The sequence below is a fragment of the Mycobacterium sp. NGS16 genome (genome assembly GCF_059813225.1).
Map to the genome: position 1 here is coordinate 1 of NZ_JCALEE010000011.1, position 57,671 is coordinate 57,671.

At 69.8% G+C, this 57,671-nt stretch carries 46 protein-coding genes and 2 pseudogenes (1 of these 48 running past the window's edge); 19 read left to right on the forward strand and 29 right to left on the reverse strand.

Annotated elements, in window-relative coordinates; genetic code table 11:
* Window positions 1-264: 264 nt before the first annotated feature.
* Window positions 265-1,533, reverse strand: a complete 1,269-nt coding sequence (gene tyrS / locus AC5Y4Q_RS19185; RefSeq protein ID WP_064922628.1) for a tyrosine--tRNA ligase — start codon at window positions 1,531-1,533, stop codon at window positions 265-267.
* 18 nt (window positions 1,534-1,551) lie between these two features.
* The gene (locus AC5Y4Q_RS19190; protein ID WP_064922629.1) at window positions 1,552-2,163 is read right to left on the reverse strand and encodes a DNA-3-methyladenine glycosylase; all 612 of its coding nucleotides are present in this window, start codon (window positions 2,161-2,163) and stop codon (window positions 1,552-1,554) included.
* 57 nt (window positions 2,164-2,220) lie between these two features.
* On the opposite strand from AC5Y4Q_RS19190, the gene AC5Y4Q_RS19195 reads away from it, so the two are divergent.
* From AC5Y4Q_RS19195 to AC5Y4Q_RS19205, 3 genes are read left to right on the forward strand one after another with little or no spacing between them, the layout of a single operon-like run.
* The gene (locus AC5Y4Q_RS19195; protein ID WP_064922630.1) at window positions 2,221-2,985 is read left to right on the forward strand and encodes an ABC transporter ATP-binding protein; all 765 of its coding nucleotides are present in this window, start codon (window positions 2,221-2,223) and stop codon (window positions 2,983-2,985) included.
* Window positions 2,919-3,749 carry an ABC transporter permease gene (locus tag AC5Y4Q_RS19200; RefSeq protein ID WP_064922631.1) on the forward strand — a complete coding sequence of 277 codons (831 nt, stop codon included), beginning with the start codon at window positions 2,919-2,921 and terminating at the stop codon, window positions 3,747-3,749. The genes AC5Y4Q_RS19195 and AC5Y4Q_RS19200 overlap by 67 nt, the downstream gene beginning before the upstream one ends.
* Window positions 3,746-4,369: a TetR/AcrR family transcriptional regulator gene (locus tag AC5Y4Q_RS19205; protein WP_064922632.1), complete on the forward strand. Its 624-nt coding sequence runs from the start codon at window positions 3,746-3,748 to the stop codon at window positions 4,367-4,369. Before AC5Y4Q_RS19200 ends, AC5Y4Q_RS19205 begins: the two co-directional genes overlap by 4 nt.
* On the opposite strand, the gene AC5Y4Q_RS19210 is transcribed toward AC5Y4Q_RS19205, so the two are convergent.
* Both AC5Y4Q_RS19210 and AC5Y4Q_RS19215 read right to left on the reverse strand, forming a co-directional pair.
* Window positions 4,335-4,559, reverse strand: a complete 225-nt coding sequence (locus AC5Y4Q_RS19210; protein ID WP_064922633.1) for a Trm112 family protein — start codon at window positions 4,557-4,559, stop codon at window positions 4,335-4,337. The two genes, AC5Y4Q_RS19205 and AC5Y4Q_RS19210, sit on opposite strands and share 35 nt — an antisense overlap.
* On the reverse strand, window positions 4,556-7,504 hold the full coding sequence (locus AC5Y4Q_RS19215; RefSeq protein WP_234786514.1) for an acyl-CoA synthetase: 2,949 nt from the start codon (window positions 7,502-7,504) through the stop codon (window positions 4,556-4,558). Before AC5Y4Q_RS19215 ends, AC5Y4Q_RS19210 begins: the two co-directional genes overlap by 4 nt.
* A 147-nt stretch (window positions 7,505-7,651) precedes the next feature.
* Between AC5Y4Q_RS19215 and AC5Y4Q_RS19220 the strand changes: the two genes are divergently transcribed.
* Window positions 7,652-9,436, forward strand: a complete 1,785-nt coding sequence (locus tag AC5Y4Q_RS19220) for an ABC-F family ATP-binding cassette domain-containing protein (RefSeq protein ID WP_064922635.1) — start codon at window positions 7,652-7,654, stop codon at window positions 9,434-9,436.
* A 183-nt stretch (window positions 9,437-9,619) separates the two neighbouring features.
* On the opposite strand, the gene AC5Y4Q_RS19225 is transcribed toward AC5Y4Q_RS19220, so the two are convergent.
* The 12 genes from AC5Y4Q_RS19225 to pheS all read right to left on the reverse strand — a co-directional run bounded on the left by AC5Y4Q_RS19225 (window position 9,620) and on the right by pheS (window position 24,219).
* Window positions 9,620-10,285, reverse strand: a complete 666-nt coding sequence (locus tag AC5Y4Q_RS19225) for a M15 family metallopeptidase (RefSeq protein ID WP_064922636.1) — start codon at window positions 10,283-10,285, stop codon at window positions 9,620-9,622.
* Entirely contained in the window at window positions 10,270-11,682 is a 1,413-nt protein-coding gene (gene argH, locus AC5Y4Q_RS19230; protein WP_064922637.1) for an argininosuccinate lyase, read from the reverse strand. The genes AC5Y4Q_RS19225 and argH overlap by 16 nt, the downstream gene beginning before the upstream one ends.
* A gap of 91 nt (window positions 11,683-11,773) precedes the next feature.
* Entirely contained in the window at window positions 11,774-12,973 is a 1,200-nt protein-coding gene (locus tag AC5Y4Q_RS19235) for an argininosuccinate synthase (protein WP_064922638.1), read from the reverse strand.
* Between the two features lie 39 nt (window positions 12,974-13,012).
* Complete coding sequence (locus tag AC5Y4Q_RS19240) at window positions 13,013-13,501, reverse strand: arginine repressor (protein ID WP_064922639.1); 489 nt, start codon at window positions 13,499-13,501, stop codon at window positions 13,013-13,015.
* Window positions 13,498-14,424: an ornithine carbamoyltransferase gene (gene argF / locus AC5Y4Q_RS19245; RefSeq protein ID WP_064922640.1), complete on the reverse strand. Its 927-nt coding sequence runs from the start codon at window positions 14,422-14,424 to the stop codon at window positions 13,498-13,500. The genes AC5Y4Q_RS19240 and argF overlap by 4 nt, the downstream gene beginning before the upstream one ends.
* Window positions 14,421-15,596 carry an acetylornithine transaminase gene (locus tag AC5Y4Q_RS19250; RefSeq protein WP_064922641.1) on the reverse strand — a complete coding sequence of 392 codons (1,176 nt, stop codon included), beginning with the start codon at window positions 15,594-15,596 and terminating at the stop codon, window positions 14,421-14,423. Before AC5Y4Q_RS19250 ends, argF begins: the two co-directional genes overlap by 4 nt.
* Window positions 15,593-16,468, reverse strand: a complete 876-nt coding sequence (gene argB, locus AC5Y4Q_RS19255; protein ID WP_064922642.1) for an acetylglutamate kinase — start codon at window positions 16,466-16,468, stop codon at window positions 15,593-15,595. The genes AC5Y4Q_RS19250 and argB overlap by 4 nt, the downstream gene beginning before the upstream one ends.
* Window positions 16,465-17,667 carry a bifunctional glutamate N-acetyltransferase/amino-acid acetyltransferase ArgJ gene (gene argJ / locus AC5Y4Q_RS19260; RefSeq protein ID WP_064922643.1) on the reverse strand — a complete coding sequence of 401 codons (1,203 nt, stop codon included), beginning with the start codon at window positions 17,665-17,667 and terminating at the stop codon, window positions 16,465-16,467. Before argJ ends, argB begins: the two co-directional genes overlap by 4 nt.
* Window positions 17,664-18,722 carry an N-acetyl-gamma-glutamyl-phosphate reductase gene (gene argC / locus AC5Y4Q_RS19265; RefSeq protein WP_064922644.1) on the reverse strand — a complete coding sequence of 353 codons (1,059 nt, stop codon included), beginning with the start codon at window positions 18,720-18,722 and terminating at the stop codon, window positions 17,664-17,666. Before argC ends, argJ begins: the two co-directional genes overlap by 4 nt.
* A gap of 407 nt (window positions 18,723-19,129) precedes the next feature.
* A complete protein-coding gene (locus tag AC5Y4Q_RS19270; protein ID WP_064922645.1) occupies window positions 19,130-20,581 on the reverse strand; it encodes a dihydrolipoyl dehydrogenase family protein in 1,452 nt (483 codons plus the stop codon).
* Between the two features lie 96 nt (window positions 20,582-20,677).
* A complete protein-coding gene (gene pheT, locus AC5Y4Q_RS19275) occupies window positions 20,678-23,167 on the reverse strand; it encodes a phenylalanine--tRNA ligase subunit beta (RefSeq protein WP_064922646.1) in 2,490 nt (829 codons plus the stop codon).
* A complete protein-coding gene (pheS, locus tag AC5Y4Q_RS19280; RefSeq protein ID WP_064922647.1) occupies window positions 23,167-24,219 on the reverse strand; it encodes a phenylalanine--tRNA ligase subunit alpha in 1,053 nt (350 codons plus the stop codon). Before pheS ends, pheT begins: the two co-directional genes overlap by 1 nt.
* Window positions 24,220-24,292: 73 nt before the next feature.
* Here pheS and AC5Y4Q_RS19285 point away from each other — a divergent pair.
* Window positions 24,293-24,469 (forward strand): annotated as a pseudogene (locus tag AC5Y4Q_RS19285) (hypothetical protein); the annotation flags it as partial.
* Window positions 24,470-24,626: 157 nt separating this feature from the next.
* Window positions 24,627-24,886, forward strand: a pseudogene (locus AC5Y4Q_RS19290) (Txe/YoeB family addiction module toxin).
* 51 nt (window positions 24,887-24,937) lie between these two features.
* On the opposite strand, the gene AC5Y4Q_RS19295 reads toward AC5Y4Q_RS19290, so the two are convergent.
* Window positions 24,938-29,101, reverse strand: coding sequence for a PGRS repeat-containing protein (locus AC5Y4Q_RS19295; protein ID WP_064922648.1), 4,164 nt, complete (start codon window positions 29,099-29,101; stop codon window positions 24,938-24,940).
* A gap of 142 nt (window positions 29,102-29,243) precedes the next feature.
* The gene (locus AC5Y4Q_RS19300) at window positions 29,244-30,149 is read right to left on the reverse strand and encodes an adenylate/guanylate cyclase domain-containing protein (protein WP_125224966.1); all 906 of its coding nucleotides are present in this window, start codon (window positions 30,147-30,149) and stop codon (window positions 29,244-29,246) included.
* Window positions 30,150-30,306: 157 nt separating this feature from the next.
* Here AC5Y4Q_RS19300 and AC5Y4Q_RS19305 point away from each other — a divergent pair, with 157 nt between their 5' ends.
* Window positions 30,307-31,404, forward strand: coding sequence for an oxygenase MpaB family protein (locus AC5Y4Q_RS19305; protein WP_109535571.1), 1,098 nt, complete (start codon window positions 30,307-30,309; stop codon window positions 31,402-31,404).
* Here AC5Y4Q_RS19305 and AC5Y4Q_RS19310 read toward each other — a convergent pair.
* From AC5Y4Q_RS19310 to infC, 4 genes are read right to left on the reverse strand one after another with little or no spacing between them, the layout of a single operon-like run.
* On the reverse strand, window positions 31,401-32,192 hold the full coding sequence (locus AC5Y4Q_RS19310) for a TrmH family RNA methyltransferase (RefSeq protein WP_064920296.1): 792 nt from the start codon (window positions 32,190-32,192) through the stop codon (window positions 31,401-31,403). The two genes, AC5Y4Q_RS19305 and AC5Y4Q_RS19310, sit on opposite strands and share 4 nt — an antisense overlap.
* Window positions 32,193-32,212: 20 nt before the next feature.
* Window positions 32,213-32,602, reverse strand: coding sequence for a 50S ribosomal protein L20 (gene rplT / locus AC5Y4Q_RS19315; RefSeq protein WP_013828758.1), 390 nt, complete (start codon window positions 32,600-32,602; stop codon window positions 32,213-32,215).
* Between the two features lie 55 nt (window positions 32,603-32,657).
* Complete coding sequence (rpmI, locus tag AC5Y4Q_RS19320; RefSeq protein ID WP_064920295.1) at window positions 32,658-32,852, reverse strand: 50S ribosomal protein L35; 195 nt, start codon at window positions 32,850-32,852, stop codon at window positions 32,658-32,660.
* Between the two features lie 24 nt (window positions 32,853-32,876).
* A complete protein-coding gene (gene infC / locus AC5Y4Q_RS19325) occupies window positions 32,877-33,494 on the reverse strand; it encodes a translation initiation factor IF-3 (protein WP_499960085.1) in 618 nt (205 codons plus the stop codon).
* Between the two features lie 377 nt (window positions 33,495-33,871).
* Between infC and lysX the strand changes: the two genes are divergently transcribed.
* From lysX to AC5Y4Q_RS19355, 6 genes are read left to right on the forward strand one after another with little or no spacing between them, the layout of a single operon-like run.
* Window positions 33,872-37,225 (forward strand): bifunctional lysylphosphatidylglycerol synthetase/lysine--tRNA ligase LysX, encoded by a 3,354-nt coding sequence (gene lysX, locus AC5Y4Q_RS19330; protein ID WP_064920293.1) that lies wholly within the window; start codon window positions 33,872-33,874, stop codon window positions 37,223-37,225.
* A gap of 26 nt (window positions 37,226-37,251) precedes the next feature.
* Window positions 37,252-37,674: a DUF6653 family protein gene (locus AC5Y4Q_RS19335; RefSeq protein ID WP_064920292.1), complete on the forward strand. Its 423-nt coding sequence runs from the start codon at window positions 37,252-37,254 to the stop codon at window positions 37,672-37,674.
* A 10-nt stretch (window positions 37,675-37,684) separates the two neighbouring features.
* Complete coding sequence (locus AC5Y4Q_RS19340) at window positions 37,685-37,924, forward strand: hypothetical protein (protein WP_064920291.1); 240 nt, start codon at window positions 37,685-37,687, stop codon at window positions 37,922-37,924.
* A 3-nt stretch (window positions 37,925-37,927) separates the two neighbouring features.
* Window positions 37,928-39,103, forward strand: coding sequence for a winged helix DNA-binding domain-containing protein (locus tag AC5Y4Q_RS19345; protein WP_064920290.1), 1,176 nt, complete (start codon window positions 37,928-37,930; stop codon window positions 39,101-39,103).
* A gap of 26 nt (window positions 39,104-39,129) precedes the next feature.
* Window positions 39,130-39,372, forward strand: coding sequence for a ribbon-helix-helix protein, CopG family (locus AC5Y4Q_RS19350; protein ID WP_064920289.1), 243 nt, complete (start codon window positions 39,130-39,132; stop codon window positions 39,370-39,372).
* Complete coding sequence (locus AC5Y4Q_RS19355) at window positions 39,369-39,803, forward strand: type II toxin-antitoxin system VapC family toxin (RefSeq protein WP_064920288.1); 435 nt, start codon at window positions 39,369-39,371, stop codon at window positions 39,801-39,803. Before AC5Y4Q_RS19350 ends, AC5Y4Q_RS19355 begins: the two co-directional genes overlap by 4 nt.
* Window positions 39,804-39,815: 12 nt before the next feature.
* On the opposite strand, the gene uvrA is transcribed toward AC5Y4Q_RS19355, so the two are convergent.
* A complete protein-coding gene (gene uvrA, locus AC5Y4Q_RS19360) occupies window positions 39,816-42,722 on the reverse strand; it encodes an excinuclease ABC subunit UvrA (protein ID WP_064920287.1) in 2,907 nt (968 codons plus the stop codon).
* A gap of 57 nt (window positions 42,723-42,779) precedes the next feature.
* On the opposite strand from uvrA, the gene AC5Y4Q_RS19365 reads away from it, so the two are divergent.
* Both AC5Y4Q_RS19365 and AC5Y4Q_RS19370 read left to right on the forward strand, forming a co-directional pair.
* The gene (locus tag AC5Y4Q_RS19365) at window positions 42,780-43,466 is read left to right on the forward strand and encodes an MBL fold metallo-hydrolase (protein ID WP_064920286.1); all 687 of its coding nucleotides are present in this window, start codon (window positions 42,780-42,782) and stop codon (window positions 43,464-43,466) included.
* Window positions 43,467-43,546: 80 nt separating this feature from the next.
* Window positions 43,547-46,699 (forward strand): ATP-binding protein, encoded by a 3,153-nt coding sequence (locus AC5Y4Q_RS19370; protein ID WP_064920285.1) that lies wholly within the window; start codon window positions 43,547-43,549, stop codon window positions 46,697-46,699.
* A 2-nt stretch (window positions 46,700-46,701) separates the two neighbouring features.
* On the opposite strand, the gene AC5Y4Q_RS19375 is transcribed toward AC5Y4Q_RS19370, so the two are convergent.
* Window positions 46,702-47,148, reverse strand: a complete 447-nt coding sequence (locus AC5Y4Q_RS19375) for a universal stress protein (protein WP_064920284.1) — start codon at window positions 47,146-47,148, stop codon at window positions 46,702-46,704.
* A gap of 269 nt (window positions 47,149-47,417) precedes the next feature.
* Between AC5Y4Q_RS19375 and AC5Y4Q_RS19380 the strand changes: the two genes are divergently transcribed.
* A complete protein-coding gene (locus tag AC5Y4Q_RS19380; RefSeq protein WP_064920283.1) occupies window positions 47,418-48,887 on the forward strand; it encodes a glycosyltransferase family 39 protein in 1,470 nt (489 codons plus the stop codon).
* Between the two features lie 5 nt (window positions 48,888-48,892).
* On the opposite strand, the gene AC5Y4Q_RS19385 is transcribed toward AC5Y4Q_RS19380, so the two are convergent.
* Window positions 48,893-50,308, reverse strand: coding sequence for an MFS transporter (locus AC5Y4Q_RS19385; protein ID WP_064920300.1), 1,416 nt, complete (start codon window positions 50,306-50,308; stop codon window positions 48,893-48,895).
* A gap of 83 nt (window positions 50,309-50,391) precedes the next feature.
* On the reverse strand, window positions 50,392-52,563 hold the full coding sequence (uvrB, locus tag AC5Y4Q_RS19390; RefSeq protein ID WP_064920282.1) for an excinuclease ABC subunit UvrB: 2,172 nt from the start codon (window positions 52,561-52,563) through the stop codon (window positions 50,392-50,394).
* Between the two features lie 45 nt (window positions 52,564-52,608).
* On the opposite strand from uvrB, the gene AC5Y4Q_RS19395 reads away from it, so the two are divergent.
* Both AC5Y4Q_RS19395 and AC5Y4Q_RS19400 read left to right on the forward strand, forming a co-directional pair.
* Window positions 52,609-53,148, forward strand: coding sequence for a ribonuclease FAU-1 family protein (locus AC5Y4Q_RS19395; protein WP_064920281.1), 540 nt, complete (start codon window positions 52,609-52,611; stop codon window positions 53,146-53,148).
* Between the two features lie 59 nt (window positions 53,149-53,207).
* Window positions 53,208-53,633: a hypothetical protein gene (locus AC5Y4Q_RS19400; RefSeq protein WP_064920299.1), complete on the forward strand. Its 426-nt coding sequence runs from the start codon at window positions 53,208-53,210 to the stop codon at window positions 53,631-53,633.
* Between the two features lie 6 nt (window positions 53,634-53,639).
* On the opposite strand, the gene coaE is transcribed toward AC5Y4Q_RS19400, so the two are convergent.
* Window positions 53,640-54,821 carry a dephospho-CoA kinase gene (gene coaE, locus AC5Y4Q_RS19405; protein ID WP_064920280.1) on the reverse strand — a complete coding sequence of 394 codons (1,182 nt, stop codon included), beginning with the start codon at window positions 54,819-54,821 and terminating at the stop codon, window positions 53,640-53,642.
* 12 nt (window positions 54,822-54,833) lie between these two features.
* Complete coding sequence (gene rpsA / locus AC5Y4Q_RS19410) at window positions 54,834-56,273, reverse strand: 30S ribosomal protein S1 (RefSeq protein WP_064920279.1); 1,440 nt, start codon at window positions 56,271-56,273, stop codon at window positions 54,834-54,836.
* Between the two features lie 174 nt (window positions 56,274-56,447).
* On the opposite strand from rpsA, the gene AC5Y4Q_RS19415 reads away from it, so the two are divergent.
* Window positions 56,448-57,584 (forward strand): PrsW family intramembrane metalloprotease, encoded by a 1,137-nt coding sequence (locus AC5Y4Q_RS19415; RefSeq protein ID WP_234786331.1) that lies wholly within the window; start codon window positions 56,448-56,450, stop codon window positions 57,582-57,584.
* Window positions 57,585-57,669: 85 nt separating this feature from the next.
* Here the strand turns inward: AC5Y4Q_RS19415 and polA are convergent, their stop codons facing one another.
* A protein-coding gene (polA, locus tag AC5Y4Q_RS19420) for a DNA polymerase I (RefSeq protein WP_499960030.1) crosses the window boundary here: on the reverse strand, window positions 57,670-57,671 show a 2-nt sliver of it. 2,725 nt of this gene lie beyond the right edge of the window; a 2-nt sliver of its 2,727-nt coding sequence is all that appears in the window; its start codon lies off the right edge, out of view — the gene reads right to left on this strand; its stop codon straddles the right edge of the window (only 2 of its three bases are visible, at window positions 57,670-57,671).

Sequence of the window (57,671 nt, forward strand, 5' to 3'; positions counted from 1 at the left end):
CACCCGGACGCGCAGTCAACCCGCGGCTAAAAGCCGCGCATCGGCCGTGCGGACAAGTGAAACGCCCCCGGAATCGCTTTGCGAATCTCTGCGGGTCCCGCGGGCTTGTCGCGCTGACCGGGTCTGGCCTGGTCGCTGCGACGTGGATTAAGTTACGCGAGGTGAAACTGGGAGTCAAATCCGCTGCTAGAAGCGGTATCTCGGCCGGTTCAAGATCAACTTCCGCCGGCCCGGGCCCCCGGCAACACCACGGCTAGACCCGCCCTAGACCTTCTCCACCCCGGCCACGTTTCGCTTGCCGCGGCGCAGCACCAACCACCGACCGTGCAGGAAATCCTGCGCCTGCGGCGCCCATTCCTCGCTGTCGACGCGAACATTGTTCACCGACACGCCCCCCTCGCCGATGGTGCGACGGGCCGCGCCCCGGCTCGCCGAGAGCCCGGTGGAGACCAATAGATCGACGATCCCGTCGGGAGCTCCTGGCTCCAGCTGCGCCACCGACGTCTCCTGCAGGGCCGCGCCCAGGGTCGATTCGTCCAGCCGCGTCAGCTCACCGCGGCCGAACAACGCCTGACTGGCCAGCTCGACGGCCTCGGTGGCCGCCGCCCCGTGCACCAGGGTGGTGAACTCGCGCGCCAGCCGGCGCTGGGCCACCCGCTCGTGCGGGCGCTCGGACGTCGCCTGCTCCAGCTCCCCCAGCTCATCGGCGGACAAGAAGGTGAACCAGCGCAGGTAACGGATCACATCGGCGTCGGCGGTGTTGAAGAAGTACTGGTACCAGGCATACGGGCTGGTCATCTCCGGATCCAGCCACAGGCTGCCGCCGCCGGTGGACTTGCCGAACTTGCTGCCGTCGGCGGCGGTCACCAGCGGGACGGTCAGCGCGTGCACGGTGGCGCCGAGCTTCTGGCGCACCAGCCGGACGCCGGCGATGATGTTGCCCCACTGGTCGGAGCCGCCGATCTGCAGCGAGCAGCCGTACCGCTGGTGCAGCTGCACATAGTCATTGGCCTGCAGCAGCATGTAGCTGAACTCGGTGTAGGAGATGCCCTCCTCGAGGCGGCGCCGGATGGTGTCGCGGTCGAGCATCACGTTGACCGAGAAGTACTTGCCGACATCCCGCAGGAACTCCACCGCCGACAGCGGCGCGGTCCAGTCCAGGTTGTTCACCACCAACGCGCCGGTGGGGCTGTCGTCAAAATCGACGAACCGCTCCAGCTGCCCGCGGATCCGCTCGGACCACTCGGCCACGGTGTCAGCGGTGTTCAAGGTACGTTCGCCGCTCTCGCGGGGATCGCCGATCAGCCCGGTGGCCCCGCCGGCGAGCACGATGGGCCGGTGCCCGGCCCGCTGGAAGCGCCGCAACGCCAGCAACGGCACCAGGTTTCCGGCGTGCAGGCTGGGCGCGGTCGGGTCGAATCCGGCATAGACGGTGATCGGCCCCCGCGTCACCTCGGCGGTCAAGGCGTCCGGGTCGGTGGATTGGGCGATCAGCCCGCGCCAGCTCAGCTCGTCGAGAATCGTGGTCGGCATGGGGTCGATTTTCCCGGATCAGTCGCTGGCGCCGGGCGCCGGTGCCCGCGGGCTGCGTCGGTAGGCCGATACTTCGGGCCGGCCGGGCACCCAAAGCCGCCACGGCCGGTCGGCGGCCTGGCTGACCCCCACCCGCGGGCCGGCCTGCGCGGCCAGCGGCGCACCGAGCTGCAGGCGCACCGGGCTGCGCGCGTCGAACAGGTCGATCCCGTTGTCCTCCATGGTGATTCCCAGGGCAGCGCAGAGATTGCCTGGACCGCGGGCCAACCCGGTGCTGGGCACCGCTTCGCCGCGACGGGCTCGGGCCACCGCGGCTCCCGCATCGATGGCCGCGGCCCGCAGCAGCACCGCCGACGCCGTCCCGTCCGGGCCACAGGCCACGTTGGCGCAGACGTGCATGCCGTAGCTGCGGTAGGTGTAGAGGCGCCCGGGTGGGCCGAACATCACCGTGTTGCGCCCGGTGGGGCCGCGATAGGAATGCGCCGCCCGGTCCGGCCAGGGCCCATCCGGCACGCCGCCGTAGGCCTCCACTTCGACGATCGTCGCGCGCACCCCGCGAGCGTCAAGGGTGGCGCCGAGCAGCAGGCGGGCGGCCGCCAGCGGATCCACCGCAAGCCGGGCAGCACTCACGCCGGAGATTGTGCCGGACCCTTGACAGCGCGCCGCCACCGGCAGAGTATTCAACGCATGATGATTTCATCGCCTGATGAATTATCCGGGCGTGGCGCCGCCCCAGCCGTCGCCATCACGCATCTGCGGGTGGTGCGCGGCAAGCGACCGGTCCTGCACGATTTGTCGGTGCACATCGCCCGCGGCGCGATCACCGGCCTGCTCGGCCCGTCCGGCTGCGGCAAGACCACCTTGATGCGCTGCATCGTGGGCACCCAGGTCATCACCGGCGGGCAGGTCGAGGTGCTGGGTGGCCCGGCCGGCTCGCCGCCGCTGCGCCACCGGGTCGGCTACATGCCCCAGCAGCCGACGATCTACGACGACCTGCGGGTGATCGACAACGTGCGGTACTTCGCGGCGCTGGCCGGGGTCGACAGCCAGGCCGCTGACGAGGCGGTCGACGCGGTGGATCTGCAGCGGCACCGGGGCGACTACTGCGCAAACCTGTCCGGCGGCCAGCGTGCCCGGGTCTCACTGGCCTGCGCGCTGGTCGGCCGGCCCGAGCTGCTGGTGCTCGACGAACCGACGATCGGTTTGGACCCGGTGCTGCGCGCGGAGCTCTGGCACCAGTTTCAGACGCTGGCCCGGCGCGGCACCACGCTGCTGGTCTCCAGTCATGTGATGGACGAGGCCGACCACTGCGGCGATCTGCTGCTGATGCGCGAGGGCAGGCTGCTGGCGCGCACCTCACCGAGACGACTGCGAGAGGAGACCGGATGTACGTCAATGGAGGAAGCGTTCCTGTCCGTCATCCGGCGCACCACCGCGCCCCGAGCCGGCTGACCGGGCCACTGCAGCTGCGGCCGTTCCTGGCGACCACCCAGCGGATCCTGCGGCAACTGGCCGGTGATCACCGCAGCGTCGCGATGGTCCTGCTGCTGCCCAGCCTGGTCATCACGCTGATCTACTTCATGTTCTCGGGCGCCACGCCCCCGCCCGGCACGCCGTCGCCGTTCAATGTCGCCTGTCTGATCCTGCTGGGGCTGTTCCCGCTGTTTTTGATGTTCGTCATCACCGCGATCACGATGCAACGTGAACGCGCGTCGGGAACGCTGGAGCGCATCCTCACCACCCCGCTGCGGCGGCTCGATCTGCTGGCCGCCTACGGGACGGCGTTCTCGATCGCCGCGGCCGCCCAGGCCAGCCTGGCGTGCGTGGTCGCGTTCTGGCTCCTGGGTTTCCAGACCCTGGGCAGCCCGGCGTGGGTGTTTGTGATCGCGATCGTCAACGCGGTGCTGGGCGTCGGGTTGGGCCTGCTGTGCAGCGCCTTCGCCCGCACCGAATTCCAAGCGGTGCAGTTTATTCCGCTCGTTATGGTGCCGCAGCTGCTGCTGGCCGGGATCATCGTGCCGCGCGCGGCGATGCCCGAATGGCTGCAGTGGATCAGCAATGCGATGCCGGCCAGCTATGCCCTCGAAGCGCTGCAGCAGGTGGGTGTTCATCCGGAGCTGACCGGGGTCGCGGTGCGCGACATCGTCATCGTGCTGGCGTTCGCGGTCGCCGCATTGGGCCTGGCGGCGGTGACACTGCGACGACGCACGGCATGATGTCCACCGAGCCCACCAGCCGCCGGCCGGGCCGCCCCTCCGGTGCCTCCGACACCCGGGACCGGATTCTGGGTTCTGCGCGGGAACTATTCGCCCGCAACGGTTTCGGGAACACGTCGATCCGGGCGGTGGCCGCCGATGCTGGTGTCGACGCCGCACTGGTGCACCATTACTTCGGCACCAAACAGCAGCTGTTCGCCGCCGCCACCGAGCTGCCGGTCGACCCGATGGTGGTGCTGGGGCCGTTGCGGGAAACCCCCGTCGATCGGCTCGGCCACGTCTTGCCGGAGCTGCTGCTGCCGCTGTGGGATTCCCAGGCCGGGACCGGGCTGATCGCGGCGTTGCGCTCGCTGCTCACTGGAACCGAAGTGCCGCTGGCTCGTTCGTTCTTCCGCGACATCGTCGTCGCCGAGCTTGCCCAACGGGTCGACGACCCGGCAGGAACCGGCGTACTGCGCGCCGAATTCGCCGCGAGCCAACTGATGGGCGTCGTGGTCGTCCGCTACATCATCGGCCTGGAACCGCTGGCCTCGCTGCCGCACGAGCAGATCGTGGCGATGATCGCCCCGACCCTGCAGCGTTATCTCACCGGGGATCTGCCGCAGGCCCCTGGGCGATGAGGCGGGCATGCTCGTCGTCGTCGACCGCGTCGGCCTCGTCGACCAGCAGCACCGGAATGCCGTCCTCGATCCGGTAGGCGCGGCGCAGGCGCGGGTTATAGAGCGCGCTGGCACCGGAACGCTGCACCAGCTGCAGTGGACCGCGGTCGGCGGGGCAGACCAGGATGGCGAGCAGCTCGGCGTCGATCACTGCTGGCCCCCGGCCAGTTCGGCGCGCACCGCGGCGGTCAACCGCTTGAACTGCTGGGTGCCGGCATCGAAGTACCAGGCGTGGCGCCCCGCCTTGGGCAGCCCCTTCTCGCGCAGCTCACCCAGCGTCGGACGGTAGACCGCGCTCAGCGGCAGATCCGGTACGACATGGATGACGTCGGGTCCGGCGCCGACGGGCATCTCGGCCACCGCCTCGCTGAGGTCCGCGGCGGTGATGGTCGCCCCCGGCCGTACCGTCATCGCCGACACGACAAGGTCGGGAGCACCCGGCGAACCGGCCGGCACCCGATAGGTCACCGCCAGATCGATGCCGTTGACGGCGCCGAGCGCGTCGGTGATCACCACCGGGTAGGCCGTCCCTCGGGGGGTGTGGATGCTCGAGCCGCGCCCACCGGCCAGCCAGTAGTCGCCGTCGGCGTCCCGCCGGAACAGGTATTCGGTGGAGATCCAGGTGTCGGCCGGGGCGAACACCCCGCGCTTGACCGAGGCGGACGGGTCGATCGGGCCGCGCGGCTTGGCCAACAGCACCCCGACCTCATCGGTCTCGGCGACGCGCACAAAGCCGCGGTCGCCCTCCAGGATCAGGTCGTGTTCGGGGTCGTAGGCGGCCAATTCCACCTCCACCGCGCCGGGCAGCGGGCGGCCCTTGCTGCCGACCTTGGCGCCGGAGACGTTGGCCAGCACGGCCTGACCGTCGGTGGTCGCGAAGAACTCGACGACATGGGCCGGCGCGAACGCCTCGGTGACCCGATGCCACAGGCCGACCGGCATACCGGAACCGATGAACAACCGCACCGGGTGGTTGCCCTGCAGCACGAAATTCGGGTCGTCGATGACCTCGCGCAGCATCGCCCAGGTGTAGGACACCACGCTGACACCGTACTGGCGCACCTCGGCGACGAACCGGTCCGGGTTCAACCCGCGGGACAGCGCGATGCGCGCCCCACCCACCACCGCACCGCCCAGGCTGACCAGCAGACCGGACTCGTGGTGCAGCGGCGTCAGGCAGTACAGCGTGTCGTTGGCTCCCAGCGCTGCTGTCGACGCGGTGCCGAATGCCGAGAGCGCCCAGCGGTAGTTGGTGATCTGCTTGGCCACCAGCTCGCCGGCCACGGTGCCGAAGGCGACGAACGCCAGGTCGCGGGCGAAGCCGGGGTTGGGCCGGTACCAGCCGGGCAGCTCCACGGCGTCGGGGTCGATCTGTTCCATGTCGACGACGTCGACGTCGGCGGGCAGATCCAGGTCGCGGGCCTCACCACCGCCGAGCACCAGTAGCTGGCAATCCAGTTCGCGGGCCGCCGCCAACGCCAGGTCGAGATTGCCCGGGTCGGTGATGATTTCGGAGGTGCCGCCCAGGCGTGCGGCCGCGGCCAGATCCCCGTCCGGGGGCATCAGCACGGCGACCGCACCCAGTCGCGACAATGCCGCGATCGCCACCATGGCGCTGGGCCGGGTGTCCATCAGCACGCCGACGTGCACGCCTTGGCGCACGCCGACGTCGATCAGCCCGCGGACGACGTTGTCGATCCGTTTGTTGACCGCCTCGTAGGTGTGCACCCGCCCGTCGAACAGCAGGAATTCGCCGTTCGGGGAGTCGGCTGCCTGTTCATCGATGATGCGGCCCAAGGAGATTCGGGTGTGGTCGTTGATCTGCCCCAATCGGGCCAGCCGGGGCAGGGTGCGGGCGGTCTCGACCGCCATGGTGCGCATCGACTTCTGCGCCGCCACCACGGCATCTGCGGCACCCCGCGCCAACGTGAGCGCCACACCGGAGGCCTCCCCCAGCCCGTGCGCGATGCGCGAGGTCATCGCGACACCGCCCTTGGTGTGTTCGGAGGTCTGATCGGCCATCAGCGCCACGCCGGCCGGTTGTGGCCCCTGCCCCTCCTGCCACAGCACCCAGTCGGCGACCGTCGGCCACGTCAGTTCGGCGGCCTTGGATCCCACCACCAGACCGAAATGCCCGGCCCGCAAGAGGTATTCGAACACCTTCGCGTTGGGGGCGGCGCGGCGGATACCGCGGACTGCGGCCGGCTGGCCGATATCGTCGACCTCGCCGACAAAGGCCAGCACCGGGCAGGTGATGTCGGTCAGGGTGACCAGTTGCCCGTTGATCGCGAAGCCACCGGTCATCATCCGGTTGTGCGCGATGAACTGCTTGAGCAGTTCGGAGATCGCTGGGCCCGACCAGGCGATCCAGCCCTCCGACTCCAGGAACCGCCGCTGCGCCTCGCGCGGCAGCAGGGCCTCCCGGTCGTGCAGCTGGCGCAGGAAGTCCATCCGGGCTTTGGCGGTCTTGAGCGGGTCCATCATCTGGAAGCCGAGGCGCGCCTGCCATCCCGAGATGTCCAGCCGGTTGAAGACGTGGTCGGCCATGAAGGACGCCACACCGGAGGCGATGTTGGGGGGCACGCCCATCGGCAGCGCGGCCAGCGTGTCGACCGGGGAGCCGAACGCGATGATGCTGGCGATGCTCTTCGAATGCCGGTAGGCCCCGGCCTGATAGGCGAACATGCCGCCCTGGGAGTAGCCGGCCAGGTGCACGTCACGTCCGGTCGTCTCGGCGACGGTGTCGATCGCCTGGCTCAGGCCGACGATATGGTCGGCCAGATTGCGGCGCATGCCGCCCTCGACCTCATCAGGTGAGCCGAAGTCGATCACCCAGGGATCCACTCCGGCCGCATGCAGGATGCCGACCGCGCCGTCCTCGCGGGTGACGTCCCACATGTTCGCCGACATCATCATCGGATGCACCAGCAGCACCGGCGCGCCGGGCTGGGGCTGGCCGGGACGATTGTCGGGAGGAAAGTAGCGCCGCAGCTTGTACATCGGTGTGCTCTCGACGATCTGGAACGGCGAGGGGACGGTGCCGGTCTCCAGGCCGCCCCAGCGCAGCACCTCCAGACCGTTCTGCGCGGTGGCCATCAGCCACTCGACCGGCCGGGTGATGGCCGACAGATTCAGATCCACGCTGCTCCCCTACGTCGCGCCCGATCGTCAATGACGTGCACATTCTGGCACATCAGCAACGTCCGTCCGGACCGTTCAACCGCGGCCAGTAGCCTTTGCGCAGTGGCACACCTGCTCGGAGCTGAGGCCCTTCACCTGCAGTACCCCACCGGTGTGGTGCTCGACTCAGTCACCCTGGGGGTGAATGACGGCGCCCGCATCGGCATCGTGGGCCGCAACGGGGACGGCAAATCCTCGCTGCTGCGGCTGCTTGCCGGTGCTATGACACCGGATTCCGGCCGGGTCACTCGCCGCACCGGTCTGCAGGTCGGTTTGCTGGACCAGGCCGACACCCTCGACCCGGACCGCACTCTCGGGGTGACGTTGGTCGGCGAGCAGGCCGATCACGAGTGGGCGTCGAACCCGCGGATTCGTGACGTGGTCGATGGACTGGTCTCCGACATCGCGTGGGACGCGCCTGTTGCCGGGCTCTCCGGCGGGCAGCGTCGCCGGGTCCAGCTGGCCGCGCTGCTGGTCGGCGAATGGGACGTGATCGCCCTGGACGAGCCGACCAACCACCTCGACGTGGAGGGGATCACCTGGCTGGCGGGCCATCTGCAGCAGCGCTGGGCGCGCAACACCGGTGGCCTGCTGGTGGTCACCCACGACCGCTGGTTTCTCGACGAGGTGGCCACCACCACGTGGGAGGTGCACGACCGCATCGTGGAGCCGTTTCAGGGCGGCTACGCAGCCTACGTGCTGCAGCGAGTGGAGCGCGACCGGATGGCCGCGGCCAGTGAAGCCAAGCGGCAGAACATATTACGCAAGGAGCTGGCCTGGCTGCGCCGTGGCGCACCGGCCCGCACCTCCAAGCCGAAGTTCCGCATCGAGGCGGCCAACGCGCTGATCGCCGACGTGCCGCCCCTGCGCAACGAGGTCGAGCTGGTGAAGCTGGCGACGGCCAGGTTGGGCAAGGACGTCATCGACCTGCTCGACGTCTCGGTCTCCTTCGATGGCCGCGACGTGCTGCGCGACATCGAGTGGCGGATCGGCCCGGGTGAGCGCACCGGGATCGTCGGCGCCAACGGCGCGGGGAAGTCCACGCTGCTCGGGTTGATCGCCGGGACGGTGGCGCCGGACAGCGGGCGGGTCAAGCGCGGCAAGACCGTGCGGCTGGGCATGCTCGATCAGCAGTCCGCGGAGTTGGGGCCCCTCGCCGGAGATCGGGTGGCCGACGTGCTGGGCCGGCTGCGCAACGACTATCAGGTCGACGGCCGCGAGATGACCCCGGCTCAGCTGCTGGAGCGGCTCGGGTTCGGGCGCGCGCAGCTGTCGGCTCGGGTGGGTGAGCTCTCCGGGGGTCAGCGCCGCCGGCTGCAGTTGATGCTCACGCTGCTGGCCGAGCCGAACGTGCTGGTGCTCGACGAGCCGACCAACGACGTCGACACCGACATGCTGACTGCCACCGAGGACCTGCTGGACTCCTGGCCGGGCACGTTGATCGTCGTCTCTCATGACCGGTATCTGCTGGAGCGGGTCACCGATCAGCAGTACGCGATTCTGGACGGCCGGCTGCGGCATCTGCCCGGCGGTGTCGACGAATACCTGCGGCTGGCCGCTGAGGCGCGCCGGGCACCGGCGCCGCGGCCGGCCGCTGGCTCCGAGCCGGCTGGTTCGCAGGCGCTGTCGGGCGCGGAATTGCGTGCCGCGCAGAAGGATCTGGCCGCCGTGGAGCGCCGGCTGGCGCGGCTGGCCGAACAGATCGAGGCCAAGCACCACGAGCTCGCCGCTTTCGACCAGTCCGATCACGTGGGCCTGGCGACGCTCACGCGGGAGCTGCGCGCGTTGGAGGACGAGGTGTCCTCTCAGGAGGGCCGCTGGCTGGAGCTCTCGGAGATCATCGAATAGCACTGGCGTCACGCGGGTCTCATTAGCACCCTGGCGGGACCATGTGGGTGTTGCCGAATCGGATAGCGCCCGCGCTATCGCGCGGCACGCCGCGCTACCGTGATAGCGCCGGCGCTATCGTTTTCCGATCTTGCACTACCCTGCGGTGACGGTGCCAATGTGGCACGCGTGACCACGGTCTGGTCAGCGCCGCTCGAAGTGCTGGTAGTCCACCGGCGACGTCCACTCCCCGCCCCAGCGCCAGCCGGCGTCGGTGAATGCGCGCACCGCCGGGTCGCCGGGGTGCAGCAGGCCCGGCTCGATCCGGTGGCGGTCCAGATAGACGCCCGCGTTCGTCGGTTCGAACCCACCGCGGTCGACCGACGGGTTCAGCAGCGGGTTGATGTCGATGGCGCGGCCGTAGGCGTGCTGCGCCCAGTTACCGGAACCGGGGATGCGCCGGCAGTTGAACGCCGACGTGTTGTTGTCCTCCATCGACAGTTCGTCGTCGCCGCCGCGGTAGTGGTTGACCGTCCGCATCTTCTCGATCGGGAAGTCCAGCCGGTACAGCCGCTCGAAGATCGCGATGACCTGGCGAACCAGTTCCTGGTGCACGATCAGCTCGCCACGGTGCGGTCGGGCGTCGAAGCCGAGGTGGGTCACGGTGACGCGCCGCAGTTGCGCGGGGTCGACCGGGCAGCCGGGGTGCCAGGTGGCGCCGAGGTCGGCGGCCGTGACGGCGCTGACAGTGGCGGCCGCCGGTCGAGGGTCGGTGGACGGCGCGGCCGGCGGGGGCGCGCCGGTGCATTGCGGCAACAGCCCGCACACCGCGACCGCCCACAACAGGCGGATGCTTAGCCGTCGAGCCACTGCCGCTGCCGCGCAGCGCGTTCGGCGAGGCCAGCCAGCTGATCGGCGACCCGTGCCGGTGCCGTGCCCCCGCGGGCGTCGCGGGAGGCCACCGACCCCTCGACGGTGAGCACCTCGCGCACCTGCGGGGTCAGGTCGGCGCTGATGTCGGCCAGCTCGGCGTCGGTGAGCTCGTCGAGGCCGACGCCGCGCTGCTCGGCGGCCCGCACCGCCGCACCCGCCGCTTCGTGGGCAACCCGGAACGGAACGCCTTGCCGCACCAGCCATTCGGCGATGTCGGTGGCCAGCGTGTAGCCGGCCGGTGCCAGCGCGGCCATCCGCTCGGTGTCGAAACGCAGGGTACCGACCAGCCCGGCCATCGCCGGCAGCAGCAGTTCCAGTTGAGCCGCCGAATCGAACACCGGCTCCTTGTCCTCTTGCAGGTCCCGGTTGTAGGCCAGCGGCTGGGCTTTCAGCGTCGCCAGCAGGCCGGTCAGGTTGCCGATCAGCCGGCCGGACTTGCCGCGGGCCAGTTCGGCGATGTCCGGGTTCTTCTTCTGCGGCATGATCGAACTACCGGTCGACCAGGAGTCGTGCAGCACGGCGTAGCCGAACTCCGTTGAGCTCCACAAGATGATGTCTTCGGCCAGCCGGGACAGGTCGACAGCGATCATCGCGAACACGAATGCCGCCTCGGCGGCGAAATCGCGGGCGGCGGTGGCGTCGATCGAGTTGTCCGCGGCCGCGGTGAAGCCGAGTTCGGCTGCGATCGCATCCGGGTTCAGACCCAGCGACGAGCCGGCCAGCGCCCCCGAGCCGTACGGCGACACCGCGGCGCGAGCATCGAAGTCGATGATGCGGTCCACATCGCGCAGCAGCGGGTGAGCGTGGGCCAGCAGGTGGTGCGCCAGCAGCACCGGCTGAGCGGACTGCAGGTGCGTCTTGCCGGGCATGATGGCGCCGGGGTGCGCAGCCGCCTGGTGAGCCAGCGCGTCGACCACGTCGAGTACGCCGGCCGCCACGCGCCGGACCGCGTCGCGCAGCCACATTCGAAACAGCGTGGCCACCTGGTCGTTTCGCGACCGTCCGGCCCGCAGCCTGCCGCCCAGGTCGGCGCCGACCCGGTCGATCAGGCCGCGTTCCAGGGCACCGTGCACGTCCTCGTCGGTGACCAGCGGCCCGAAGCTGCCGTCGGCGACGTCGGCGCCGAGGCTGTCCAGGCCGGCCAGCAGGCCGTCGCGCTGTTCATCGGTGAGCAGCCCGGCATCGTGGAGCACCTTCGCGTGCGCCTTGGAAGCGGCGACGTCGTAGGGGGCCAGCACCCAGTCGAAGTGGGTGGATTTGCTCAGCGCGGCCAGTGCGTCGGACGGGCCTTCGGCGAACCGCCCACCCCAGAGTGATCCTTCGTTGGTGCTCATGCGCTACCGGCCTGTGCCGACTCGGAATTCCACGACGCGGTATCGGCGTGTTGCGTCGCCAGATTCCGACTCGCGGTGGTGGAGGGTGAGCTCACGAGCCCAGGTCCCGGCGGGCGGAGATCTTCGAACTCAACCCGTGGATCTCGACGAAGCCGCGGGCGGCGCTCTGGTCGAAGGTGTCGCCCTCGTCGTAGGTGGCCAGGTTGAAGTCGTAGAGCGACTCCGCGCTGCGGCGGCCGTTCACCGCGATGTGCCCGCCGTGCAGCACCAGCCGCACCTCACCGGACACGTGCTGCTGGGTGTGCGCCACAAACGACTCCAGGGCCGACTTCAGCGGCGAGTACCACAGCCCGTCGTACACCAGCTCGGCCCACTTCTGATCGGTGTGCCGCTTGAACCGGCCCAGCTCACGCTCCAAGGTGACGTGCTCGAGTTCGGTGTGCGCGGTGATCAGCACCATCGCACCGGGTGCCTCGTAGATCTCGCGGCTCTTGATGCCCACCAGCCGGTCCTCGACCACGTCGAGCCGTCCCACGCCCTGGGCGCCGGCCCGCCGGTTGAGCTCCACGATGGCCTCCAGCACGCTGACTTTGCGGCCGTCGATCGAGACCGGGACCCCACGCTCGAAACCGATGATCACCTCGTCGGGGGTGTTCCAGTTGACCGTCGGGTCCTCGGTGTAGTCGTAGACGTCTTTGGTCGGCGCATTCCACAGGTGCTCCAGGAACCCGGTCTCCACCGCCCGGCCCCACACGTTCTGGTCGATGGAGAACGGCGAGCGCTTGGTGACGTTGATCGGGATGTCGTTCTCCTCGGCGAACGCGATCGCCTTCTCCCGGGTCCAGGCGTAGTCGCGAACCGGGGCCAGCACCTTGAGATCCGGTGCCAGCGAGGCGAATCCGACCTCGAAGCGAACCTGGTCATTGCCCTTGCCGGTGCAGCCATGCGCGACGGTGCCGCCGCCGTGTTCCCGGGCCGCGGCCACCAGGTGCTTGACGATCAGCGGCCGGCTGATCGCCGACACCAGCGGGTAGCGGTCCATGTAGAGCGCATTGGACTGAATGGTGGGCAGGCAGTAGCCCTCGGCGAACTCGTCGCGGGCGTCGACCACGACAGCCTCGACGGCCCCGCAGTCCAGGGCCCGCTGCCGCACCACCTCCATGTCCTCGCCGCCCTGGCCGAGGTCGATGGCGACGGCGACGACTTCGCGCCCGGTTTCCTTGCCGATCCAGCTGATCGCCACCGAGGTGTCCAGGCCACCGGAATACGCCAGGATGACGCGTTCGGACATCGAGTTCTCCTTGCTCTGTCTTTCTAAGTGCTACTGGTCTTACTGCAGGTCTTTGAGGGTGGCGGCGAGCTCTGCGCCGGTCATCGGCTCGCGCGCTGCCACGAAGATGGTGTCATCCCCGGCGATGGTGCCGACGACGTACGGTAGCGCGGCCCGATCGATCGCGCTGGCCAGGTAGTCCGCCGCGCCGGGCGGGGTGCGCAACACGGCGAGGTTGCCGGTGGCGTCGGTGGAGACCAGCAGCTCCCCCAGCAGCCGGGACAGCCGGTCGGTGCCGCCGGACACCCCGCGCACCGGGCTGCCGTCCTCGGGCACCACGTAAACCCCGGCGCCCCCGTCGACGCCGCGCAGCTTCACCGCGCCGAGTTCCTCGAGGTCGCGCGACAGCGTGGCCTGGGTGACCTCGATACCGTCGGCGGCGAGCAGCGCGGCGAGCTCGGTCTGGCTGCGCACCGACTCCGAGGACAGCACCTCGACGATGCGGGCCTGTCGGCCTACCCGGGTGACGGGGCTCTCCGGTCGGCTCATCGTGATCGTTCCAGCAACCACACCAACAGCGCCTTTTGGGCGTGCAACCGGTTCTCCGCCTCGTCCCACACTGCGCTGCGCGGCCCGTCGATCACCGCGTCGGTGATCTCGTCGCCGCGATGCGCCGGAAGGCAGTGCAGCACAGTGACTTCCGAGTCCGCGAGCGCGACGAGTTCGTCGTTGATCTGATAGGGCCGAAACGGTGCGACGCGGTCCAGCCCGTCGTCCTCCTGGCCCATCGAGGTCCAGGTGTCGGTGACCAGCACATCGGCGCCACCCGCCGCCTTGGCCGCATCGGTGGTGACGGTGACCGAGGCGCCGGTCTCGGCGGCGCGCGCTTCGGCGGCGGCGACGACGGCCGGGTCGGGGGTGAATCCGTCCGGTGCGGCGACGGTGACGTGCACCCCGGCGGTGACGCCGCCGAGCATCAGAGAGTGCGCCATGTTGTTGGCGCCGTCACCGAGGTAGGTCAGCTTCAGGCCGTTGAGGGCGCCTTTGCGTTCGGCGATGGTCTGCAGGTCGGCCAGCACCTGGCAGGGGTGGAACGCGTCGGAGAGCGCGTTGACGATAGGAACGCCTGCCGTGCTGGCCATCGCAGCCAGCCGATCCTGGCCGAAGGTGCGCCACACGATCGCCTCGACGTAGCGTGACAGCACCCGCCCGGTGTCCTCCAGCGTTTCGTCGCGGCCCAGCTGGGTGGAGCGGCCGTCGACGACGACGGCGTGCCCGCCCAGTTGGGCAATGCCGACCTCGAAGGAGAACCGGGTGCGGGTGGAGTTCTTGTCGAAGATCACCGCGACCCCGCGCGGACCCTCCAACGGTCGGCGACTGAACGGAGCTGCCTTCAACTCTGCTGCTAGAGCAAGGATTTCGGCCTGCTCGGCCGGGGTGACGTCGTCGTCGCGCAGGAAATGACGGATCATTTCGCGGCCTCCTGTGCGGTGTCCAGCACGCCGGGCAGGGCGGTGAGGAAACCGTCGATCTGCTCTTCGGTGATGATCAGCGGCGGGGCCAGCCGCACCACGTCGGGTGCGGCGGCGTTGACCAGAAATCCGGCGTCGCGGGCGGCGGCTTCAATGGCTTTGGCGCTCGGCGCCGTCAGCACCACGCCCTGCAGCAGGCCCTTGCCACGCACGTGGTCGACCAGCGGATGGTGCAGTTCCTCGATGCCGTGGCTCAGGGTCTTGCCGAGCATCCCCGCCCGGGCGATCAGGTCGCCGTCGGCGAGCGCCTTGAGCACTCCCAAGGCGGCCGCGGTGCAGACCGGGTTGCCACCGAACGTGCTGCCGTGGCTGCCCGGGGTCAGCAGGTCACCGGCCGCCCCGACGGCCACACAGGCCCCGATCGGCAGGCCACCGCCGAGCCCCTTGGCCAGGGTGACGATGTCCGGGGTGATGCCGTCATGCTGGTGGGCGTAGAACGCCCCGGTGCGCCCGACGCCGGTCTGCACCTCGTCGAACACCAGCAGTGCCCCGTGGGCGGCGGTGATCCCCCGCGCCTCGGCCAGGTAGCCGGCGGGCGGCACGACGACGCCGCCCTCCCCCATGATCGGTTCCAGGAAGACCGCGGCGGTAGCCGAATCCACTGCGTCGGCAAGCGCTTTGGTGTCCCCGTAGGGCACATGGGTGATCTCGCCCGGCAGCGGCTCGAACGGCGCCCGCTTGTCGGGCTGGCCGGTCAACGCCAGCGAGCCCATGGTGCGGCCGTGGAACCCGCCTTGGGCGGCAACGATCTTCGCCTTCCCGGTGAGCCGGGTGATCTTGAAGGCCGCCTCGTTGGCCTCGGCTCCGGAGTTGCAGAAGAAGACCCGTGCCGGGGCGCCCAGATGGTCCACCAGAGCCTCGGCCAGCGCGATGCCCGGCTCGGTGGCATAAAGATTCGAGGTGTGCCCCAGGGTGTTCAGCTGGGCGGTGACGGCCTCGATCACCGCCGGGTGCCGGTGGCCGAGCACGTTGACCGCGATGCCGCCGAGCAGATCGAGGTAGCTCTTGCCGGATTCGTCGGTGACCACCGCACCCTCGCCGCTGACCAGCGCCAGCGGCGGCGTGCCGTAGTTGTTCGTCATCACCGCAGACCAGCGGTCTTGCAGGCTCATGGGTTTACCACCTTGGTTCCGGTGCCGGCGTGGGTGAACAACTCGACTAGCACGCAGTGTTCGACCCGGCCGTCGATGATGTGGGCACTGGGCACCCCGCCGCGGACGGCGCGCAGGCAGGCTTCGACTTTGGGAATCATCCCGGATTCCAGTTTGGGCAGCAGCTGCTCCAATGTCGTGGTGTCGATCTCACTGATCAGCGAATCGGTGTCGGGCCAATCGGTGTAGAGGCCCTCGACGTCGGTGAGCATCAGCAGCTTCTCGGCCTGCAGCGCTTCGGCGAGCGCCGCCGCGGCGGTGTCGGCGTTGATGTTGTGCACCACACCGTCAGCGTCCGGGGCCAGCGTGGAGACCACCGGAATCCGGCCCGCGGCAATCAGATCCAATACCGCAGCGGTGTTGACCTCATCGACGTCGCCGACCAGCCCGATATCGGTGGCGACCCCGTCGACGGTGACGCTGCGCCGCACCGCGGTGAACAGCGCGGCGTCCTCGCCGGTGATGCCGACCGCATACGGTCCGTGCGCGTTGATCAGCCCGACGAGTTCACGGCCCACCTGGCCGAACAGCACCATGCGCGCCACGTCGAGCACTTCCGGTGTGGTGACCCGGAATCCGCCCTTGAAGTCGCCGTCGATGCCGAGCCGGGAGAGCATGGCGCTGATCTGCGGCCCGCCGCCGTGCACCACCACCGGCTGGATGCCGCAGTTGAGCAGGAACGCCATGTCGGCGGCGAACGCGTGCTTGAGGACGTCGTCGGTCATCGCGTTGCCGCCGTATTTGACGACGACGATCTTGCCGTGCAGCTGCTTGAGCCAGGGCAGTGCTTCGGCCAGCACCTGGGCCTTGTCGTGTGTGGTGAGTTCGGTCATGAGCTGTACGCGGAGTTCTCTTCGACGTAGGCGTGGGACAGGTCGGTGGTGCGCACGGTGGCGCACCCGGTGCCCTGGTTCAGTTCGACGGTGACTTCCACGTCGGGGCCGGACAGGTCGACTTCGCGCGCGCCCGGCATCGGCATGCCCTCACTGAACACCGGGGAGCCGTTGAAGGACACCGTGATCCGGTCCGGGTCGATCACAAACGGCACCATCCCCACCGCGGCCAGCACCCGGCCCCAGTTGGGGTCGGAACCGAACAGCGCGGTCTTGACCAGACTGTCGCGGGCGATGCACCGGGCGGCAACCAGCGCCTCGTCGTCACCACCGGCGCCGGTAACGGTGATCGCCACCCGCTTGGTGACGCCTTCGGCGTCGGCCTGCAGTTGGGCGCACAGGTCGTCGCAGGCGGCCAGCACCGCGGCGTCGAGATCGTCCTGGCTGGGTGTGATCTCGCTGGCGCCCGACGACAGCAACAACACCGTGTCGTTGGTGGAGCAGCTGCCGTCGATGTCGAGCCGGTCGAAGGTCAACGCGGCGGCCCGGCGCAGCGCCGCATCGAGCGCCGGCGCATCAGCCTTGGCGTCGGTGGTCAGTACCACCAGCATGGTGGCCAGCGACGGTGCCAGCATGCCGGCGCCTTTCGCCATCCCGCCCAGCGTCCAGTTGTCCTTGTGGTGCAACGCAACCTGCTTGGGCACCGTGTCGGTCGTCATGATCGCGCGGGCTGCTTCGTCGCCGCCGACCAGTCCCCCGGCCATCTCCTGCACCACCTCGGTGACGCCGGCCAGCAGCTTGTCCATCGGCAGCCGGTCACCGATCAGGCCGGTGGAGCAGACCGCGACCTCCGCAGCTCCCGTTTCGGTGCCCCAGTGCGATAGCGCCGCGGCGACGGCTTCAGCGGTGGCGTGGGTGTCCTGGAAGCCTCCCGGGCCGGTGCAGGCGTTGGCGCCGCCGGAGTTGAGGATCACCGCCCGCAGCCGGCCGCCTTTGAGCACCTGTTGGCTCCACTGGACCGGCGCCGCCTTGACCTGGTTGTTGGTGAAGACCCCGGCGGCGGTGTAGTCCGGGCCCTCGTTGAAAACCAGCGCCAGGTCCGGCGCCCCGGACGCCTTGATGCCGGCCGCGATTCCAGCCGCGCGGAAGCCTTCCGGCGCGGTGACACCCTGTTCGCGCAGCAGCCGCGTGTCGCTCATGGCGCCACCCCCACGACCGAAAGACCTTCGGATTCCGGCCAGCCCAGGGCCAGGTTCATCGCCTGCACCGCGGCGCCGCCGGTGCCCTTGACCAGGTTGTCGATCGCAGAAATCGCAATGAATGTCGAGGCGTGCTCGTCCACGGCGATCGCCAGGTGTGCGGCGTTGCTGCCGATCACCGACCCGGTTTTGGGCAGCTGGCCCTCGGGGAGCAGGTGCACGAACGGTTCGGCCTGGTAGGCCTTTTCGTAGGCGGCGCGCAGTTTCGGCAGTGGCGTGGTGGTTTTGGCCGTGCAGGTGGCCAGGATCCCCCGCGATGCCGGGATCAGCACCGGGACGAAGGACACCGTGACGTCGCGGTGGGTGACCGCCCGCAGGCCTTGACCGATCTCCGGGGTGTGCCGGTGGGCGCCGCCGATGTTGTACGCGCGCGCCGAGCCGATCACTTCCGAGCCGAGCAGGTCAACCTTGGCGGCCTTGCCGGCGCCGGAGGTGCCGCTGACCGCGACCACGGTGACGTCCGGTTCCACCAGGCCGGCGGCCACGGCCGGGAACAGGGCCAGCAGCGCCGCGGTCGGGTAGCAGCCCGGCACCGCGATGCGCCGGGCGTCCTTGAGCTGATCGCGTACCCCGGGCAGTTCGGGCAGGCCGTAGGGCCAGGTGCCGGCGTGCGCGGAGCCGTAGAAGCGTTCCCAGTCGGTCGGGTCGCCCAGCCGGAAGTCCGCACCGCAGTCGATCACCAGGGTGTCGTCGTCGAGCTGTTCGGCCAGCACGGCCGAATGTCCGTGCGGCAGGCCGAGAAACACGACGTCGTGGCCGGTCAGGACGTCGACCTCGGTCGGTTGCAGCACCCGGCTGGCCAACGGCATCAGGTTGGGGTGCTGCTCGCCGATGGTGCTGCCGGCGTTGCCGGCGGCGGTCAGCGCCCCGATGCTGAGCCGGCCGTCGGCATAGGCGGGATGTCCCAGCAGCAGCCGCAGGATCTCACCGCCGGCGTACCCGCTGGCACCGGCCACCGCCACCTTGATCTCTTTGGTCACCGCGCGATTCTGCATGATTATGCGCGTATATGCAAATTCATTAAACCATGTGCGCCAGCGGACGACGGAGCGCCTCGAAGAGCCGTCGTTGTGCAGAGCCCACGGTAGCCGCCTCGGCCGCGAGATCGGCGACGAGATCCCCAATACCGGCCGATCCGCGGATCGTCGTCGGCGCCCGCGTTGCCGATGAGGGCGCGCCGAAACCCGGGGGTGTCCAGCACCAGCGGCATGGCCATGGCACAGGCTTCGGCGACACCGATGACAAGACCGCGGCGATCGCTGATCGATGCGGCGCCGGGCCCACCATCGAGGGTCCGGTTTCGGCGCTGCTCCTGCTGGCAACCGGACGCGAATCGGCTGCCCTGCATTATCTCAGTGGCGATGGCGCGGGTTGCTGCGGAACGGCTGACTTCTGCCGGCGGCTAGCTGCCCTGCCCGGCATCGCGGTAGCCCTCAAGGAGCCGCAACCACACTTCGCTGATGGTCGGGAAACACGGCACGGCATGCCAGAGCCGGCTGATGGGCACCCGGCCGACCACGGCAATGGTGGCCGAGTGCAGCAGTTCGGCAACCCCGGGCCCGACGAATGTGACGCCGAGCAAGTATTCGCCGTCGGCGTCGACCACCATCCGCGCCCGACCGGTGTAGCAGTCGGCGTGCAGCTTGGCGCCCATCACCGCCTCGCCGATCTCCACGTCCACCACCTGCACCCGGTGGCCGGCCTGCTGCGCCTGCTCGGCGGTGAGGCCGACCGCGGCGGCTTCGGGGTCGGTGAAGAACACCTGCGGGACCGCGTGGTGGTCGGCGGTGGCGGCATGCGCGCCCCATGCCGCGGTGTCCAATGGCTTTCCGGCCGCCCGGGCGCCGATCGCGTCGCCGGCGATACGTGCCTGGTACTTGCCTTCGTGGGTCAGCAGCGCCCGGTGATTGGCGTCGCCGCACGCGTACAGCCACCCGTCGTCCACCGCTTTCACCCGGCAGGTGTCATCGACGTCCAGCCAGTCACCGGGGGTCAGTGCGACGGTGTCCAGTCCGATGTCGTCGGTCAGCGGCGCCCGGCCCGTCGCGAACAGGATCTCGTCGACTTCGAGCTCTCTGCCGTCGGTCAAGTCGAGCCGCACCGGGCCCGCGGGGTCGGCGCGATGCAGTTTGGCGACCGAAACACCGGTGCGCACATCGACACCCGCGTCGGCGAGCCCGCGGGCGACGTATTCGCCGACGAAGGGTTCCATCCGCGGCAGCAGCCCGGACCCACGCACCAGCAGCGTCACCGCGGCGCCCAAACCCTGCCAGGCGGTGGCCATTTCGGCGCCCACTCCCCCGCCGCCGACGACAGCGAGCCGGCCCGGTACCGAACTGGAGTCCGTGGCTTCACGATTGGTCCACGGTCGCGCGTCGGTCATGCCGGGAATATCCGGAAGCGCTGGTCGGGTGCCGGTGCAGATCACGACGGCATGCCGAGCGGTGAGCGTCGTGACGTCGCCGCCGGGTGCGCTGACAGCCACCCGCCGTGGCCCGTCCAGTCGCGCATGGCCCCGCACCAGCGTCGCGCCGATTCCGTTGAGCCAGTCCGCCTGGCCGGTGTCGTCCCAGTCCCCCACATAGCGATTACGGCGGACGAAGACCTCGGTGGTATCGATCGAGGAGCTGACGGCCTGTCGTGCGCCGGCGACGCGGCGGGCATCGCTGAGCGCGAGCACCGGCCGCAGCAGGGCCTTGCTGGGCACGCACGCCCAGTAGGAACATTCACCGCCGACGCGCTCACGTTCGACGACCGCTACCGTCAATCCGGCGGCTCGGGCACGGTCGGCGACGTTCTCACCGACGGGTCCGGCCCCGAGCACAACCACATCGTAGGTTTCGGATTCGTGCATCGAGTCGACCCCCTCGAGGTTCCCGCTTGGTGGCGGTTGGCGCCTCTCAGCATGCCGGAGCACCGGGGTTCGCGATAGCCTCGCGCACGGTGGGACCTAGCGCAGGGCCGCACCGACGCGCTCGGCCGCGCAGGCCACCGCCGCGTCACGCGCCGCGCTGGCCTCGTCCTCGGTCAGGGTGCGATCCGGGGCCCGGAAGCGCAGCGCGAACGCCAGCGATTTGCGGCCCTCCCCAACCTGCGGGCCGGTGTAGACGTCGAACAGGGCGATGTGCTCCAGCAGCTCGCCGGCCCCGTCACGCACCGCATCGGCCACCGACTGGGCGGTCACCTTCTCGTCGACCACCAGCGCGACGTCCTGGAAGACCGCGGGGAATGGTGACACCCGCGGCGCCGGCAGCGACGCAGCGATCGGGATGGCATCCAGGTTCAGCTCGACTGCGCAGGTGCCCTTGGGCAGGCCGGCGCGTTCGATGACGGCCGGATGCAGCTGCCCGGCGTGGCCGATCAGCGTCTCGCCGACCAGCACCTCGGCGCAGCGGCCCGGGTGCCACGGCAGGTACGCCGCGGCGCGCAGCGTGACCTCGACACCGCTGGCGCGGGCGATGATCCGAGCGGCTTCGATGGCGTCGGCGGCCTCGACGGGCCGGCCCGGTCCCCAGGGGCCGCGGGGTTCGATTAGCCCGGTCAGCCCCACCGCAATGTGCTGCGGTTGGTGCGGCAGGGCGCCGTCGATTCCGGCGATCTCGGCGTCGGTGGGCCGACGATCCACCGGGACGGCCGGCAGGGCGGAGTCGCCCCGCGCCGGCTGCACCACCTGAGCGATCGAGAACAGGGCGACATCGCTGATGCCGCGCGAAACGTTGCGCACCAACGCTTCCAGCAGCCCGGGCAGCAGTGTGCTGGCCAGCTGCGGCCGGTCGGCCTCCAGCGGGTTGAGCACCGACACCGTGGCGCGGCGCGGGTCATCGTCGGTGAGCCCCCAGGCGTCGAAGACACCGGCGGGCAAAAACGGTGTGGTGAGCACCTCGACGTAGCCGGCCAGCGCCAGCGACTTGCCGATCGCGCGGCGGCGCCGCTGGGCATCGGTCAGGCCGCGGCCGGCCGGCGCCGTCGGCAGCACCGACGGGATGGATTCCAGCCCTTCCAGGCGCAGCACCTCCTCGACCAGGTCGGCTGGCTGGCGCAGGTCGGGGCGCCAACTCGGCGGGGTGACGGTCAAGACATCGGAACCCATTACCGCGCAACCGATCTGGGTCAGTCTCCGGGCGGTGGTGCCCTCGGGGTAGCCCACCCCGGCGGTGCGATCGGGCAGGTCGGCCGGGATCTCGATCGCCGGCTGCGACCAATCCTGGACCGGGGGGTCACCGCGCCAATCGGTCAGGGTGGGTTCGACGACTCCCCCGGCGATCTCGGCCAGCAGCGCCGCGCAACGGTCCAGCACCGCCACCGAGATGGCCGGGTCAACCGAGCGCTCGTAGCGTCGCGCCGCCTCGCTGGGTAGGTGCAGGCGCCGGGCGGTCCGCGACACCGCCGCGGGGTCCCAGATCGCGGCCTCGAGCAGCACGTCGGTGGAGTCGTCGCGCATTTCGGTGCTGCCCGAGCCCATCACGCCACCGATCGCGGCGGTCGCCGCGTCGTCGACGATCAGCACGTCGGCGGGATCCAGCTTGCGTTCGATGTCATCGAGGGTGGTGACGGTCTCGCCGGGCCGGGCGAAGCGCACGTCGAACCCGCCGATGATCCGCGCCCGGTCGTGGGCGTGCATCGGGTGGCCGAGTTCGAGCATCACGTAGTTGGTGGCGTCGACGGCCGGAGAGATCGCCCGGATGCCGCAGAGCAGCAGGCGACGCTGCAGCCACCACGGCGACACCGCCGCCGGGTCGATGCCGGTGACGCCGCGCAGCGCGAACCGGCGCACCCCGGTGCCCGGCTGCACACTCAGCGGCCACGCCTGGCCCTCGTTGGGCAGTGCGGGCACGACCTCGCGCGAGGCCGGGTCACGGAAGTCCAGATCCAGGGCACACGCCAGGTCCCGGGCCAGCCCCCGCACCGACATGCAGTAACCGCGGTCGGGGGTGATCGCCAGCTCGTAGACCACGTCGTCGAGGCCGAGCACCTCGGTGGCGTCGGCGCCCGGCTCCGCGGTGCCGGGCGGCAGCACCAGGATGCCGGAAGAGTCTGCGGCAACCCGCAATTCGGCTGTCGAGCAGATCATTCCGTCGGAAGTGCGGCCGTAGGTCTTGCGGGTGGCGATGGCGAAGTCGCCGGGTAGCACCGCGCCGGGAAGTGCCACCACCACCAGATCGCCCACCACGAAATTGGTGGCGCCGCACACGATCTCGCGTGGCTCGACTTCGCCGACGTCGACGAGGCAGGCCCGGATCGGCTTCTTGAACTCGGTGAGTTCCTCGATCTCGGCGACCCGGCCCACTTTCAGCGGCCCGGTGACCGGCCCCAGGGTGTGCACCGCCTCGACCTCGTGGCCGACCCGCAACAGCGCCTGCTCCAGCGCGTCGGCGGAGAAGTCGAAGCCCGGCGCGCCCGCGGTCAGGGCCTCCCGCAACCAGCTGTAGGGAATGCGCATCAGGCACCCACCCCGAACGGCAGGGAGAACCGCACATCGCCCTCGACCATGTCACGCATGTCGGGAATTCCGTTGCGGAACTGCAGGGTTCGCTCCAGCCCCATGCCGAATGCGAAACCGGAGTACTCATCCGGGTCGACGCCGACGGCGCGCAGCACATTCGGGTGCACCATCCCGCAGCCGCCCCACTCGACCCAGCCGGCGCCGCCCTTGCGGCCTTCGAACCAGATGTCGACCTCGGCGGAGGGTTCGGTGAACGGGAAGAAATGCGGTCGGATGCGGGTCTTAGCGGCCGGCCCGAACTCGGATCGGGCGAAGGCGTCCAGGGTGCCGCGCAGGTGCGCCATGGTCAGCCCGCGATCCACTGCCAGCCCCTCGACCTGGTGGAACACCGGCGTGTGGGTGGCGTCGAGTTCGTCGGTGCGGAACGTGCGCCCGATCGAGACGACATAGACCGGCAGATCGCGGGCCAGTAGGGCACGGATCTGCACCGGAGAGGTGTGGGTGCGCAGCAGTTGGCGTGAGCCGGCCGGGGCGATGTGGAAGGTGTCCTGGTCGCTGCGCGCCGGGTGGTCGACGGGGAAGTTCAGCGCATCGAAGTTGAAGTGCTCGGCTTCGACCTCGGGGCCCTCGACCACCTCCCAGCCCATCGCCACGAAGGTGTCGGCGACGTGTTCGGCCAGCATGGTGATGGGGTGCCGCGCGCCGGCGGGCCGGCGCGCCGAGGGCAGCGTGACGTCGATGCTTTCGGCGGCCAGCACGGCGGCGTCGCGTTCGGCGCGCAGGGCCGCCAGCCGCTCGTCGTAGGCGCGTTGGGCTTGCGCGCGCGCGGCGTTGACGCGCTTGCCGGCGTCGGCGCGGTCGGCTTTGTCCAGTCTGGCCAGGGCCTGGCGGGCCAAAGCCAGCGGCGCCTTGTCACCGAGGTGCTCGGTCTTGGCGTGCGCCAGCGCGTCGAGATCGGCGGCGGCGTCAAAGGCCCGCTGCGCTGCGTCCAGCGCCGAATTCAGGGTCGCGTCGGAGACGACGGACGGGTCAACGGGTTGATCGCCCACGCGGCGCGACTCTCCTTGCTGGCTGGGTTGGCTCGGGCCCGGTTCGAAATCGGTCCAGGGCGCCTCGGCCGGAATGCTGGCCGGTCCAAATCATATAGACCGCGGCGTGCCACGCCGCAGCGAGCACGACGATTGCCCGGCCGAGGCGCTGCTGGCACTTTGTTCGTCCGACATTCTTGTCCAGGGAGTGACAGTGCCCATCAGCGCAAGCGAGGCCCGCAAACAGCTTTTTCCGCTGCTGGAGCAGGTCAACACCGACCACCAGCCGGTGCGCGTCGCGTCGCGCGGTGCTATCTGTGGCGGTCTGCGGGAACGCCCGGCGGCTGATGGAGGCCGGCGCCGCGCCCCGGATTGGCCACCCCGACAAAGTCGATTGCTGAGCCGCGGGAGATGGCCGGCGGCGAGGCGTGAAGGAGATCCGCTTCGATCCCGCCGGCTGGGGGACGTCCCATTGTGGCTCGGCTCCGACGTGAAGCTGGCATGTCGCCTCGTCAGGATGAGCGCGGAGAACCAGCGGGATCCGTTCGACGGGATCGGCGAGCCCGAACCGCTGAAAGGCGAGCCGTCCGGCTACTGGTCGCCTCGCATCGACGACCAGCACCGGCTTGACTGCCGCGCCCACGACGACGAGGCCAGAATCTTCCAGGCCCGCCGCTACCACTACTGATAGCCGAGAGCCCCGCACGCGGTGGACGTGCGGGGCTCTCGGCCGCGTGCGCTAGCTGCCGGTCGCGGGCTCTGCTCCCGCGCCGCCGGCGACGCCCTCGCCGCCGGCCGTGGTAGTGGGCGCCGTCGGCTTGGGAGGCGTTACGCCCTTCTCGGAACCAGACGAGCCGCCGGTGCCACCGCTGCCGCCCGAGCCGCCCTTGATGCTGCCGACGCCTTCGCCGCCGTCGCCGCCGTGACCGCCGTCGCCACCGTGGCCGGTAGTGCCGGTTGCGGTGCTGCTGCCGCCGTTACCGCCATTTCCTCCGGCGCCGACAATTACGCCCTGGCCGTTGGTCGGTGCAGTCCCGCCACCAGCAAGGAGGTCGCCGCCGTCACCGCCGTCGCCGCCGGTGCCGCCGTTGCCCTTTTCGCTGCTGCCGCCGGCACCGCCGACGCCACCGTTGTGGGCCCGCCAGGTCGCGTCGCCGCTGTCACCGCCCGCGCCGCCCTTGCCGCCGTCGCCAGTGGTGCCGGTGCCACCAACTCCACCGTTGCCGCCGGTGCCGCCGGAGCTGAACACGTTGCCGCCACCGGTGCCGTCGGCGCCGGTGCCGCCGGCACCGCCGTCACCACCGGTCTTGCCGTTGCCGCCGGCACCGCCGTTGCCGCCGCTGCCGGCGAAGTTCAGGATCTGGCCCTTGCCGGCCAGGTTGCCGTTGACGTCGTTCCAGCCGGTACCGCCGTTGCCCGCGCCGCCGTCACCGCCCTTGCCACCGACGCCACTGGCGCTAGCGCCGCCGGCACCGCCATTGCCGCCGCTGCCGCCCGTGATGGTGCCCTCACCGCCGTTACCGCCGTTGCCACCTGCGCCGCCGTCGCCGCTGTCGGTGGCGTCCTTGCCGCTGTTGGCAGCGGCGCCACCGGCACCACCGGCGCCACCGGAACCGCCCCAGATAACCCGGGCGCCGGCGTCGTCGGCGGCGGATCCGCCGTCGCCGCCGTCACCGCCGGCTCCGGCGTCACCCGTTACGGACGCTCCACCAGCGCCGCCCGCGCCGCCGGCACCGGAGACACCGAGGATGGTGCCGGAGCCGAACTTGCCGCTGAACCCGTCGATGCCCCAGGTGCCGTCGGACTTCCAGCCGGTCGCGGTGCCACCGGCACCACCGTCACCGCCGGCGCCACCATTGCCGGAGCCAGTCGCGGCGCCGCCCTTGCCGCCGGCGCCGCCCGCACCGCCGTACTGGGTGCCGGCGTTGCCGTTACCACCATCGCCGCCGTTGCCGCCGTTCCCGGCGCCATTGCCGACGCCACCATTGCCGCCGGCGCCGCCGTTGCCGCCCTTGGTCAGGGTGTTGGGGTCATTTCCGGCGGGCTGGTAGGCGTTGCCGCCGTTACCACCGTCGCCACCGCTGCCGGATGTGGTGCCGCCAGCGCCACCGTTGCCGCCGGCCCCACCGTTGCCGCCGGTAGTTGGGTTGAAGACGGTGGGTCCGCCGGGATTTGAGTCGTCGCCTGCGGGCGGAGTGACGTAGCCGCCGCCATCGCCGCCGTCGCCGCCGTCGCCGTTGGTGCCACCTGTGCCGCCGTCGCCGCCGGCGCCGCCGTTCGGGTGGAGGACGCCGTCGGAGTTGGCACCGTTACCGCCATTGCCGCCGTGCACGCCGCTGGAGTCTGCGACTCCTACGCCCTTATCACCGGCGGCGCCGGCCGCCCCGCCGGTGCCGCCGGTGCCTGCTGCGCCGCCGTCGCCGCCCTTGCCCACAGCGCCCGCGTTACCGGCGTTGCCGCCTTTACCGCCGGAGCCAAAGCCGTACTGGCCCTTGTAATTCCAGTTGCCGTCAGCGCCGTTACCACCGTTGCCGCCCGCGCCGCCGGCACCGCCCTGGCCGCCCTTACCGCCGTCACCGTTGACGCCCTTGGTGCCGTGCTCCGAGGCGCCGCCGTTACCGCCCGCGCCGCCCTTGCCGCCGTCGTAGCCCGCACCACCGTTGCCGCCGTTGCCCCCGGCGCCGGTGCCGCCGTTGTCGAAGGTGCCGTCAGCGCCGTGGCTGCCCGTCTCGCCGACGTCGCCCTTGCCTCCTGCGCCGCCCTTGCCGCCGTTACCGCCGTCACCGGAGACGGAGCTACCACCGGCTCCACCGGCGCCCCCGACGCCACCGGCGCTGTGCGAACCGTCACCACCGGCACCGCCGTTACCGCCGTCGCCGCCGTCGCCGAATGTTCCGCCGTCGCCGCCGCTGCCGCCGGCACCGCCCTTGCCGCCGTTATTGCCGTCGCCGCCATTGCCACCGTTGCCGCCGTGGTCGTGGGTGGCATCGGCGTCGGCTCCGTTGCCGCCGGCGCCGCCCGTGCTGGCCTCGACGGGTTTGCCGCCCTCAGCGCCGTCGGCACCCGTGGCACCGGCGTTGTCCCCGGAACCGCCACCGGCACCGCCCGCGCCGCCGTGACCGCCCTGGCCGTTCTCGCCGGCCTTCCCGCCGTTGCCGCCGTTGCCGTCCCCGCCGTTAGCCCAGGTCCCGTCGGCGCCCTTGCCGCCATCACCGCCCGCGCCCTCAGCACCGCCGGCGCCGCCGGCCCCGCCGTTGCCGTTCTTTCCGGCGACGCTGCCCGCACCGCCACCGGCTGCGCCGGCCTGGCCGCCCTGGCCGCCCTTACCGCCGTCGAAGCCGTCGCCGCCCTTGCCGCCGGGCCCGCCGTTGCCGGTTCCACCGTTTTCGAAGGTGCCGTCGTCGCCGTTTGTGCCCTTGGCCCCGTCGTGCCCGGCGCCGCCAACACCACCGACACCACCGTTGCCGCCGTTGCCCGCGTCGGTGCCACCGACGCCCCCGGTACCACCGACGCCGCCGGTGCCGCCTTCCGCGCCCTGGTAGGTGCCGCTGAGCCCACCGGCACCGCCGGTACCGCCCGTGCCGCCGTTGCCGACCTTGCCGCCGTCACCACCGGTGCCGCCGTTGCCACCGGTACCGGCCCCATGGGCCTCATTGAAGCCAGCACCACCGGCACCGCCGGTCCCGCCCTGGCCGCCGTTGCCGCTCTCGCCGCCGCTGCCGCCGGTCCCGCCGGCGCCGCCAACACCGGCATCGTGATTGGCGTCGGCGTCCATGCCGGCGCCGCCGGTGCCGCCCTGCCCGCCGTTGCCGTTGACCGTGCTGTCCTTGCCGGCTGCGCCGGCGCTACCGAGCGATCCGCCCTTGCCGCCTTCGCCGCCCTTGCCGGCCTCGCCGCCCGCACCGCCGTTACCGCCGGTGCCACCGTCGCGGTGGTCGGCGTCGCCGGCCGCGCCGGTCCCGCCCTGGCCACCCGAACCGCCAGCACCACCAGCTCCGCCGGCGCCGCCGCTGCCGAAGATCGCTTTCGTGGCGTTGCCGCCCACACCACCGGTGCCGCCGACGCCGCCCTCGCCGCCGTTCCCGCCGACTCCACCGTTGGTGCCCCAAGCACCGGTCGCACCGGTGTCACCGACCGCACCCGCGCCCCCGGCGCCACCTGCACCGCCGATGCCGAACAGCCAGCCCATGGCGTCGCCGCCCTTGCCGCCGTCGCCGCCCAGCCCGCCGGCCCCACCGGCACCGCCGATGCCCATGATCGAGCCGCCCAGGCCGCCATTGCCGCCATCGCCGTCATGGCTGTCCGCCGTGCCGGCACCGCCGGCCCCGCCGTTGCCGAATAGTCCGGCGTTTCCGCCGTCACCGCCGCCTCCGGCGCCGTCCTCGCCGCCGCCATAACCGGCCCCGCCGTCCCCGAACAGCCAGCCGCCGTTGCCGCCGTCCGGGTTCTCCGCGGTACCGTCGGCGCCGTTGCAGATCAGGCCGCAGTAATCCGAGTCCTTGAACAGCGAGTTGATGAACTCGAGCGTGCCGGCGTTCGCCGGATTCTCGATCCACGCCTCCACGGCCGTGTGCATCGGCGTGTAGAACAGCGTGTTCCACAGCGACGTGATGTCGAACGCCGGAGTCGAGTCGGCGGCCACACCCGGGTCAGCCGAGCTGAACCAGGAGCTGATGTCCCAGGCACTGCTGTCCCAGCCGCTGCTGTCCCATCCGACCGTCGAATCCGAGACCGGGTTGAACAGATCGGTCAGCCAGTCGAAGTCGAGGTCGGCGCGCGCCGTGGGGGCGGTGGCCAGCGGAGCCATGCCGAAGGTCAGGAACGCCGCCACCGTGCCGCCGGCGCCGACCAGCCGCTTACCTGCCCGGCGGCCGTTGTTCCGACGCTGCTCCCGACCTGCCATGATTCCCCGCTTCTGCGCTGAAGGCGACCTGTGTAGAACTGAACAAATAGATGGGTTGTTCACGCAGACTATTCCAAGGAACGGGGTTCCTCCACTCGAGTGCGGGAATCCGTTGCCGCGGTTTGGCGTCCGCGACGGGCGCTTACTCGGCGGCGGGGGCCTCGCGGTGAACCGCCTTGAGCCGGTACATCATCAGATCGGCGGGCACCCCGCTGGTCTTAGCCGACAGCACCTGCCGGCGCGCCCGCTTGGCCACCACGCCCAATTCGTCGAGGTCGGCGGGGTCGATGCGCTCCAGAGTCGACCCGGACACCACGATGCCGCCCTTGACGGCGCGCTCCATGACTCGTGCGGCGATGTTAACGTCCACGCCGAGCCAGTCGTCGGCCAGCCGCTGCGGCCGGCCGGTGTGAATACCGGCCCGCATGCGCGGCGTGAAGCCGTTGACCTCCACCGTGCCGATGGCCTGCTGAGCCTGCAGCACCGCGCTCACCGCGACCAGCGGATCACGGAACACCGCCATGATCCCGTCGCCCATCCGTTTGACGATCCGACCCCCGGCATCCAGCAGCGGCGGTTCCACCGCCTGCGACACCCGCCGCAACAGGGTGAGGGTGGCGTCATCACCGGAGCGCAGCGACCACGTTGAGAAACCGACCAGGTCGGTGAAGACCAGCGTCGCCTCGGCGTTGGACGGCGCCCGTGACATCCGCTCGGTCAGCGCCTGCCAGATCTGCAGCGCCCCCAGGCTGACCTCCCGGGAGGCCGCCGACCGGTCGCCCATCAACCGGCCCGCCGCCCGAGCCGCGGCCTGCGGTCCCCCGTCACCGGCCGTCGACAGCGGGTCGCCGAACTCCGGGTCACCGGGCAGCGCCCGGCGCACACGCCGGACCAAGTCCACTACCCGCACGTCGTTGGTCGCCCGGTTCAACCAGGCCGCGGCCTCGTCGAGGGAGAACGAACGGCGGCGGCTCGCACTGGTCTGTTCCGGAATCTCCACCACCTCCTCGAGCTCGTCAGCCTGCCGACCGACCGGCTCGAGGTCCATGTGCCTCAGCGTAGGTGGCGCTCGCGGCCACCGGCAACGGCAGAGGCACGTGGCGCACGCCACGGTCGGCGATCCTGCCGCGACGCGCCCGCGATGTTGTAGACAACACGTGTTGTCACAATTATGGTTGTGTCAGGTTCGCCAGACAGGAGACGTGATGACCGTTACACCGACCACGTCCGCCGAGCGGGCAGCAGAGCCCGCCGAGCAGAGTGCCCCGTTGCAAGCCCCGCCCAAACCCGCAGCGGCTGTCGAACCGTTGAACTCAGAATCGCTGACCTGGAAGTACTTCGGCGACATCCGCACCGGCGTGATGGGCATGTGGATCGGCACCATCGAGAACATGTATCCCGGCCTGGGCGCCGGTGTGCAGGAGCACTCCAGCCTGTGGCGTGAGCCGCTGCAGCGGGTCACCCGGTCGGTGTATCCGATCATGGGCGTGGTCTACGACGGGGCCCGCGCCCAACAGACCGGCGCCTCGATCCGCGACTGGCACCGCGACATCAAAGGAACCGACGAGCAGGGCCGGCGCTATCACGCGCTGGACCCCGACACCTTCTATTGGGCGCACGCCACGTTCTTCATGCTGATCATCAAGCTGGCCGAGTACTTCTGCGGCGGGCTGACCGAAGCCGAAAAGCACCAGCTCTTCGACGAACACGTGCAGTGGTACCGGATGTACGGCATGAGCATGCGCCCGGTGCCGAAGTCCTGGGAAGAATTCTTGGAGTACTGGGACCGGGTCTGCGAGGAAGAGCTGGAGATGACGCCGGCCGCGCAAGGCATCTTGGACATGCGTATCCCCAAGCCGTGGTTCGTCATGATGCCGACCCCGGTGTGGGATCAGCTGTTCAAGCCGATGCTGGCCACCCAGCGCTGGATTGCCGCGGGACTCTTCGAGCCGGTGGTCCGGGAGAAGGCCGGCCTGCGCTGGTCCGAGGGTGACGAGGTGCTGTTCCGGTTGATCGGCAAGTTCAGTCAGATAGCGTTCAGCTTCGTGCCCGAGGAGATCCGGCTGCACCCGCGCGCACTGGCCGGCTATCGCCGTGAACAGGGCAAGATTCCCGCCGATGCACCGCTGGAAGAAGCGCCGTGGCGCACCGCACCGCCCAGGGACCGTCGCGCCAGCGGGATGCACTACGTCCCGCCGCGGCGGTTGAGCCTGATCGAGCGCGCCGGCTCGTTGGTGCACAGCACCTTCTCGCTGGCCGGGGTGCGCCCGCCGCGGCCACGACCACGGCCGAAGGCCGCCTAGGCGCGGGCGGCGTGGCGCTGCGCCCGCGCACTCTGGTACAAGCAGATCGCAGCTGCCGCAGCCACATTCAAGCTCTCCGCGCCACCGGACATCGGGATTCGCACCCGATGATCGGCGGCGGCTGCGGCGGCGGCCGGCAAACCCTGGGCTTCCGGTCCGAACAGCCAGGCGGTGGGCGCGGCCAGCACCGGGTCGGCGTCGTCGAGGCACAGCTCGCCGTCCAGTGCCGTCGCCAGCACCTGTAGCCCCGCCTGCTCAAGCGCGGCCAGCACGGCATCGGTGTCGGCCGCGACCACCACCGGGACGTTGAAGATGCTGCCCGCCGAGGAACGCAGGCACTTGCCGTTGTAGGGATCGACGCTGTTGCCGGTCAACACCACCAACCCGGTCCCGGTGGCGTCGGCGATGCGGATCAGGGTGCCGGCGTTACCCGGCTCGCCGATACCGACCGCCACCGCCACCAGCTGCGGCGGGCCCGCCAGCACGGCGTGCAGGTCCGGCTGCGGAAGCGTACACACCGCGACCAGCCCGGCCGGAGTGACGGTGTCCGACAAGACTTTTGCCGCCCGATCGGTGACCAGGTGGACACGGGCGGGTGCGGTGGCCAGCAGTTCGCCGTGGCGCTGGGCCGCCGCTTCGGTGGCGAAGACTTCAATGAGCAGGCCGCGACGGATCGCGGCCTCGATCAGATTGGGCCCCTCCGCCAGGAAGCGCTGTTCGCGCTTCCTGGCGGCATGCCGGTGCAGCTTGACCGCCGCGACCACCCGGGCCGAGCGTTCGGTCAGCATCCCAGAAAGACCCAGCAGGGTCAGGCGGCCTCGCCGGAGGGCGCGTTGACATCCTCGGGCAGCGCCGCCTTGGCGACCTCGACCAGCGCGGTGAACGCGGCCGCGTCGCTGACGGCGATCTCGGCGAGGTTCTTGCGGTCCACCTCGACACCAGCGGCCTTGAGGCCCTGGATCAGTCGGTTGTAGGTGACGCCGTTGGCGCGGGCCGCCGCGTTGATCCGGGTGATCCACAGCTTGCGGAAGTCGCCCTTGCGGGCGCGACGGTCACGGTAGGCGTAGGTCAGCGAGTGCAGCTGCTGCTCTTTGGCCTTGCGGTACAGGCGCGACCGCTGGCCGCGGTAGCCTTTCGAGGCCTTCAGGATGGTGCGCCGCTTCTTCTGGGCGTTGACTGCCCGCTTCACGCGTGCCATTGGGTGTTCCTACTCTCGTTGGGACGTAAGGGATGTGCGTTGCCTGGAGCGGCTGTCAGCCGTTGAGCATCGCATTGACGCGCTTGGTGTCGCTGGCAGCCACATCGGTGCGCCCGGCCAGCCGGCGGGTGCGGGTGCTCGGCTTGTGCTCAAGCAGGTGGCGACGGTTGGCCTTCTGCCGCACGATCTTGCCGGTGCCGGTGCGACGGAACCGCTTTGAAGCGCCACTGTGGGTTTTCGCCTTGGGCATGTTTCCTCAGTTCTGGTGTCGGGATCAGTTGTCGGGTTTGGGCTCGGCCGCGTCCGCCGGGGTCTCCGGGGTGGGTGCGGGCGGAACCGCGCCGGCGCCGGCCTGCTCGGCCGCCTTGGCCCGGGTTTTCGCGCCGCGGTGCGGTGCCAGCACCATCGTCATGTTGCGCCCGTCCTGCTTGGCGGAGGTCTCGACGAAGCCGTATTCGGCGACGTCGGCGCCCAGCCGCTGCAGCAGGCGGTAGCCCAGCTCCGGCCGGGACTGCTCGCGTCCGCGGAACATGATCGTCACCTTGACCTTGGCCCCGGCTTCGAGGAAGCGGACCACATGGCCCTTCTTCGTCGCGTAGTCGTGGTCGTCGATCTTGGGGCGCAGCTTCTGTTCCTTGACGACGGTCTGCTGCTGGTTCTTGCGAGACTCGCGCTCCTTCTGGGCCGCCTCGTACTTGTACTTGCCGTAGTCCATGATCTTGCAAACCGGCGGTTTGGCGGTCGGGGCTACTTCGACAAGGTCGAGATCGGCATCCGCGGCGACGCGAAGCGCATCTTCGATGCGCACGATGCCTACCTGCTCCCCTCCCGGGCCGATCAAACGGACCTCAGGTACGCGAATGCGCTCGTTGACGCGGATCTCAGTGCTGATGGGACCTCCCTGGGTAGTCTTTCGGTCGCGCCGGCCGCCGTGGTCGTCCGGACGCAGCGGCGGAAGAAACCACCCACCAGCAAAAAGGCCCTGCACGAAGCAGGGCCCGATACCGACCGATCGCGACCCGATGCCATCGGGCCACCTGCGCGGGTGCGCAGAGCAGGCGGTTCGCACCGCCTGCGACCGGACCACTGCGCCTGACGGATCGCTCCTCGGCGAGTGGTGGGAGGGAACTCCACTTGCAGTCCTGGCGTACGCCGGGACGGTCGCGGCACACAGTCTAGCAGCAGTTGCGCATTCCACTAGCCCAGCCGTTGCACCCAAGGCCGGGCCTCACACTATTTTCCAGGTTTGACTGCTTATTCTCGCGGGCTATGACGCTGACTGGGCCATCCAAGCCGGGCTTGCGCCGGCGTTCTTCCTCGCGGTTCCACTGGGTTCCGGCGGCCGCCGCTTGGGCCGTGGGCACCGCCGCCACCTTGTCGCTGGTGGCGAGCATGTCCCCGGTGATCCGCTGGGTCATCCGGGTGCCCCGCGAGTTCGTCGACAAGTACCTGTTCAACTTCCCCGACACCAGCCTGGCCTGGGCGTTCGTGCTGGGCCTGTTGGCCGCAGCGCTCAGTGCCCGCAAACGCATCGCCTGGTGGCTGCTGATCGCCAACCTGCTGGTCGCCGGGGGCTGGAATCTCAGCCGGCTGGTGTCGGGCGGCAGCGACCGGCTGCAGGTCGTCAGCGGCGTTGCCGGTCTGGCCCTGCACGCCGCCGCTTTAGTGGTGCTGGTGCTGGCCCGCGGTGAGTTCTGGGCCAAAGTCCGCCGCGGCGCCCTGCTCAAGTCCGCCGCCACCCTGGCGGCCGGCTGGACGGTGGCCATCCTGCTGTGCTGGGGGCTCATCGAGGTGTTCCCCGGAACCGTCGAGCGGCCCTGGCGGCTGCCGTATGTGGTGAACCGGGTGGTCGGCTTCGCCCTGCTGGAACCGGACTTCTTCCCCGGCAAGCCCGATTTCGGGCTCAAGGCGCTGTGCGGGCTGCTCGGGGCGCTGGCCCTGATCATCGCGGCCATCGTGCTGTTCCTGTCCCAACGCGCCGACAACGCGCTGACCGGCCAGGACGAGTCGGCGATCCGCGGGCTGCTCGAGCAGTTCGGCCAGAACGATTCGCTGGGCTACTTCGCCACCCGCCGCGACAAGTCGGTGGTGTTCGCCCCCAACGGCCGCGCCGCCATTACCTACCGGGTCGAGGTGGGGGTCTGCCTGGCCAGCGGCGACCCGGTCGGCGACCCGCGGGCCTGGCCGCAGGCCATCGCCGCCTGGCTGCACATCTGTCAGGAATACGGCTGGGCGCCCGGCGTCATGGGCGCCAGTTTCGCCGGCGCCCAGGCCTTCCGGGACGCCGGCCTGAGCGCCCTGGAGCTCGGCGACGAGGCGATCCTGCGGACCGCGGAGTTCAAGCTGTCCGGACCGGATATGCGCGGGGTGCGTCAGGCGGTGACCCGGGCCCGCCGGTCCGGGCTGACGGTCCGGATGCGCCGGCACGGGGACATCGGCGCCGAGGAGATGGCCCGGGTGATCGAACGCGCCGACGCCTGGCGCGACACCGAATCCGAGCGCGGCTTCTCGATGGCGCTGGGCCGCCTCGGCGACCCCGCCGATGCCGACTGCCTGCTGGTCGAGGCGGTGCGCGGCGACCCTCGACCCGGCCCACAAAGCGGCGAAGTGGTGGCGATGCTGTCACTGGTGCCGTGGGGGCGCAGCGGGGTCTCGCTGGATCTGATGCGCCGCTCACCGCATTCCCCCAACGGCACCATCGAGTTGATGGTCAGCGAGCTGGCACTGCAGGCCAATACCATCGGCGTGAGCCGCATCTCGTTGAACTTCGCGATGTTCCGGGCGGCATTCGAACAGGGCGCCCAGCTGGGTGCCGGCCCGGTGCTGCGGGCGTGGCGTCGGCTGCTGATGTTCTTCTCCCGCTGGTGGCAATTGGAGACGCTGTACCGCTCGAACATGAAGTACCAGCCGCAGTGGGTGCCGCGGTACGCCTGCTACGAGGACGCCCGGCTGATCCCCCGGGTCGGTGTCGCGTCGGTGATCGCCGAGGGCTTTCTGGTGCTGCCGTTCTCCCGGCGCAACGAACAGCACACCGGACACCACTCCTCGGTACCGGCGGCGGTGGCCGCCAGCGGGCGGCTGCACGCCGACGGCACCGCCCCCGACGCCGAGACCACCGGGACCGCCGCGGTGCCCGAACCCGCCGCGGCGCTCCCCCGGCTTCCCGAACAGGTTCGGGTCCGGATGGCCAAGCTGAAATCGTTGCAGGACAACGGTGTTGACGCCTATCCGGTGGGCTCCCCGCCCAGTCACACCGTCGCGCAGGCGTTGCAGAGCGGCGCCGACGAAACCGTCTCGGTGGCCGGGCGGGTGCTGCGGATGCGCGACTACGGCGGCGTGCTGTTCGCCGAGTTACGCGACTGGTCGGGTGAAGTGCAGTTGCTGCTGGACAACGCGGTGCTGGCCGAGGCCGGCCAGGCCCGCGCCGCGGACTTCAGCGCCGGCGTCGATCTGGGCGACCTGATCGAGGCGACCGGCCGGATGGGCAACAGCCGCAACGGGACCCCGTCGCTGCTGGTGCGGCACTGGCGGCTGGTGGGCAAGTGCCTGCGTCCGCTGCCCGACAAGTGGAAGGGGCTGACCGATCCCGAGGCCCGGGTGCGGTCCCGCTATGTGGATCTGGCGATCAACACGCGAGCGCGCGAGCTCATCGCGGCCCGCAGCAAGGTGCTGCACTCGCTGCGGAACACCTTGTTCGCCAAGGGATTCCTGGAGGTCGAGACCCCGATTCTGCAGCAGCTGCACGGCGGGGCCAACGCGCGGCCGTTCGTCACCCACATCAACGCCTACGACCTCGACCTGTACCTGCGGATCGCCCCCGAGCTCTACCTCAAGCGGCTGTGCGTCGGCGGCGTGGAGCGGGTCTTCGAGCTGGGGCGGGCGTTTCGTAACGAAGGCGTCGACTTCAGCCACAACCCGGAGTTCACCCTGCTGGAGGCCTACCAGGCTCACGCCGACTACCTCACCTGGATCGACGGGGCCCGCGAGCTGATCCAGAACGCCGCGGTGGCGGCCAACGGCGCACCGGTGGTGATGCGGCCCGGCGCCGACGGCCGGCTGGACGCCGTGGACATCTCCGGGCAGTGGCCGGTGCGCACCGTGCACGACGCGGTCTCGGAGGCTCTCGGAGAGCAGATCGACGCCGACACCGATCTGGGCTCCTTGCGCCGGTTGTGCGACCGCGCGGGCGTGCACTTCCTGCGACAGTGGGATGCCGGCGCAGTGGTGCTCGAACTCTACGAGCAGCTGGTGGAGGCCCGCACCGAGCGGCCCACGTTCTACACCGACTTCCCCACCTCGGTGTCGCCGCTAACCCGGCCGCACCGCTGCAAGCCCGGGGTGGCCGAGCGCTGGGACCTGGTGGCCTGGGGAGTCGAGCTGGGCACCGCCTACAGCGAGCTCACCGACCCGGTGGAACAGCGCCGCCGACTGCACCAGCAGTCGCTGCTGGCCGCCGGCGGCGACGTCGAGGCGATGGAGCTCGACGAGGACTTCCTGCAGGCCATGGAGTATGCGATGGCCCCGACCGGCGGCCTGGGCATGGGCGTCGACCGGGTCGTCATGCTCATCACCGGCCACAGCATTCGCGACACGCTGCCGTTCCCGCTGGCCAAACCGCGCTGAGCGGGCGCACGGTCCATCATGGAGGGGTGACCACCGCGACCTTCGCCCGTCTTCGCCGCGCGGTCTTCGCCCGACACGCCAACCCGCTCAGCGCCTGGAGCCGCTGGGCGACGATGCCGCTGATCCTGCTGCCGGTGTGGCGGCGCTCCTGGCGGGATGCGGCGTGGATCTCGGTGTGGTTCGCGCTGAACCCGGTGATCTTCGGTGAACCGGCCGGGACGTCGGCCTGGTCGACCCGCGCGATGCTCGGCGAGGAGCAGTGGATCACCGACCGGCCCCGCGACGCCGCCCTGCTGCTGAATCTGGCCGGCAGCACCGCGACCGTCGCCGCCCTGGTGAGCGCCCGCCGCCGGCGGTTGCTGCCCGCCGTGATCGCGACGGCGGTGGCGATGACGCTGACCATGGGCTACTGGGCGTTGATGGTCCGCTACTTCGACCGCCGCCGGTAACGTGTCGAGCATGGGTGACGATCCGAGCGGCCCGCAGCCCGACCCCGGATTCGACGAGGCCGGCGTGCCGACCTTCGAATCGGTGCGCGAGAAGATCGAAAACCGGTATCAGACCTCGAACGGCGCGCAGGAACTGGATTCGGAGACGCCCGAGGGCCGCAGCGTCGAGAAGCAGTACCAGGACCTGCAGCGCGCGGCCGCCGAGCGACTGGAGCAGATCCGGACGTCGATGCATGAGGGTGAGCACTGACCGGTGCGCAGCTTCACCATCGCCGAGCGGCGAAACCGTTTGGCGCGCCGGCACTTCCTGGCCGCCGAAGCCGCGACCGAGCCGATAACGCAGGTGGCGGCCGCGCTGATCGGCCTGCACGCCACCGACCCCGCCACCCCCTATCTGTCGCTGTGGGCCCGGGTGGCACCGTTCGCCGTCGCCGACCTGGACAGTGCGCTGTATGAAAAGCGTTCCCTGGTCAAGCATCTGGCGATGCGCCGCACCCTGTGGGTGATCGATCCCGCCGATCTGCCCGCGGTGCAGGCCGCCGCCAGTGACCGGGTGGCCGCCACCGAGCGACGCCGGCTCATCGCCGATGTCGCCAAAGCCGGCGTGGCGGCCGACGGCGAACGCTGGCTCGACCGGGCCGGTGCGGCGGTGCTGGCTCACCTCGGCGAACACGGCCCGACCCGCAGCACCGAACTGCGCGCTGCCCTGCCGGAACTGGCCGGAACCTACGATCCGGCGCCGGGTAAGTCCTATGGCGGCCAAACGCATCTGGCGCCGCGGGCGCTGACCGTGCTCGGGGTCCAGGGTGACATCGTGCGCGGGCCCAACGACGGTGCCTGGACGTCGTCGCGGCCGCGGTGGACGACCGCCATGGACTGGCTCGGCGAGCCGGGTGACCCGCTGGCCGCCGAGGTGGCGCAGGCGCAGCTGCTGCGCACCTGGCTGCGGGCGTTCGGTCCGGCCACCGCCGACGACATCAAGTGGTGGTTCGGCACCACCAAAACCGCGGTCCGAAAGGCGTTGAGCGACATCGGCGCCGTCGACGTCGACCTGCACGGCACACCCGGATATGCACTGCCCGATGATCTGGAGCCCGAGCCGGAACCCGCGCCGTGGGGTGCGCTGCTGCCCGGGCTCGACGTCACCACGATGGGCTGGTATCACCGCGACTGGTACCTCGGCGAGCACCGCGGGCAGCTCTTCGACAACAACGGCAACGCCGGGCCCACGGTGTGGTGGAACGGGCGGATCGTGGGCGGCTGGTATCAGAATGCCGCCGCCCAGGTGCAATTGCAGCTGCTGGAGGACCCCGGCCGCCCGGCACGCCAGGCGCTGGAGAAGCGCGCAAAGCGGCTCACCGAGTGGCTGGGCGGGGTGCGGGTGCCGCCGCGGTTCCCGTCGCCGCTGGTCAAAGCGGCGCCGCGCTAAGCTTATGGCACTGGTACCATAACCATATGGCGCTGAAGAAGACGACGGTGATGGTCGATGAGGACGATCTCGCCGTGATCAAGGAGGCGGCCGCGCGAGACGGACGGCCGGAGTCGGAGTACTTTCGCGAAGCCTTCCACCTCGCTGCTTTGAGGGCCCGTCGCTGGCCTGAAGACTGGGACATTCCCGCGCTGAGCTTCGGACATCCGGTGACCGTTGACGAGATCCATCAGGTGGTCGCTGAGGTTGCCGGGCGCACTACCGAATGATCCTCGTGGGAGACACGTCCGGTCTGGTGGCCGCCCTGAACGTGGACGACCCGGAGCACGCCGCGGCACGACAGGCCCTGATCAAGGCTGCACTGACCGTCATCTCCCCCTTGGTTCTCCTCGAGATCGAACACGTCACCACGCGGAGCGTCGGTAGGCGGGAGGCGCTGGCGATCAACGATTGGCTACTCACCCAGGAGCGCACCGGGCGCGTCGCCGTCGACGTCGTTCCGGCTCGCACGCTGCGAACCGCTCGCGCTGTTCAAAACCGTTACGAAACCTTGCAACTCGACCTTACTGACGCGGTCACCGTCGTATTGGCCCAACAGTACGAGACCAACGCGGTGCTTACGCTGGACCGTCGCGATTTCCGGGCCATCGTCCCCCTCAACGGGGCTCCCGCATTTCGGCTGTTGCCCGACGACGCGTAACGCGTTCACACGCTAAGCGCTGGCCTTACGCCGCCGCTTGGTGGCTTTCGCCGGTTTGGCCGGCGCCCCCAGGATTTCAGCAAGAAACTTCCCGGTGTAGCTCTCCGGCACCGCCACCACATCCTCGGGTGTGCCGGTGGCCACCACCGTCCCACCGCCGGCCCCGCCTTCTGGGCCCATGTCGATGATCCAGTCCGCGGTCTTGATCACGTCCAGGTTGTGCTCGATGACGATCACCGTATTGCCTTTGTCGACAAGGCCGTTGATGACGCCCAGCAGCTTGGCGATGTCCTCGAAGTGCAGGCCGGTGGTGGGCTCGTCGAGGATGTAGACGGTTCGCCCGGTGGAGCGCTTCTGCAGCTCCGAGGCCAGCTTCACCCGCTGCGCCTCACCGCCGGACAGCGTCGGCGCGGGCTGCCCGAGGCGCACGTAGCCCAGGCCGACGTCGACCAGGGTGCGCAGGTAGCGGTGGATGCCGGTGATCGGCTCGAAGAAGCTACACGCTTCCTCGATCGACATGTCGAGCACCTCGGCGATGGTCTTGCCTTTGTAGTGCACCTCCAGCGTCTCCCGGTTGTAGCGGGCGCCGTGGCAGACCTCGCAGGGCACGTACACGTCGGGCAGGAAGTTCATCTCGATCTTGATGGTGCCGTCGCCGGTGCACGCTTCGCAGCGGCCGCCCTTGACGTTGAACGAGAACCGGCCCGGTTGATACCCGCGCACCTTGGCCTCGGTGGTGGCGGCGAACAGGGTGCGGATCTTGTCGAACACCCCGGTGTAGGTGGCCGGGTTGGACCGCGGGGTGCGCCCGATCGGCGACTGATCCACCCGCACCAGCTTGTCCAGGTGGTCCAGGCCGGTGATGCGGGTGTGCCGGCCGGGCACCAGCCGGGCGCCGTTGAGCTTGTTGGCCAGCACCGCCGCCAGGATGTCGTTGACCAGCGTCGACTTGCCCGACCCGGACACCCCGGTCACCGCGGTGAGCACGCCGAGCGGGAAGGCCACGTCCACGCCGGCCAGGTTGTGCTCGCGGGCACCGACTACGCCGAGCTGGCGCTTGGCATCCACCTTCCGTCGAACCTCCGGCACCGCAATGCTTTTCGCGCCGGACAGGTAGGCACCGGTGATCGAGTCGGGGTTGGCCAGCAAGTCGGCATAGGGCCCGCTGTGCACGATCCGCCCACCGTGCTCCCCTGCCGCCGGTCCGATGTCGACGATCCAGTCGGCGTGGGCGATGGTGTCCAGGTCGTGCTCGACCACGATCAGGGTGTTGCCCAGGTCGCGCAGCCGCACCAGGGTTTCGATCAGCCGACGGTTGTCACGCTGGTGCAGCCCGATCGACGGCTCGTCGAGCACGTAGAGCACCCCGACCAGGCCCGAGCCGATCTGGGTGGCCAGCCGGATGCGTTGCGCCTCACCGCCGGAGAGCGTTCCGGCCGCCCGCGACAGGGTCAGGTACTCCAGCCCCACGTCGAGCAGAAAGCTCAGCCGGGACTGGATCTCCTTGAGCACCTGACCGGCGATGGCCTGCTCCCGCGGGCCCAGGGTGAGCGCGTTGAGGAAGTCCGAGCAATCCGCGATCGACAGATCACTGACCTGCGCAATGGATTTGCTGCCGTACTCACCGGCGGCCAACGTCACCGCCAGGATCTCCGGCTTGAGCCGGGTGCCGGCGCACTCCGGGCACGGCACGTCCCGCATGAAGCCGGCATAGCGTTCCTTCATCTGCTCGGACTCGGTCTGCTCCATCTTGCGCTGCAAGAACGCCATCACACCTTCGAAATCGGTGTAGTAGGAGCGGGTCCGGCCGTAGCGGTTGCGGTACCGCACGTGGACCTGTTCGTCGGAGCCTTCCAGGATCGCCTTGCGGGCCTTGGCCGGCAGCTTGCGCCACGGGGTGTCGACATCGAAGCCCATCACGTCGCCCAGGCTCGACATCATCCGGGTGAAGTACTCGCTGGTGGGGCCCATCGACCACGGCGCCACCGCGCCCTCGGCCAGGGTGCGGTCCGGGTCCGGCACCACCAGGTCGGCGTCGACCTCCTTGCGGATGCCCAGCCCGGCGCATTCCGGGCAGGCCCCATACGGCGAGTTGAACGAGAATGACCGCGGCTCCAGGTCGTCGACGGACAGCGCGTGGCCGTTGGGGCAGGCCAGCTTCTCGGAGAACCGCTGCTCCCGGTGCGGGTGGTCGTCATCGCGGTCGACGAACTCCAGCACCACGATGCCGTCGGCCAGGCCCAGCGCGGTCTCGATGGAATCGGTGAGCCGCTGTTTGGCCGACTCCTTGACCGTCAACCGGTCCACCACGACGTCGACGTCGTGCTTCTCCTGCTTCTTGAGCTTGGGCGGATCGGTGAGCGAATGCACCACGCCGTCGACCCGGACCCGGCTGTAGCCCTGGGTGTTCAGCTTCTCGAACAGGTCGGCGAACTCGCCTTTGCGGGTGCGCACCACCGGCGCCAGCACCTGAAACCGCAGGCCCTCATCCATCGCCAGCACCTGATCGACGATCTGCTGGGGGGTCTGGCGGGCGATGCGCTCACCGCAGACCGGGCAGTGCGGGGTCCCGGCGCGGGCGTAGAGCAGCCGCAGGTAGTCATAGACCTCGGTGATGGTGCCCACCGTCGAACGCGGGTTGCGGTTGGTGGACTTCTGGTCGATCGACACCGCCGGCGACAGGCCCTCGATGAAGTCGACGTCGGGCTTGTCCATCTGGCCCAGGAACTGCCGGGCATACGCCGACAGCGACTCGACGTAACGGCGCTGGCCCTCGGCGAAGATCGTGTCGAAGGCCAGCGAGGATTTGCCTGACCCGGACAGGCCGGTGAACACGATCAGCGCATCTCGCGGCAGGTCGAGGTCCACACTGCGCAGGTTGTGTTCACGCGCGCCCTTGACGATCAGCCGGTCAGCCACCCGTCCATGCTAGGTGGCGCTACCGACACCCAGCTCAGGGCCAGTACGGTGGCGGATATGACGCCTTCGATCTCGGTTGACGACAGCTACACCGGTCACGTCGAACCCGGCACCGCGGCGCGCCGCACCCTGCCGGGGGCCTCGATCATCAAGACGTCGGTGGGTCCGATGGACAACAACGCCTACCTGGTGACCTGCGCGAACACCGGCAAGACGTTGCTGATCGACGCGGCCAACGACGCCGAGAACCTGGTGGCGCTGGTGCGCGAGCACGCCCCGGAGGTGGCGCTGATCGTGACCAGCCACCAGCACTTCGACCACTGGCAGGCCCTCGAAGCGCTCGCCGAGGCGACCGGGGCGCCTACGGCGGCGCACGCCCTGGACGCCGAGCCGCTGCCGGTGACCCCGGATCGGCTGCTGGCCGACGGCGACACCGTGACGGTCGGTGACCTGAGTTTCGACGTGATCCACCTGCAGGGCCACACCGAGGGCTCGGTGGCGCTGGCCCTGAACGGCGCGGCCACCGGCGGGGTGACGCAGTTGTTCACCGGAGATTGCCTGTTCCCGGGCGGGGTCGGCAAGACCTGGCAGCCCGGGGATTTCGAGCGGCTGCTCGGTGATGTGAGCCGCAAGGTGTTCGACCGGTTCGGCGACGACACCGTCGTCTATCCCGGCCACGGCGACGACACCACGCTGGGCGCCGAGCGCCCGCACCTGGCGGAGTGGCGTGAACGGGGTTGGTGACGCCGCAAAACGCCTTGTCAGCTGGTAAAAGCCGCCTATACTGAGGCCCTTCGGGGGGCCGGAGGCTGCGGAGGGGTCGGGTGACGGCCATACCGGCGTGTGCAACGTGCGGAACCGTGCCGCGCCAGGGTGCGCGGTTCTGCGATGGCTGCGGTTCGCTGATCGTGGCATCCACCGAGCACGCCGAGTACAAACAGGTGACGGTGCTCTTCGCCGACGTGGTGCAGTCGATGCAGCTCGCGTCGGCGGTGGGCACCGAGCGGCTGCGCGAAATCATGACCGAGCTGGTGACTCGGGCGGCGGCGGTGGTGCAGCGGTTCGGCGGCACGGTCGACAAGTTCACCGGTGACGGTCTGATGGCGATCTTCGGGGCGCCGATGGCCTTGGAGGACCACGCGGTGCGGGCCTGCCGCGCCGCCCTGGTAATGCAAGAGCAGGCACGCGGACTGGCCGAGCAGCTGCGCCACCGCGACGGGGTGGACCTGCAGGTGCGGGTCGGGATCAACTCCGGCGAGGTGATCGTCGGCGACCTCGGTTCCGGGGCGCTGGGTTACACCGCGATCGGTGAGCAGGTGGGGATGGCGCAGCGGATGGAGGCCGCCGCGCCGCCGGGCGGGGTGATGCTCAGCGCGGCGACCGCGCAACTGGTGGCCGCGGTGTCGGTGCTCGGGGAACCGGAGCTGGTGCGCGTCAAAGGTGTTGCCGATGCCGTCCCGGCGCGACGTCTGCTGAGCATGTCCCCGCGCCGCCAGCGCGACCGGTCCGCGGAGTCGGTACTGGTCGGCCGCGATGCGGAACTGGCCACGCTCAAGGCGATGCTGAGCCAGGCGGTCAACGGGCACGGGGCGGCGGTGTGCGTCGTCGGCTCGGCCGGGATCGGCAAGACGCGACTGGTCGACGAAATCATCCAGTGCGCGAAAGAGGTTGGCGTCGAGGTGTTTTCCGCGTTCTGTGAAGCGCACACCACCGATGTCGCGTTCCACGTGGTCGCCGGTCTGCTGGGCGCCGCGGCACGGGTCGGTGGCCTCGACGACGCGAATATGCGGGCCACCGTGCGGGCTCGGGTCCCCGATGCCGACCCCGAAGACATGCTGCTGCTCGATGACCTCCTGGGCATCGTGGAACCCGGGGTGGAGCTGCCGAAAATCGACCCGGATGCCCGGCGGCGGCGGCTGACCGCGCTGGTCAACACCGCCCAGCTGGCCCGCACCCATCCCGCGATCTTCGTCGTCGAGGACGTGCACTGGATCGACGAGGTCAGTGAATCCATGCTCGCGGACTTTCTGACGGTGATCGCCGCCACCTGCTCGCTGGCGCTGATCACCTGCCGCCCCGAGTACCGCGGCACGCTGCAGCAGGTGTCCGGCGTGCAGACCATGACCCTCGAGCCGCTCAGCAACCGGGACACCTCGCTGTTGGTGGCCGACCTCGTGGGTACGCACCCCTCGGTGACCGAGGTCGCCGCCATCATGACCGAACACTCGGCCGGGAACCCGTTCTTCGCCGAGGAGATCACCCGCGAGCTGGCGCAGCGCGGCGTGCTGATCGGTGAACGCGGCAGCTACCTATGCCGCACCGCCGCGGCCGAGATCCATGTGCCGGCCACCCTGCAGGCGACGCTGGCCGCGCGCATCGACCGGCTCGGCACGGGCGCCAAACAGGCCCTGGCAGCGGCCGCGGTCATCGGGACCCGCTTCAGCGGCGAACTGTTGGTCGAACTGGGCGTCGATCCGTGCGTCGAGGAACTGATCAGCGCCGAACTGATCGAACCGCTGTCCCCGCCGGCGCCGGACGCCGACTACGCGTTCGGGCATCCGCTGATCCGGGTGGTCGCCTATGAAGCACAACTGAAGTCCGGTCGCGCCGAGGTGCACCGACGGCTTGCCAGGGCCATCGAAGCGCGGGACCCCGCATCGGCTGACCAGAACGCCGCCCTGATCGCTGAGCACTGGGAAGCCGCCGGAGAGGGACATGTCGCTTACGGGTGGCATCTGCGCGCCGCGACGTGGGCGTTGAACCGCGACATCATCGCGGCACGAATGAGTTGGGAACGCGCCCAGAAGATCGCCGACACGCTGCCCGCTGACGATCCCAACCGGACCGCAATGCGGATCGTCCCGCGCACCATGCTGTGCGGGATCGCTTGGCGCGCAGGCTTGAACGACATACCGACCCGGTTCGAGGAACTGCGCGAGCTGTGCGACGCCGGCGGCGACAAGCCGTCCTTGGCGATCGCCATGGCGGGTCTGGTGATCGGCTACGTGTTCCAGGATCGGATCCACGAGGCCTCCGAGCTGGCCTCGGAAACGATGGCGCTGCTGGATTCCATCGACGACTCGTCCCTGACCGTGGGACTGTCGTTTGCGCCCATCTTCGCCAAGACCGAGTTGGACGGTTGGGATGACGTGGCGGAGTGGTCCCAACGAGTCATCGACCTGGCCGATGGCGATCCCACGATGGGCAATTTCCTGGTCGGCTCTCCGCTGGCGGTCGTGCTGGCCGAGCGCTCCATCGCACGGTGGCGCCTGGGCCACCCCGGGTGGCGCGACGACCAGGAACGCGCCCTCGCCATGGCTCGCGACACCGACCCGCTGTCCTTTGTCGTCGCGGTGGCATTCACCTACCAGGCCGCGATCGCCTATGGCGTCTTGAACGCCGACGACGCAGCGGTGCGCACCATCGAGGAAGCCGTCGCGCACGCGGAACGCTCGGGTGACGACTACACCCTGTCCAAGGCGCGGCAGAACTTGGGTTTTGCGCTGTTACACCGCCCCACCGTCGCCGAGCGCGAGCGGGGACAGCAGATCTTGACCCAGGTCGGCCAGGTGGGTGAGTTCCCGATCACCCTCGTCTTCCTGGCCCGGGAAAGGGCTCGGCACGGGGACCGCGAGCATGCCCTGGCACTCATCCGCACCGTCGCCGACCACCTGATCCGCAGGGGCCAGCTGCTGGGCTGGGGCTTTCACGCGACCAACGTTTTGGTGGAGACCCTGCTGGACGGACCCACCGACGCCGATATGGCCGAAGCCGAGGCCGCGATCGACTTGCTGGCGACCGCACCCGCCGAAGAGAACCTGGCGATTCGGGATGTCTGGCTGTTGCGGCTGCGGGCGCTGCTGTCCCAGGCGCGCGGCGACGCAGCCGCCTATGCCGGCTTTCGTGACCGCTGCCGCGACATGGCCGAAACACTCGGCTACGAAGGGCATCTCGCCTGGGCCGAAGCGATGCCCTGACGCTAGCCGGTGGTGTGCACGATCAGCACGTCCACCTTGGCGCGCCGCGAGACATTGGCCGGCACCGATCCGAGCAGCCGCCCGGCGATCGTGCTCAGCCCTACGTTGCCGACCACCAGCAGGTCGGCCTTGACCGACTCCGCCAGATCCACCAGCGCGTCCACCGGAGCGCCGACGACGGCCTTCTCCTCCACCTCGTAGGCCCCGGCCGCGATAGCGCGCTCCCGGGCTTCCTTGAGGATGGCGTAGATGGGGGCGTTGCCCGAGGCGATGTAGCTCTCGTCCTTCAGAGCATCGGTGGCCCGGGGGTCGTCGGCGTGCGGCAGGTAAGCGGTGGCGACGACGACCTTCGCGCCCTCCCCAGACGCCAGGTGACCGGCGCGGTCGACGGCACGCAGCGACGAATCCGAGCCGTCCGTACCGACCACCACCGTCTTGTAGCCGCTCATCCGTAACCCTCCCGGTGAAAAGTTGCTGTGTTCTAAGCCATGGCGACATTAACGCGTCGACGGCCCCGATGGGGGCGATTGGCGTCACATGTCGGCTGCGTCGCTGCACACACATCCGACCCGACCGGCCCCGAAATCACGGTAACGTGGAAATTCATCACCCTGGTCCCCGCCGAGAGGGCACGCCGTTGAGCCAGGTACTGACCCGAGCCCCGGCGACCACGACAGCGGCTCCGCTCCGCCGGCGGCGCACACCCCCGGATGCAGCGGTGATCGGGGGGCTGGCGACGGTGATCAGCGGGATCGGGGCGGGTCGGCCGTCGCTGTGGTTCGACGAGGCGGCGACGATCTCGGCGTCGACGCATCGTTCCCTGCCCGAGCTGTGGCACCTGCTGAGCCACATCGACGCGGTGCACGGCCTGTACTACCTGGTCATGCACGGCTGGTTCGCGGTACTGCCCGCCACCGAATTCTGGGCGCGGGTGCCGAGTTGTCTGGCGGTCGGCGCGGGCGCCGCCGGAGTGGTGGTCTTGGCTCGCCGGTTCGCCGACCGGCGGGTATCGGTGTGCGCCGGGGTGCTGTATGCGGTGCTGCCGCGGGTGACGTGGGCGGGTGTCGAGGCCCGCCCGTATGCGTTTGCGGCGATGGCCGCGGTGTGGCTGACGGTGCTGTGGGTCAGCGCAGCCCGCCGCAACACCGGCGCGCTGTGGGTGGGTTACGGCGCGGCGGTGGTGGCGTCGACGCTGCTGAACACCTTCACCGTGCTCCTGGTGGCGGTGCATGCGGTGGCGCTGCGGGTGGGCGGAGGCGGACGCTCGGCGAGGCGGCGCTTTGCCGCTGCGGCCGGCGTCGCGCTGGCGGCTCTGGCCCCGTTCCTGTGGTTCAGTCAGCGGCAGATCTGGCAGGTCGCCTGGATCGAGCCGCTGAACCGGCACACCGTCGTCGAGGTGGTGCAGCAGCAGTTCTTCGACAAAAGCGTGCCGTTCGCGGTCGGGGCATGGCTGCTGATCGCGGCCGCGGTGGCGATGCGCGCCCGCCGGGCACCCAGCGGCCAGGTGCGCCGGCTGCTGATCCTCTGCGCCGCCTGGATGATCATCCCCACGGTGGCCACCCTGGCCTATTCGGCGGTGGTGAAGCCCGTCTACTACCCGCGCTATCTGATCTGCACGGCGCCGGCGATGGCGATCGTCTTGGCCGTCGCGGTCACCACCGTCGCCGGGTCACGGCGCGCCGTCATCGGTGTCGTCGCACTGCTGGCGATCGCCGCGGCACCCAATTATGTTGTGGGCCAGCGTGGTCGGTACACCAAAGAAAAAGGCTGGGACTACAGCGCGGTCGCCGACGTGATCGACGCGCACGCCGCGCCCGGGGACTGCCTGCTGATCGACAACACCACCCGGTGGTTGCCCGGCCCTATCCGGGCGCTGACCGCCGCGCGTCCCGAAGCGTTCGCGAAGCTGACCGATCCCGGCCGGGGGCCGCACCGCCAAACCCTGGGGCGGCTGTGGGACGGGCACCTGGCGGTATGGGCGCTGACCGATCAGCTGGCCGGCTGCCCGGCGATCTGGACGATCACCGATCACGATCACGCGCTGCCGGCCCACCAGGTTGCTGCGATGCTGCCGATGGGCATCCGGTTCGCCCGGACCCCTGACGGTCAGGTGCTGGACCGGCTGGGTTTCCACGTCGTCGAACGCTGGCAGTTCACCTTCGCCCAGGTGATCAAATCCACCCGGTGAACCCGTCAGGAGGTGGCGCCGACCAGCGGCTCGGCACCGCGGCTGGCCCGATAGGCCACCACGCAGCCCAGGGCGGCCAGGGCCGCGAAGGTCGCGAACAACCAGCGGGCCGCCGGCAGGCCGGTGCTGATCGCGGTGTTGACCACCAGGCCGGCGAATCCCGCGCCGAACGCCCCGCCGATCAGCGCGATGGTGTTGATCGCGGCCGCGGCCGTGCCGCCCTCGGCGGGGTCGTCGACGCAGCTCATCGCCCACGCCGACAGGTGCGGCCAGCCGGCGCCGACGCCGATGCCGACGACCAGCAGGGCGATCGCCCAGATCGCACCGACCGCGGTCGGGTTGTAGTGGTTCATCCGGGTGAACGCGACCACCGCCAGGCCGGCCGACATCACCAGCGGCGCGCTGATCACCAGGCCGATGACCACCCGCACCTTGCTGACCGAGGCGCTGGCGATCTCGCTGAACGTCCAACCGGTCGACAGGGCGGCGCCCAAGAAGCCGGCCATCACCGGCGGCAGGTGGGCCAGCCGCTGACCCAGCAGCGGGATGTACAGGTTGGCCTTCGTGGTGGCCATCAGCAGGCCCAGCGTCACGTAGATCCACTTCTCCCGCCCCGGGTGGAACGCGCTGGGCGGCAGGACCGCCGCCGAGGAGCGCCGGTCCAGGACCAGGAACACCACCAGCAGCACGCCGCCCGCGATCAGCAGGCTGGCCGCGCCGAACAGGCTGTGTGGCAGCTGCGCGACGCTGACCGCCAGCGCGGCACCGCCGAGCAGCAGCAACGAGCGCACCGGGATCTTCATCGGTTCGCCGTGGTGGCTGCCGCGCCCGGCCGCCAGCACCACGCTCACCGCGGCGGCCATCACCGCGGACAGCGCCGCCATGACGCCGAACGCCCAGCGCCAGAGGCCGAACTGGGCGAACAGCCCGCCGGCTGCCGGCCCGACCAGGGTGCCGACCCCCCACATCGCCGATACCAGCCCGGACGCGCGGGTCCACAGCCAACTCGGTAGGACGGCGTTGATCAGCGCATAGCCCAGGCCGGCCAACAGGCCACCACCCATGCCCTGCAGGGTGCGCCCGACCAGCAGAATCTCCATGTGCGGCGCCATAGCGCACACCACGCCTCCGGCGCCGAACGCCAGCAGTCCCAGCAGGTACGACGACCGGGAACCGATGCGGACCAGCACCGCATTGGCCGCGGCGGCGGCGATCACCGATCCGACCAGGTACAAGGTGGTCACCCACGCGTAGAACCGCTCACCGCCGATGTCTTTGACGGTGCTGGGCAGCAGGCTGATCGTCAGAAACTCGTTGGTGGCGTAGAGGGCCACGCCCCCGGCCAGCACGGCCGAGGTGCCCAGGTACCGCTTTCCGAGCAGCTCACGCCAGCTGCCAGTGCTTACCGCGGAGTCGGTCATCACCGCGTCAGTCAGATCCACCACCGCATTGCAGTCAATCACGGATCATCACGACACGCGAAAACACCCCGCTTGCTGGCGCGTCACTTGATCCCGGCCGCGTCCATCCCCCGCAACTCCTTCTTGAGGTCGGCGATCTCGTCGCGGATGCGTGCGGCGAGCTCGAATTGCAGGTCACGCGCCGCGTTCATCATCTGTTCGGTGAGGTCTTTGATGAGGTCGGCCAGTTCGGCGCGTGGCATGCCGGTGGTGTCGCGGCCCTCGAAGACCCCGGCGCTGACGGCCCGGCCGGGCTCGCCCTGGGCGCGCCGCCCCCGGGAGGCATTGCGCCCCGAACCCGCGACCTCGACATTCTCACTGTCGGCGGCTTCCCGATACACCTGGTCGAGGATGTCGGCGATCTTCTTGCGCAGCGGCTGCGGGTCGATACCGTGGGCCTCGTTATAGGCGATCTGCTTGGCCCGGCGCCGCTCGGTCTCGTCGATGGCCTCTTGCATCGAGTCGGTGATCTTGTCGGCGTACATGTGCACTTCACCGGAGACGTTGCGGGCCGCCCGGCCGATGGTCTGGATCAGGCTGCGCGTCGAGCGCAGGAACCCTTCCTTGTCGGCGTCGAGGATCGATACCAGCGACACCTCGGGCAGGTCCAGGCCCTCCCGCAGCAGGTTGATGCCGATCAGGACGTCGTAATCGCCGAGCCGCAGCTGGCGCAGCAGCTCCACCCGGCGCAGCGTGTCGACCTCGGAGTGCAGGTAGCGCACCCGGATTCCCGTCTCCAGCAGGTAGTCGGTGAGGTCTTCGGCCATCTTCTTGGTCAGGGTGGTGACCAGCACCCGCTCGTCGGCCTCGGCGCGCTGCCGGATCTCCCCGATCAGGTCGTCGATCTGGCCCTTGGTCGGCTTGACCACCACCTTCGGGTCCACCAGGCCGGTCGGGCGGATCACCTGCTCCACGAACTCACCGCCGGCCTGGCTGAGCTCGTACGGGCCCGGGGTGGCCGACATGTAGACCGTCTGCCCGATCCGATCGGCGAACTCCTCCCAGGTCAGGGGCCGGTTGTCGCAGGCCGACGGCAACCGGAACCCGAACTCCACCAGGTTGCGTTTGCGCGACATGTCGCCCTCATACATGCCGCCGATCTGCGGGACGGTGACGTGCGACTCGTCGATGATGAGCAGAAAGTCCTCGGGGAAGTAATCCAGCAGGGTGGCCGGCGGGGAGCCGGGGCCGCGGCCGTCGATGTGGCGCGAATAGTTCTCGATGCCCGAGCAGAACCCGACCTGGCGCATCATCTCGATGTCGTAGTTGGTACGCATCCGCAGCCGCTGGGCTTCCAGCAGCTTGCCCTGCTGTTCCAGCTCGTCGAGCCGGGCGGCCAGCTCCTCCTCGATGGTGGAGATCGCCTGCGACATCCGTTCCGGGCCGGCCACGTAGTGGGTGGCCGGGAAGATCCGCAGCGAGTCGACCTTGCGGACCACGTCCCCGGTGAGCGGGTGCAGGTAATACAGTGCCTCGATCTCGTCGCCGAAGTACTCGATACGGACGGCCAGCTCCTCATAGGACGGGATGATCTCGACGGTGTCGCCGCGCACCCGGAAGGAGCCGCGGGTGAACGCCATGTCGTTGCGGGTGTACTGCACGTCGACCAGCAGCCGCAGCAGTCCATCCCGCGGCACCTCGGAACCGACCTGGAGCTCCACGGAACGATCCAGGTAGGACTGCGGGGTGCCCAGGCCGTAGATGCACGACACCGACGCCACCACCACCACGTCGCGCCGGGACAGCAGGCTCGAGGTCGCCGAATGGCGCAGCCGCTCCACGTCGTCGTTGATGGAGCTGTCCTTCTCGATATAGGTGTCGGTCTGCGCGATGTACGCTTCCGGCTGGTAGTAGTCGTAGTAGGAGACGAAGTACTCGACGGCGTTGTGCGGCAACATCTCTCGTAGCTCGTTGGCGAGCTGTGCGGCCAGCGTCTTGTTCGGCGCCATCACCAGGGTGGGCCGCTGCAACCGTTCGATCAGCCAGGCCGCGGTGGCCGACTTGCCGGTGCCGGTGGCGCCCAGCAGCACCACGTCCTTCTCCCCCGCCTTGATGCGCCGTTCCAGGTCGGCGATGGCGGCCGGCTGGTCACCGGCCGGCTGATACTCGCTGACGACGTCGAACCGGCCACCGGCCCGGACGATGCCTGCGACAGCGTCAGCAGGCGGCCGGTACTCCGAATGCGCGACGACCGGGTGTTCCGTTGCAAAAGCCACGAACCCAGGGTAAGCCGGGTGTCTGACAAGGAGAGGCGGTCAGCGGTGCACCCACCGAAGCACGAAACCTTCGACCTGGTCGCATACACCAACACCGACCCCAAGGGGGTGGTGCGTGCCGTCGACGTCTATACCGTGCAGCCGTGGGGTCTCTACCTGGCCCGGCCCACCCCGGGCCGGGCCCAGTTCCACTACCTGGAGTCCTGGCTGCTGCCTGCGTTGGGGCTGCGCGCGACCGTCTTTCACTTCAACCCGGGCCACGAACGCGACCAGGACTTCTACCTCGATGTCGGCGACTACACGCCCGGCCCGGCGCTGTGGCGCTCCCGGGACCACTATCTGGACCTGGTGCTGCGCACGGGGCAGGACGTCACGGTCACCGACGTCGACGAGCTGATGGTCGCCGTGCGCGAGGGCCTGCTCAGCCAGGACGACGCCGAACGGGCGGTGCTGCGGTCCCTCGCCGCCGTCGACGGCCTGGCCCGCAACGGCTATGACCTGCAGCGCTGGCTGACCGGCCAGGGCATGCCGGTGTCCTGGCCGGTCAGCGAGGGTCTCACCGGCGCGCCGCCGGGATCCCACTAGCCCCACGAGTCTCGTCGACGCCGGGCTGCGAGCCCGGACAGTTAGGTAATCTCGTGAACATGAACGCCAACCTGCGAATCGGTGTCGCCACAGCGACCACCGCGGCCCTGCTCGGGTGCGGTCAGCTGATCCCAGCGCCGGCGGCGGCGTCCCAGGAGCTGCACAACGTCACCTACATCGCGCGGGTCGACGCCTGGACCCAAGGCAGCGTCGTCACCTTCATGCTCAACGACTACCAGACCGCCAGCGGCGACATCGACGGCTTCGGGGCACCGTTCGAAGCCAACGCGGTGTTGTCCGATCCGAGCAAGGCGGGCATGGTGATCCGGCTGCGCTGGCCGTCGTCGGCCAACGTGCACTGCGAGATCCACGTGGACGACATCGTCGCGGTCAAGAGCGACCGGTTCGTCTCCACCTGGAAGGACAGCAGCGACCCGCGCAACGGCGCGATGCTGTGCGGCGCGCTGATCAGCAGCATGGCCTGACCGGCCCTACGGGCGCCATCCGGTGTCGTCGGCCCATGCCCACGCCCGCCGGTAGGCGCCGTCGAGCCAGGGTTCCTTGGCATCGGCGTACGCCGCGATGCCACCGTCGGCGCCGGCACGTTCGGCCTCCCGCTTGACCGCCAGGTACTCGGCGCGTGCGTCGGCGTCGGCGGCCAACCATGCCGGGAACAGCAGAGCGAACCGCTGATTGGGCCGGCCGTCTACCCGCAGGTGGACGTTGGTGGGCCGTCCCGGATCGGCGGAGGCGTGAAACCGCTTCTCCCACAACGGCAAGTCGCTGGTGTGAGCGACATCGGTGGTGATCGACTCGATCCGGGGGTAGCCGGCGGCCAACAGATCCTCGGCGAGTTCGTCGGCGACGGCGAGCGATTCCACCGTGACCTGAACATCGATGACGTTCTTGGCGTCCAGCCCCGGCACCGCGGTGGACCCGATGTGGTCGACCCGGATCGCCCGGTGCCCGCAGCAGGTCCGCAGCCGCGCCAGGATGCGCTGGGCTTGATCGGGCCAGGACGAATCGGCCGGCACCAGCGTCGTCGGCGACGGCACCGGACGGCGGGCGGCGATGTTGTCCGCGAACGGCACAATGCGCTGCTGCCACAGCCGCAGTGCCTGCGCCGCCAGGTCGTCGGGGTCTCCGGAGTTGTCCAACCAGACGTCGGCGACCGCGCGGCGCTGCGGCTCGGTGGCCTGCGCGGCCACCCGGGCCCGCGCGTCGGTCTCCGCCATGCCGCGGTACCGGAGAAGTCGCGCGACCCGGGTCTCGATGTCCGCGTGCACCACGATCACCAACGGGAACATCGGCGCCATCTGCGACTCGACCAGCAGCGGGATGTCCTCGACGATGATCGCGTCCTCGCCCGCCATTGCGATCAGCTCGCTGCGCCGCCGCGCCACCAGCGGGTGCACGATGCCGTTGAGCGTGGCGCGTTTGTCGTCGTCGCTGAACGCGATCGCGGCCAGCGCGGGGCGGTCCAGCGCCCCGTCTTCCAGCAGGATGCCCGGCCCGAAGGCCTCCACCAGGGCGGCCAGGCCCTCGGTACCGGGTTCCACCACCTCACGGGCGATGACGTCGCCGTCGACGACGATGCCGCCACATTCAGCGAATGTGGCGGCAACTGTCGACTTCCCGGCGCCGATACCGCCGGTCAGGCCGATACGCAGCATCCGGCAGCGTGACTAGGCGCTGTTACCGGCGAGCTTCTCCCGCAGCGCGGCGAGCTGCTCGTCGCTGGCCAGCGAACCGCCGGCCGGCGCGTCGTCGCGGTGCGAGCCGTTGGCGCCGGAGCGCGGCTCGGCGTGCTCGGCGGCGGCGAACTTCTCGATCTGCGCGGTGTGCATCTTGTGCCGGCGCTCGGCCTCGGCGTAGCGGGCCTCCCATTCGGCCCGCTGCTTGTCGAAGCCTTCGATCCACTCGTTGGTCTCGGCGTCGAAGCCCTCGGGGAAGATGTAGTTGCCCTGCTCGTCGTAGCTGTCGGCCATGCCGTACTTCGACGGGTCGAACTCCTCGGTGTAGTCCTCGTTGGCCTGCTTGAGGCTCAGCGAGATCCGGCGCCGGTCCAGGTCGATGTCGATGACCTTGACCATGGCGTCGTCGCCGACGGCGACCACCTGGTCGGGCACCTCGACGTGCTGCTCAGCCAGCTCGGAGATGTGCACCAGGCCCTCGATGCCCTCCTCGACCCGGACGAACGCACCGAACGGCACCAGCTTGGTGACCTTGCCCGGCACGATCTGGCCGATGGCGTGGGTGCGGGCGAAGTGCCGCCACGGGTCTTCCTGGGTGGCCTTGAGGCTCAGCGACACCCGCTCGCGGTCCATGTCGACGTCGAGCACCTCGACGGTGACCTCGTCGCCCACCTGAACCACCTCGGACGGGTGGTCGATGTGCTTCCAGGACAGCTCGGAGACGTGCACCAGGCCGTCCACCCCGCCCAGGTCGACGAACGCGCCGAAGTTGACGATCGAGGAGACGACACCCTTGCGGACGGCGCCCTTCTGCAGCTGGTTGAGGAACTCGCTGCGCACCTCGGACTGGGTCTGCTCCAGCCAGGCGCGGCGGGAGAGCACCACGTTGTTGCGGTTCTTGTCCAGCTCGATGATCTTGGCTTCGATCTCGCGGCCGATGTAGGGCTGCAGGTCGCGGACCCGGCGCATCTCCACCAGCGAGGCGGGCAGGAAGCCGCGCAGCCCGATGTCGAGGATCAGGCCGCCCTTGACGACCTCGATGACGGTGCCCTTGACGGCCTCGTCCTTCTCCTTGAGCTCTTCGATCGTGCCCCAGGCGCGCTCGTACTGGGCGCGCTTCTTGGACAGGATCAGCCGACCCTCTTTGTCCTCCTTGGTCAGGACCAGAGCCTCGACCTCGTCACCGACGGACACCACCTCGTGGGGGTCGACGTCGTGCTTGATGGACAGCTCGCGGCTGGGGATGACGCCTTCGGTCTTGTAGCCGATGTCGAGCAGGACCTCGTCCCGGTCAACCTTGACGATCGTCCCCTCTACGATGTCGCCATCGTTGAAGTACTTGATCGTTTTGTCGATGGCGGCGAGAAAATCCTCGGCCGAGCCGATGTCGTTGACGGCTACTTGCGGCGAGGTGACGGTGGGACTTGGCATGTGTTGGGTTGCTCCGGACAAGTTGTGGTCGTAGGGACGGGGTAGTAACGGTCTAGTCACGCATGCGGGGCATGCGGTGGCCACGATCTCGGTCTAGGACTAGTCGAGGCCTACCTGTCGAGGCTACTCGACGTGTTGCACGCTGGACAAACCGGTGGTCTACGCTGCGTCGCTATGCCCGGGATGCGGAACCGCCGAAAGGTCGGAGCGCCGCTGTTCGTCATCGTCCTGCTCAGTGTCCTCACCGCGTTGCTGCTGCTGGTGTTCACCGCCGCCAACCCCGCCGGCACGTTGACCGCGTTGGTGCTGGCCAGCCTGTCGATGCTGGTGGTGCTGTTCTGTTACCGGTGGCTGGACCGCTGGGAGCCTGAGCCGCGACGGCTGCTGCAGCTGGCCTTTCTGTGGGGGGCCTCGGTCGCAGTGCTGCTGGCGGTGGGCCTGGAGACCTTCGGGTCCTCGGTGGCCACCGTGCGGCCGCTGGTGTCCAAGACCTTCGATATGGCCGCGATCCAGGCGCCGTTCATCGAGGAAGCCGCCAAGGGCCTGTTTCTGCTGATCATGCTGACCGGCCGACGGCGCCATGAGCTGAACTCGCTGACCGACTGCATGGTGTATGCGGGCATCACCGCGGTGGGATTCGCCTGGATGGAGGACATCGTCTACATCGCGCCGGCCGAGTCGCCGACCCAGATGGCGGCCGTCGCCATCGCGCGGCTGATCTTCGGGCCGTTTGCGCACCCGCTGTTCACCACGATGACGGGTATCGGGGTGTTCTTCGCCCTGCGCCGCCGCGGCTTCTGGGGGAAGGCGTCGGTGATTCTGCTCGGGTATCTGGCGGCGGTCGCGATGCACGCCTCGTGGAACGCCTCGCTGGCGATGGGCGGCGCCCGATTCTTCCTGGTGACCTATGTGACCTGGATGGTGCCGGTGTTCCTGCTGATGGTGTTGCTGGGTGTACTGAGCCGCCGGCACGAACAGCAGTTGGTGGCGAGCAAGCTGCCCGCGATGGTGGCCGGCGGACTGATCAGCCCGAACGAAGAGACCTGGCTGGGCTCGATCCGGACCCGCAAGCAGGCGATCCGCGAGGCGCGGCGCATCGGGGGCCGGCCCGCCGCCCAGTCCGTCAAGCGGTTCGCCGCCCAGGTGGTCGAGCTGGCGTTCGTACGGGACCGCATCGATCGCGGCTTCGGCGACCCCGAGGTGTTCGCCCTGCAGCACGAGGACGCCTATGGGGTGGTGGCCGCCCGGACGGCGGCGCCGGTGCTACACACCATGGCCGGGTACCGCTCGCCGGCGCTGGTGCGGCGCTGACCCCCGCGCCGAGTGTCCGGTTGTGTCACGCGAATTGCCCCGCTGACGTACATAACCCGACACTCGGCGGGCCTCCGGCAGCGACTC

Coding starts and splice junctions, on each gene's coding strand:
- lysX (WP_064920293.1), top strand. CDS start 33,872: ATGACGCTGACTGGGCCATCCAAGCCGGGCTTGCGCCGGCGTTCTTCC.
- AC5Y4Q_RS19400 (WP_064920299.1), top strand. CDS start 53,208: ATGAACGCCAACCTGCGAATCGGTGTCGCCACAGCGACCACCGCGGCC.
- rpsA (WP_064920279.1), bottom strand. CDS start 56,273: ATGCCAAGTCCCACCGTCACCTCGCCGCAAGTAGCCGTCAACGACATC.
- AC5Y4Q_RS19300 (WP_125224966.1), bottom strand. CDS start 30,149: ATGGACCTCGAGCCGGTCGGTCGGCAGGCTGACGAGCTCGAGGAGGTG.
- AC5Y4Q_RS19270 (WP_064922645.1), bottom strand. CDS start 20,581: ATGCACGAATCCGAAACCTACGATGTGGTTGTGCTCGGGGCCGGACCC.
- argJ (WP_064922643.1), bottom strand. CDS start 17,667: ATGAGCGACACGCGGCTGCTGCGCGAACAGGGTGTCACCGCGCCGGAA.
- argC (WP_064922644.1), bottom strand. CDS start 18,722: ATGCAGAATCGCGCGGTGACCAAAGAGATCAAGGTGGCGGTGGCCGGT.
- pheT (WP_064922646.1), bottom strand. CDS start 23,167: ATGCGCATTCCCTACAGCTGGTTGCGGGAGGCCCTGACCGCGGGCGCG.
- argF (WP_064922640.1), bottom strand. CDS start 14,424: ATGATCCGTCATTTCCTGCGCGACGACGACGTCACCCCGGCCGAGCAG.
- AC5Y4Q_RS19205 (WP_064922632.1), top strand. CDS start 3,746: ATGATGTCCACCGAGCCCACCAGCCGCCGGCCGGGCCGCCCCTCCGGT.
- AC5Y4Q_RS19385 (WP_064920300.1), bottom strand. CDS start 50,308: ATGACCGACTCCGCGGTAAGCACTGGCAGCTGGCGTGAGCTGCTCGGA.
- AC5Y4Q_RS19250 (WP_064922641.1), bottom strand. CDS start 15,596: ATGAGCCTGCAAGACCGCTGGTCTGCGGTGATGACGAACAACTACGGC.
- AC5Y4Q_RS19240 (WP_064922639.1), bottom strand. CDS start 13,501: ATGAGCCGACCGGAGAGCCCCGTCACCCGGGTAGGCCGACAGGCCCGC.
- AC5Y4Q_RS19215 (WP_234786514.1), bottom strand. CDS start 7,504: ATGGCCACCGCGCAGAACGGTCTGGAGGTGCTGCGCTGGGGCGGCCTG.
- AC5Y4Q_RS19295 (WP_064922648.1), bottom strand. CDS start 29,101: ATGGCAGGTCGGGAGCAGCGTCGGAACAACGGCCGCCGGGCAGGTAAG.
- AC5Y4Q_RS19365 (WP_064920286.1), top strand. CDS start 42,780: ATGACGCCTTCGATCTCGGTTGACGACAGCTACACCGGTCACGTCGAA.
- AC5Y4Q_RS19305 (WP_109535571.1), top strand. CDS start 30,307: ATGACCGTTACACCGACCACGTCCGCCGAGCGGGCAGCAGAGCCCGCC.
- rpmI (WP_064920295.1), bottom strand. CDS start 32,852: ATGCCCAAGGCGAAAACCCACAGTGGCGCTTCAAAGCGGTTCCGTCGC.
- argH (WP_064922637.1), bottom strand. CDS start 11,682: ATGAGCACCAACGAAGGATCACTCTGGGGTGGGCGGTTCGCCGAAGGC.
- rplT (WP_013828758.1), bottom strand. CDS start 32,602: ATGGCACGCGTGAAGCGGGCAGTCAACGCCCAGAAGAAGCGGCGCACC.
- AC5Y4Q_RS19340 (WP_064920291.1), top strand. CDS start 37,685: ATGGGTGACGATCCGAGCGGCCCGCAGCCCGACCCCGGATTCGACGAG.
- tyrS (WP_064922628.1), bottom strand. CDS start 1,533: ATGCCGACCACGATTCTCGACGAGCTGAGCTGGCGCGGGCTGATCGCC.
- coaE (WP_064920280.1), bottom strand. CDS start 54,821: ATGCTGCGTATCGGCCTGACCGGCGGTATCGGCGCCGGGAAGTCGACA.
- AC5Y4Q_RS19235 (WP_064922638.1), bottom strand. CDS start 12,973: ATGTCCGAACGCGTCATCCTGGCGTATTCCGGTGGCCTGGACACCTCG.
- argB (WP_064922642.1), bottom strand. CDS start 16,468: ATGACCGAACTCACCACACACGACAAGGCCCAGGTGCTGGCCGAAGCA.
- AC5Y4Q_RS19375 (WP_064920284.1), bottom strand. CDS start 47,148: ATGAGCGGCTACAAGACGGTGGTGGTCGGTACGGACGGCTCGGATTCG.
- AC5Y4Q_RS19195 (WP_064922630.1), top strand. CDS start 2,221: ATGATGATTTCATCGCCTGATGAATTATCCGGGCGTGGCGCCGCCCCA.
- AC5Y4Q_RS19310 (WP_064920296.1), bottom strand. CDS start 32,192: ATGCTGACCGAACGCTCGGCCCGGGTGGTCGCGGCGGTCAAGCTGCAC.
- AC5Y4Q_RS19355 (WP_064920288.1), top strand. CDS start 39,369: ATGATCCTCGTGGGAGACACGTCCGGTCTGGTGGCCGCCCTGAACGTG.
- AC5Y4Q_RS19200 (WP_064922631.1), top strand. CDS start 2,919: ATGTACGTCAATGGAGGAAGCGTTCCTGTCCGTCATCCGGCGCACCAC.
- AC5Y4Q_RS19350 (WP_064920289.1), top strand. CDS start 39,130: ATGGCGCTGAAGAAGACGACGGTGATGGTCGATGAGGACGATCTCGCC.
- AC5Y4Q_RS19415 (WP_234786331.1), top strand. CDS start 56,448: ATGCCCGGGATGCGGAACCGCCGAAAGGTCGGAGCGCCGCTGTTCGTC.